Genomic DNA, 55,206 nt, shown 5'->3' with positions numbered 1-55,206 from the left:
CCATATAACCGCCAGAAGCCGCCATATGAGCCATATAAGCCCATATAGGACGTCCTGTTGTATCGGAATACTCCTTTAATTTGTCGTGTAGTTCGGAGGACTCATATGCAGTTCCTCCCGGGGAATCTACGTAAAGCATGATGCCGGCATTATCCGGATCATACATCAGTTCATCAATGTAATCCAGTGTGGTAAGATGCTGGTAGGATTGAGACGCTTCAAATGCACTTGTCTCTGTCTGTTCTTCAATTGTCCCCTCAACACGAACAACAGCAATAAATGATTCGGCAGGGAAATCATACCCCATGTCTTCTGTGTTAAAAATCATATCTGTTATAGAATTGTCGAATAACTGACCTGCCGCCGCATGAGTAAGAACGCTTGCAGCACCTGTCACGATGAACAAAGCGGCTGCCACTGCCAGTGCTATGATTTGTTTTTTCTTCATGATGAATTTCTCCTTTGCTTCGATAAATCTGAATCAATGCATGATATAAAATAATACATGTATTTTTCTATATTAAACCAACGAAATTTGTATACATAACAGTATAGGATTGATTATGGCAGCTTGTCAATCTTTTGTCTATAAATTAAAGCGGATTTGCTTCATAGTATACGATTGTAAGATAATCTCCTTCCCGCAGATAATCCATGGAAGCAGAATCAATTCCATTGATCTGTGCCAATTCATTCATATAATCATAGATGGAATCCTCTTCCCTTGTGCAGTAGGTCTGAGCGATGGTCCAGAGGGTATCTCCTTTTTCAATCCGGACACTTTTGAAATACTTCAGATCCGAACCCGTCTCCGCCTGCACATCATGCGCACTGGAAAAGAAGCTTCCGAACGAAAAACTGCATGCCAGTATTAGCAAAACGGCAATGACTCCAACCATGAACCGTCCGGCACTGTTCCTTGATCTTCTGCCTCTTGAGACTGCAACTTTCTTATGGCTGTTGGTGACTTTTTTTCTTTCTGCTCCGCTATTCTGCTTTTCCTGATATCTGCTCATCTGAAATTCCCCCTGATCTAATCTTATACTCCATTATTTGTCTATTGATACGAAAATACGTTCCGAACAGAAGTTCTGTAAATAATATATCGCATGAACAAATGTTTGTCAATAATTAATCGAACATATTTTCTCAAAACATTTGTTTGCTTTTTGGCGGAGAATATGTTATTATTTATTTATCATGTAAGAAGACAAAGCCTCCGGCGGATTGCTGAGGCGTACTTGAACTTACAAATGAGTGACGGATTTAAGGAGGTTTACATATGGGTAATGGTAGAATAACGAAGAAACAGGAGGAGATTTTGGAATATATCAAATCGCAGATACTTGTACGCGGTTTTCCGCCTTCAGTCCGTGAAATTTGTGATGCAGTGGGACTAAAGTCCACTTCTTCCGTTCATTCTCATCTCGAAACCCTTGAGAAGAACGGTTATATTCGGCGAGATCCTACAAAACCGAGAGCAATTGAGATACTGGATGAGAATTTCAATCTTACCAGACGTGAGATGGTACAGGTGCCGATTCTGGGACGTGTGGCTGCAGGGGAGCCGCTTCTTGCACAGGAGAATATTGAGGACTACTTCCCGCTTCCGGTCGAACGTATGCCGAATAATGAGGTGTTCATGCTGGAGGTTCGCGGGGAAAGTATGATCAATGCAGGAATCCTGAGCGGTGATTATGTTGTTGTCGAGAAAAAGAACACTGCTTCTAACGGAGATATGGTTGTAGCCTTAGTAGATGACGGTGCTACGGTCAAGACATTTTACAGAGAAGAAGGTGTGATTCGTCTCCAGCCGGAGAATGATAATATGGAGCCATTTATCTTAAAGGATGTTGAGATCCTTGGAAAAGTAATTGCCGTTATGCGGTTTATGAAATAATAAGAAATGTTTGAAAAAGAGCTGGATCCGGGCTTTATTCCGCCGGGAGCCAGCTCTTTTCTATATATATGATATATGTTTATTGTCTATAGATCATCTACACTGATCTGCTTTCCGTCACGCCAGATTCGTTCCAGATCATAGAACAGACGGTTTTCTTTATCAAAGACATGGACGATAATATCGCCGAAGTCAAGAAGAACCCATCCTCCGCTCCCATATCCTTCTCTCTGCCTGATCTGATACCCTGCTTTATACATCTGTTCTTCTACGTTATCAACGATTGCACGGACCTGGCTTTCATTGGAACCATTTGAAATAATGAAGTAATCAGCGAGCACGGATATCTGTGAGATGTCGATTACACGGATATCCTCTCCTTTTTTATCTGAAATCGCATTACAGGCAATTTTCGCCATATTTCTGGATATATCTTTCTGTTGCATCAGTTTTCCATCCTTTCCGGCGAATCATCAGAAGATTCACCTTTATTTAAATCTCTGTAATATAAAAAAGTCTTTTCAGTCATAGGGTCTACGGTTACACCTTTATTCTCCAGATATGAGAGAGAATCTTCCAATATTCTGTAAAGGCATGCGTCTATATCACAAAAAGCCAGTTTTCTTACTGCCGGCAGATTCGGTGCTTCTGTACGTCCGGGCTCAATGAAATCTGCAATGTATATGATTTTATCCAACAGGCTCATAGCGGGACGACCTGTTGTGTGCGAAGCAATTGCGCGCAGAATTTCCTCATCTTCAATCTGAAATTTTTTCCATGCGACATATGCACCGAGTTTTGCATGAAGAAGTCCGGGATTCGCAAGTTCGGCAGCGGAAATCTGCAAGTGATATTTTTTGCACATTTCAATCTTTTTTTCATTTGGAATGCATTTGGCACAGTCATGTAATAAACCTGCCGTGAGTGCCTGGTCTAAATCACATCCATAACGCATTGCAAGACATCCAGCTGTATGCATCACGCCGATCGTGTGTTCATAACGCTCTTTATCCAAATCTCCTTTAAGTTTTTTACGCATTTTCATTAATGTTTCTGTCATATTCATCACCCTGGTATAAATGTTGATCCTCTATATAATTCAGTACTGCTTTCGGAACAGGAATATTTTTCATATTACCATTTCTTATTGCTTCTCTGATTTCATGGGAGGAAACATGCAGTAATGGAGTTCGGAGAAGACGAATATCGGCTCCGTATTTTCGATTCAGATATTCAATCTTTCCATTCAATTTCCGGCTGTTATCCGCATCATCACGGTAAGCAGCAAGTATGGTTGCAAGCTTCAGAAACTGATCTGGATTCCTCCATTTTTCAATGTCGAACAGAGAATCCGCGCCTAAAATAAAATAGAATTCATGTTGTGGGTAAACACTACGGAAATGCTCCATTGTCTGATAGGAATAGGAAGGTTCCGTCCGGTCAGTTTCATAGGTGCTGATGCGGAAATACGGCACATTTGCAATTGCAAGTTCTGTCATTTTTACACGATCATCTGTGCTTTTTAAAATTGCCGGATTATTTTTGTGAGGCGGGTTCCCGTTCGGAAGAAACCATACTTCATCCAGCTCATAATCACGATATGCGTACTCTCCCAGCATTAGATGACCATTATGAATCGGATCAAAAGTCCCACCCATTATCCCTATCTTCATACTTTATTTCTCCATTGCATTCATCATTTTATAAACATACAATTAAGGAAGAACGATCTTCTTTTTTTCGTCCTTGCCTTCTTTATACAATACGATTTTTTTGCCAATTACCTGAACTACCTGAGAATGGGTACGTTCTGCAAGAATCTCGGCGAGCTGACGAACATCATCTGCACAGTTCTGCAGTACATGAATTTTGATCAGTTCACGAGCTTTCAGTGCTTCTGCCACAGATGCAGTCACTTCCGGCGTTACACTGGATTTCCCGATCTGAAGAATCGGATCCATTGTCATGGCAAGACTTTTTAAATATGCTCTTTGCTTAGATGTCATAGTAATCCCCTTTCTTAATAAAGTCAACGAAATTTAACGATAATATTCAAACTGAAGCCCGTACATTTTAACCGTGTCACCTTCCTGGATACCGGCTTCTTCCAGCTTTTCAAGGATGCCGGCTTCTTTCAGGAATTTCTGGAAGAATGCAAATCCCTTTTCAGAATCCAGATTTGTATAACCCAGCATCTTCTCTATTTTTGGACCTTCAACAACGTACATATCATCAATTATTTCGACAGTATATGGAAGATCGATATGAATCAGCTCTTCCTCCGGGAAGTATTCCTGTTCAAATACGATGGGTTTCTCGTCCATATTCTGGAGTTCGCTGCTCACATAATACAAAAGGTCGCTTAAGCCCTCGCCGGTTACACCGGAGATAGGGAATACTTTGATTCCCTGTGGCTCGAATTCGCTGCGAAGACGTTCTATAGGATCTTCATCTTCCGAATAGATCAGATCGATCTTGTTCGCTGCAATTACCTGTGGGCGGGAGGCAATTTCTTCATTATATGCTTTCAATTCCGCATTGATCTTATAAATATCATCCACCGGGTCACGTCCTTCGGTTCCCGCGGCATCCACGACATGAATCATCAGCTTGGTACGCTCTACATGGCGGAGAAACTCATGTCCAAGTCCAACACCCTCGGATGCACCTTCGATCAGACCTGGAATATCGGCGATTACGAATCCCTTTGCGCCTTCCAGATCCACAACACCAAGATTCGGAGTCAGCGTTGTAAAATGATAATTGGCGATCTTAGGCTGTGCATTTGTCACGCGGGAAAGAAAGGTTGATTTTCCGACATTCGGAAATCCGACCAGTCCTACATCTGCGATGACTTTCAGTTCCAGATTCACCCAAAGCTCCTGTGCCGGTTTTCCCGGCTGCGCATATTTGGGAACCTGCATTGTGGCGGTGGCAAAATGCATATTTCCAAGACCGCCCTTGCCGCCCTTCAGTACGATCTGGCGTGTGTTATCGCCAGACATATCCGCAATGATCTTATTGGTCTCAGCTTCGCGAATGATCGTCCCTTCAGGTACTTTTAAAACGATGTCTTTCGCATCTTTTCCATGGCAGCGTCTCTTGCCGCCCGGTTCTCCGTCCTGAGCTGTAAATTTTCTTTTGTGACGGAAGTCTGCAAGGGTGTTTAATCCTTTGTCTACTTCAAAGATTACGTCCCCGCCGCGTCCGCCATCGCCGCCGTCGGGACCGCCGTTCGGAACATATAATTCCCGTCGAAAGCTGGCATGTCCGTCTCCGCCTTTTCCCGACCGGATATATATTTTAGCTCTGTCTGCAAACATAAATACTCCTTTCCAATTCAAAACAAGGCCTCAAACCCAAAAGTTTGAAGCCTCATGTAAAATCTGCTTATTCAGCTACCGGATAGATAGAAACCTGCTTCTTATCTCTTCCTTTTCTTTCGAAACGAACCACACCATCAACTAATGCAAATAATGTATCGTCTCCACCGCGTCCAACGTTCACACCCGGGTGAATCTTTGTCCCGCGCTGTCTGTAAAGAATATTTCCGGCTTTTACAAATTGTCCGTCTGCTCTTTTGGCACCAAGTCTCTTGGACTCAGAGTCACGTCCGTTCTTTGTAGAACCAACTCCCTTTTTATGAGCAAAAAACTGAAGGTTTAATTTCATCATGGTTTACACCTCCTCAAATATTAAATCAATATACGTGGTATAATCAGAGTCATCTTCCAGGCTTTGAAGACCAAGAATCATGGAATTCAGAAGTAATTCTGTCTCTTCCGTCGGACGGCTCAGCAGTCTGTATTCGATGATGCCCTTCGTATCATCCGAAACCTGGGATGTCTGGGCATCCGTAAACCTTTCGATGGAATTCATGGTATTGATTACGAGCATGGAAACGGCTGCACAGACGATATCCTGTCCGCTGTCTCCGGCCCCTGCATGGTCGAATGTCTTAAAACCAACGCATTCATTTCTCTTGTTTTTATAAATTGTTGTTTTGATCATGACAGATAAGAATTAAGCATTGATCTTTTCGATCTTAACTGCTGTGTACTGCTGTCTGTGACCATTTTTCTTGTGGTAACCTGATTTTCTCTTATACTTGTAAACGATTACCTTTTTAGCCTTTCCATCGCCGATTACGGATGCTTCTACTGTTGCTCCTTCTACGACTGGTGTTCCGACTTTCATCTCATCACCGCTTACTGCAAGAACCTGGTCAAATGTATAAGTCTGTCCGGCTTCCACACCAAGCTTTTCTACTTTAATGATATCGCCTTCGGCTACTTTGTACTGTTTACCACCTGTTGCTATAATTGCGTACATATGGCACCTCCTATTATCATTACTCGCCAACTACGGTGCCTGAAAAATCAGGGCTTTAACCTCGTTGTGCGGCATACTGGTAAATTATATACCAGTATGCCGCACAAAGTCAAGTGTTTTTTAGAAAAAATATTAAATTTACTGTTCTGCTTTTTCAGAAAGAGCAATCCTGCATGCCTTTAATTTATCATAACAGAAACCGATGATATCCTTCCGGGTTATGATACCGATGAAATTATCCTGATCATCAACAACAGGAACAAAGTTCTGTTCCATGGCACGCTCGATCAGATCTTCCATATCCGAGTCTGCCCGAACAGGACGGTAGTCAAGTCTGCGATGAATCTTTGTAATAGCGATGGTCTCCGCTTCCTTGATATTCATAAGTTTCAAGGACTTCGTTCCCCAGAGAAGATCTCCTTCTGTAATGGTGCCTATGTATTTTCCGTCCCGATTGATCATCGGTATGGACGAATATTTGTGGTATTCCATGATCTCCATTACCTGTCTGAGTGTATGATAATCATAGACGAATGCAAGCTCTGCTTTTGGTTTCAAAAAAAATAATATATTCATTTGTAAATCCTTTCTTATCCAGAAATATTATCTGAGATAAGAATAGCATATTTTACAAGAAAATTGTAGATTTAGATTTGAGTGTTAACAAAAATATCATAAATTGCCTGAATAGCTGCTTCAAAGTCATGCTCTCTCACGCCAATAATGATATTCAGCTCACTGGAACCCTGGTCGATCATTTTCACATTTACGTGTGCGTGAGCCAGTGCAGAGAAAATACGCCCGGCTGTTCCTCTGGTCTGTTTCATTCCTCTTCCAACAACTGCGATCAGCGCAAGATCGGATTCCAGTTCAACATCATCCGGCTCTACTGCACGGTGGATTCCGGAAATGACACGCTGCTCATGTTCTTCGAATTCATCCTGCTGAACAAAAATCGTCATGGTATCAATTCCGGAAGGCATGTGTTCAAATGAGATTCCCTCGTTTTCAAATACCTCCAGGACTTTTCTTCCGAATCCCACTTCCGAGTTCATCATTGCTTTTTCAATCGTTATGGAAGCAAAACCACGTTTTCCGGCTATACCGGTAATCGTGTATTTCGGTTTGCGGCAGGTGCCCTCTACAATCAGCGTCCCCTTTTCTTCCGGTGCATTGGTATTACGGATATTGATCGGAATACCCTCCTTTCGTACCGGGAAGATCGCATCCTCGTGAAGTACGGTCGCACCCATATAGGAAAGCTCTCGTAATTCTTTATAGGTGATTGTCTCAATCCCTTTTGGGTTCTTGATGATACGGGGATCTGCGATCAGGAATCCGGAAACGTCAGTCCAGTTCTCATACATATCCGCATGGATCGCTTTTGCAACAAGGGAGCCGGTTACATCTGAGCCTCCGCGGCTGAAGGTTTTTACATTACCGTTCGGATCTGCACCATAAAATCCCGGAATAACAGCTTTTTCAGTATGCGAAAGACGTTCGGACAAAAGGTCATTCGTTTGATCCACAAGAAGACTGCCGTTTTCGTCAAAGGCGATTACTTCCGCCGCATCGATAAATTCAAATCCAAGATAGTGTGCCATAATAATACCGTTCAGGTATTCACCGCGGGAAGCGGCGTACTCTCTTCCTGCTTTCTGACCGAAGTTCTGTCGGATAATTTCAAACTCTTTATCCAGAGAAAGGTCCAACCCGAGGCCATCGATGATTCCCTGATAACGCTGTTGAATTTCTTCCAGCTGTTTGGTAAAGTTTTTCTCACGCACCGCAGCACCGTAACATTTATAAAGCATATCAGTGACCTTCACATCTTCCGGGAAACGTTTACCCGGTGCAGAAGGGATCACGTATCGTCTGGATTCATCCTCACGAATAATCTGACCGACTTTCTTGAATTGTGCGGCATCAGCCAATGAGCTTCCACCGAATTTTACAACCTTTTTCATTGAAGGTTTCCTCCTTTTCCTCTTATGTATGAATGACATCTGCAAATTTTGCATTTGCCGCTTTTCTTAATCCTTCCGGCGCAAGGGTGAGCTGTGCACCGATCCGGCCTGCACTTACATAAATTTCCTCAAAAGCACATGCCGTTTCATCTATAACAACTGGAAACTGTTTCTTCATACCGATTGCGGTGCATCCGCCTCTGACATAGCCGGTCAGGGGTGTCAGCTCTTTTAAATGTAACATTTCCAGAGATTTTTCGCCAACGGTTTTGGCCGCTTTTTTAAAGTCAATTTCCTTCTCGATTGGAAGTACGAAGACATAATGCTGTCCGCTTTTGCCGGTCGTGACGATGGTTTTATATACCTGTTCATGGGGAAGATTCAGTTTGTCCGCCGTCTCGATCCCGTCTGTAAATTCATCACACTCATACGCCTGGAACTTATATGGAATCTTCATTCGGTCCAGAATACGCATCGCATTCGTTTTTATTTCTTTCTTAGCCATATAAACTCTCCTTCAGTGTTTTCCTGATTTTTTTTCGTGTAATCTCAACGAGCTGCAGTTTAGTCATTTCCACTACATGACCGGGATTCGGATCCATGGAAAGAAGCATCTGCAGTTCGTGTAATAATTCATTTTTTTCCGCTTCCGTGTCCATGTTGATGAAATCAATGAGAATGATACCGGACAGATTGCGAAGCCGGATCTGTCTTGCGGCTTCTTTTGCAGCCTCCCGGTTGATGTCTGCAAATAGTTTTTTCTTTTTCAGGCATTTCCCGGAATTCACATCGATCACAGTAAGTGCCTCCGTTGGCTGGATCACCAGATAGGCTCCGGAGGGCATCCATACTTTTTCCGAAAGCGCGTCATCAGTCGCTTTCTCGAGACTGTAACACTTGCATAGTGGATAGGACGCATCCGTATACGCGCGAAGAAGCTTCAGGTCTTCCGGCTGTTCCTGCGTAAGAAATGCTTCTGTCTTATTGTAAAGCAGTCCATTTTGGGCAACGGCATCGACAAGGATTTCCGTAAGCCCCTGTCGATAAAGATTCTTAAGCGATAAAAGCCAATCATCCGGCACATGGGAAACACAACTGAAACAGGTACGGTTTTTACCATATGTAAGAACGCGGTGAAACTCTTCTTCCAGCATCTGTATTTCCGAAAGAATCCTGTCATCCGGTGCCTCGCCGGCATTGGTTCGAAAAATCATTCCATAATCCTTGTCGGCAAATGATTGACCAAGTGCAAGCAGCCGTTCTCTCTGATCCCGGGAAAGCTTTGCGGAAACGCCGATCTGACGGTTCCCGGAACTGAGGATTACATATTTCCCGACAAAATTCAGATCGCCGCTCACCGTAGGCTGCTTTGTCTTGACTGCCTCTTTGCGCACCTGAACCAGAAGCTCATCTCCCACATTCAGGTTCTTTTTGCCATGTTTGTCCGTAAAATACGGCTCTGCTTTTTCTTCGAGTGAATAGTAGCACTCTACACCATTTTTTATTTCGATAAATGCACCGTTGATATTCGGAAGAATCTTCCGGACTTTTCCGATATAGATCTCACCGATTCTGCATGCTTTTGTATCACGTAAGGGACTGTAATGCAATTCTGCAATTTTCCCGTCCTCCTGAAGTGCGGTCAGGATGTGTCCCCGACATTCGGTTATCAATAATTTTCGTTCCATTGGTCAGATAATCTCCGTTCCAAGAGCAGAAAGCGGCACAAAGTCCGGATATTCTTCACTTCCGGTATTGGCCAGCGTTTCCAGCCGATGATGGGCAAATTCAATCCCATCCGTTTCTTCACCGAGCATATTCATATATTCAAGGAAGGCTTCCAGAACAGGTTCCGGTTTCAGATTCTGCACACTTCCGGCCGCAACCCGCATGTAGATTCCTTCACCCTGAGGATGAAGATCATAAATGACGGGACGTATGTTGACTTCCTTTTCGCTTTTCTTTGTTGTTTTAAGGATAAAGATTTCATCCTGCGCATAAAAGTGTTCGAGATGCTTCTGCCATCCTTCCGGAAGAACGCCTTTTTTTACTATTGAAAGGTAGTCTGCCCCGGCAACGATCGTCATCCCTTTGCTTTTCTTGTCATCCGGAATTTCCACAAAGCCGGTCACTTCCATACCTTCTACCATCTGCTCATTCAGACGGCGGATGGCTTCTTTGCTGGCGATCGGTTCAGTGAGCTCGATGTCAAAGTATTCTCCGTCACTTGTAAGACCGACGCCGAGCGGATTTGCAAAGGACATGATCATATGCGGACTGTAGCCTCCGGTAAATGCGATCGGTATCTGTGCACGGCGGATCGCTTTCTGAAAATAGCGCATAATGTCCAGATGTCCGATGAATTTCATGACACCGTTTTTGCGGAATTTAATTCTTGCCTTCATAGCAGACACCTCCTCCATAGCTTGCAGCGCCGCAGCCGGAACACTGTCTGCGGCAGTTCGGGGTCACTTCCCCGTTCATGGCTCTCTCCCACTCTTTTCTGAGGAAGGACTTGGTCACGCCACAATCGATAAAATCCCATGGGAAGATCTCGTCCGCTTCCCGTTTACGCAGATTGTAGAAATCCGGATCGATTCCTGTATTTTCAAACGCCTGCATCCACAGATCATAGCGGAAATGTTCATTCCAGGAATCGTAAATACATCCAAGACGGTAGGCCTCTTCCAGAACCGTGCCCATCTTCCGGTCCCCGCGGGCAAATACGCCTTCCAGCACCGTGAGCTCAGCCGTGTGCCAGTTATAGCGCAGGCTTTTCCGGTTCAGCTGGTTGCGCATCGCTTCCTGAACGATTCCAGCTCGGCGAACATATTCGTCGGCAGGACACATCTGAGCCCACTGAAGCGGAGAAAACGGCTTTGGTACAAAGAACGAACTGCTGGCCGTGATCTGGCATTTCCCATTGCGCTGTTCCTTCGGAATCTCGTAATATCTGCGGGCAACTTTATCAGAAAGGACCGCGATTCCTTCCATATCTTCCTCTGTCTCGGTGGGCAGCCCCAGCATGAAATAAAGCTTCACCTTATTCCAGCCGCCTTCAAAGGCCTGTCCCGCTCCTTCCAGAATTTCTTCTTCCGTAAGACCTTTATTGATCACATTTCGCATCCGCTGCGTACCGGCTTCCGGGGCAAACGTAAGACTGCTCTTACGGATATCCTGGATCTTGCTCATGACGTCCAGAGAAAAAGCATCAATTCGAAGCGAAGGAAGGGAAATATTTACACCCTGCCCGTGAAATTCATCGATCAGAAAATTCACGATCTCTTCTAATTCATTGTAATCACTGGAACTCAACGAACTTAAAGTAATTTCTTCATGTCCCGTATTCCGGAGCATCGCTCTTGCGGTCTCCTTCAGCATATTGATATCCCGCGGTCTCGTCGGCCGATACACCATTCCCGCCTGACAGAAACGGCATCCACGGATACAGCCTCTCTGAATTTCAAGAACCGCCCGATCCTGTGTCACCTTGATAAATGGTACGATCGGCTTCAGAGGGTAGGTCGTTGTACTCATATCCGCTAAGGCCTGGCGGCGTATCTTTTCTTTCGCATGCACATTTACCGGTGTAAATGCTGCAATCGTTCCATCCGGATTGTAATCGGCACGATAGAAAGAAGGCACATAGATTCCCTCAATCTCCGCAGCCATCTCCAGAAATGCAGTCCGGTCTTTGCCGGAATCCTTCCATTTTTTATATGCATCAAAAAGTTCGTCATATACCACTTCTCCTTCTCCGATGTAGAACATGTCGAAGAAATCTGCAAGCGGCTCCGGATTATAGGCACAAGGGCCTCCTCCGATAACAAAAGGATCATCCAGAGTACGATCACTGCTGTGAAGCGGGATCCCGGAAAGATCCAGCACCTGTAAAATGTTCGTATAGCACATCTCAAACTGGAGTGTGAAGCCAAGGAAATCGAACTTTTTCACAGGATCCTGAGATTCCAATGCGAAAAGCGGAATATGTTCCTCACGCATGATCTTGTCCAGATCCACCCACGGCGAAAAGACACGCTCACACCAGACGTCATCACGGCGATTGAACATGTCATAAAGGATCTGGAGTCCGAGGTGGGACATTCCAATTTCGTAGACCTCAGGGAAGCAGAAGGCAAAGCGGATGTCCACTTTTTCGGGATCTTTGATTGTAGAATTGACTTCGTTGCCGATGTATCTGGCAGGTTTATCTACTTTTAATAAAATATCATCGCTTAATGCTAGCTTTTTCATAAATTATATACCTCAAATTACGCAATTTAACAATCGTAAAGTCAACGTCAGAATAAATTGTACTATAAAGTTTCTTTTATGTCAAAACATCAATATATACAAAATAGTTAGCTTAAAAAAACAATATTCTATCACTAAATTATAAGTAAGTGGCCAGGGAGCATTCCCCCTGTCTCTTCTTTCTTTAAACCCAATAAATCCACGGACACACTGTCACCTGTAAATTAGCCTGGCTCTGCCTGCATCCGCAGCGGATACCTCTTATCCGACCATTGAAAGCGGTGTTAAGGAGATTCAAAAATATGGAAACATTGTTTGAAGCGGAATGGCGCTCCGTTCCTCCGGAACGGATGCGCAGTTCTTGCGGAATATGCATCCCATCCCTACTTATTGTAGTTTCCACACCAAACAATTACTACAGAAATTATAGCACGCTTGTTTTCCAATGAATTCTCAGAATAAATAAAGTAAAACCACAGAAAAAGAGAAAAGCCTGCAAACTAAATGTCCTATGCATTTAGCTTGCAAGCTTTAATCCTAACAATCAACTATGACAAATCATTGAATTAAGGAAATCATTGAAAATAACTTCTTCATATTCAAAAAGAGCATCATCAATTGCCTGAATTTCTCTCTTCCCCTTTTCCACAGTGATTGAGATGATTTTCTTATTTCCGTTTTCTTTCGTATGATATTTTATCAGATCTTCAAATTTTTTTTTCCAGAACGATAATGCAATTCATTTGCAGGACTAAGAAAATACTGGTCATAAAAATCAGAGAAAGAGCGATTATTTTTATTTGTAATGTAAAATTTCATGCACAATAGTACATTTGAATTCCTACATATGATATGCACTAAAGTTGTAAGATTATTTTCCCTCTTATAATATATAGATAAATTAGACATAGTATTTATTATTTCCGCATAATTTCCTATTTCTGCATTTATCTCCGAAACTAACATATTAATTCCTGTCACACTTAAATGTAATATTTCACTTAATTCTCTGCTAGTAACATCATTCAGTATAACATATCGAGTAAAAAAACTCCAGATGAAACAGAATGAATCATTTTTTTTAAGAATCACATCTTTAACAAAAAGACAATTGCAGACAGAACCAGTAAATGAAGTGGATAAAATATATAAAACCAATTTCTTGGAAGCCGGCCGTCACCCTTTTCACCGTTATATTTCCCGACAAGAATGAATGCGAGAGCGGCCGTTAATTCATAAAGTGAGAGAACAGCTCCGGCAATACACTGTTTTTTACGATCCTTCCGGAACAAATACAAGGCTGCGATCAGAAGGATCCCCATATAGGAATAATCAAACCGGCCCGCCGTGGCTGCCGCGCATCCCGCCAGGATGGCTGCTGCCATCATGAAACTGCGTATCAGAGGCGAATGCTCCAGTGTTTCCGCCTTCTCAAGCGCGTAAAGCAGCAGGATTCCGGTAAAAAGGGTAAAGAACACATTCTGCCTTTGCAGATCTAATTTGCCGAAAAAGGCTAAATCGAACGGGATTTCGGAAATCAGGGTAAAGCAGCCCATACGCATCAGATATTTTCTGCGGTCTTCGGTGTGGCAAAACCCTTCGATCAGCAGGAAACAGATGAGCGGAAAAGAGATCCGCCCGATCAGCCGGCAAGCTACGGCCAGCATACGAAAGCCGGTAATCTGATAAAGGGAAGTATTTTCAATCAGTACCGCACCGGCATGGTCTATCAGCATGGACCACATAGCCCAGAGCTTTAGATCCGCTCCATGATAAGTTCTTTTTTTCATCATCAGCATTTTATTCATATGACTCCTTTTTTATTTCTGGTGTATACTATAAATTCTTACAGCCAAAAAGTCAATTCATACGCTGGTTTTTAAATCCGGTTTTGATTCCATTTCAGGGAAGCAGATCCAGAAATTGATTGACATAGCTTCTGTAATCCGGCTGTGCCTGAATTTCTTCCATAATCTCCGTCTGGGAGAATTTCCATATGTGCTGGTTGCTGTAGTCCGCGGATAGGAAAACTGCAAAAAGGATCAGACTCAGCAGAATCCGGGCTCCCAGTGTTCCGGACGGCGTATGTACGGATTCTTCGCCATAAAGGCTGTGGTAAAGTGCACGGTAGCGGGGATGGACAGCCGGAGTACTCCCGCTCATTCCCATTTCCCTGGCCGCACGCAATAGTTCTTCTCTTTGCTTTTGGGTATTTGGCATGATGGATCGCTCCTTTCAATCAGGGTAGGCATGCTTTTTCGTGCAAAAAAATAAGCCGGCATATATCTTAAGAAAATATATGCCGGGCTGTCGGTTTCTATGAGTTCGGTTTTAGTGGGGACATTGAGACACGTTTTTCTCTTTATCTGTCCGCAAGTTCCCTTACGATATCGTCCCAGGTTACACCGCGTTCTACCATAAGAACCATTGCATGATAAAGGAAATCGGAGATCTCGTACTTGATCTCTTCCGGATTCGGATTCTTGGCCGCAATCACGATCTCGGTTGCTTCCTCTCCTACTTTTTTCAGGATCTTATCGATTCCCTTATCGAAAAGATAATTCGTGTAAGAACCTTCTTTTGGATGTATTTTCCGATCCTGAATCGTCTGGTAAACACTTTCAAATACCTGAAGCGGGTTGGTCTCGTCGTAATCGTTGCCCACCACCGGCTGGAAGAAACAGGTCGGATTGCCGGTATGGCAGGCTACGCCTACCTGATCCACCTTTGCGAGTAAGGTATCCTTGTCACAGTCAATGGTGAGGGATTTAACATACTGGAAATGACCGGAGGTCTCTCCTTTCGTCCAGAGGCATTGACGGCTGCGGCTGAAATAGGTCATCCTTCCGGATTTGACAGTTTGTTCAAACGCCTCCTGATTCATATATGCCAACATCAATACTTCAGATGTCTTATAGTGCTGTACGATAACCGGAAGCAGTCCATCCGAATTTAGTTTGAATTCGGAGAAATCCATCTTGCTTTCGAAGGATGTCATTCGAATTCCTTCCTTAGCGCAAGTTTCCTTATAGGCGGTGAAATCCATTCCTTTCTGGCTTACATAGCGTCCGGAGAGTCCCTTGACACCCGGACATTTCAGAATTTTAAGAAGCTCCGGTTCTTCCAGTGTATCGGTAACCACAACACATGGTATATCCGTGATATTCATGACCGAATCCAGATCCAGTCTGTGCATGAAAATGATCTCGCTGCTGTAGTTTTGAATGGTATGCTGCTGTTTAAAAAGTGCATCAAAATCATTTAAAGACACTGCGATTTTATCTTTTCCAAAACGTTTGGAAACCTCTTCCATCAGTTTTCCGGCATCCGGTTTGGAGAAATTCAGTATGGCGCGTTTGGCACCTGCATAGAGAATTTTCTTTACATCTTCCTGTCGTCTGATATTTCCCCCTGCAACCATCGGGATCTGGATAACACGGTTGATTTTTTTCATCAGATCGATGGACTCGTCGTGATCGTCATCGGAGTTGGAAAGGTCGAACACAAGAAGTTCATCCGCACCGTGATCGTTGTACTCCTTCGCCAGGGCTACTACATCATCGGATACGATTTCCATATTGTCAAACCATTTTACAGCTTTCCCTTTATTGATGAAAATACAGGGAATTAATCTTTTATAACTCATGTTGTACTCCTTTTTTCGTCGTTTCTTATAAGGTCCCCTTCGTTGACCATACATCTTTCATCCGGGGTTCTTCCATGACAGCCATATCCAGTGCTTTTCCAAATGCTTTGAATAAAGCTTCGGCCATGTGATGATTGTTGATGCCATCCAGTATTTTCAAATGGAGGTTCATGGCTGCACTGTAGGAAACGGCATAGAAGAATTCACGTATCATCTCTGTATCCATCTCTCCGATCCGCTCGGTAGTAAAGGACGCATCATAATTCAGATAAGGTCTGCCGGACAGGTCAATGGCGCACAGAGCCAGGGTCTCATCCATCGGAAGCAGAAAATGCCCATAGCGTTTGATACCTTTTTTCTCACCAAGGGCTTTCTGAATCGCCTGTCCGAGCACAATTCCGGTATCTTCAATGGTATGATGACAATCCACATCAAGGTCCCCGTTTACTTTGACTTTCAAGTCGAAAAGTCCGTGACGGGCAAAACCGGAAAGCATATGATCGAAGAAACCGATTCCGGTGGAAATATCAGTCATACCCTGTCCGTCCAGATTCAGCTCGACGGTAATCTGTGTTTCTTTTGTAATTCTTTCAACTATTGCACTTCGATCCGGCATATTCTATTCCTCCTCATTTTCAAAACGAACATGTACGGAATTGGCATGTGCGGTAAGCTGTTCTGCTTTTGCAAAGGCTTCGATATCTTTGTGAACCCTGGAAAGGGCATCTTTGGAGTAAGAAATAATACTGGACTTCTTCACAAAATCGTCTACGGAGAGCGGTGAGAAGAATTTGGCCGTTCCGTTGGTCGGCAGGATATGGTTCGGCCCCGCAAAATAATCTCCAAGAGGTTCGCTTGCGTATTCTCCGATGAAAATCGCTCCCGCATTACGAATCTTAGTCATCACTTCAAATGGATTCTTAGTCTGGATCTCCAAATGTTCGGAAGCGATCTCATTTGCCACATCGATCACATCATCCATCGTATCTGCAATCAGAATATAACCATAGTTGTCGAGAGATTTTGCAATGATCTCAGACCGGGAAAGAACTTTCAGGAATCCGTCCACTTCGTTGGAAACAGCTTTTGCAAGTTCCTCGCTTGTAGTAACCAGGATCGCAGAAGCCAGTTCATCATGTTCCGCCTGAGACAACAGGTCTGCGGCTACATATCTTGGATTTGCAGTTTCATCGGCAATCACCAGAATCTCGCTTGGGCCGGCGATGGAATCGATGCTTACATGTCCATAGACCGCCTTCTTTGCAAGTGCCACATAAATATTTCCCGGGCCCACGATCTTATCTACTTTTGGAATGGATTCCGTTCCGTACGCAAGGGCTCCGATTGCCTGTGCCCCGCCTACTTTATAGATTTTATCGACTCCTGCTTCTTTTGCCGCAACCAGCGTATTGGGACTGATCTTTCCTTCTTTACCTGGTGGTGTAACCATAATGATCTCATCCACACCGGCAACCTTTGCAGGCATGACGTTCATAAGTACGGAAGACGGGTAGACTGCTTTTCCGCCCGGTACATAGACTCCGACTCTCTGAAGCGGTGTGACTTTCTGTCCAAGGATGGTTCCATCCGGTTTGCTGTCGAACCAGCTGTTCTGACGCTGTTTTGCATGGAAATTTTCAATGTTGTTACGGGCTTTGCGGATCACATCCAGCAGGGAAGCATCCACTTCCTGATAGGCCTCTTCGATCTCTGCTTCGGTCACCAGAATGTTGTCCGCTGAAATCTCAGCTCCGTCGAATTTTCTGGTAAAAGCAAACACAGCTTCGTCTTTTTTCTCTTTCACTTCGTTCAGAATGGACTGTACGCTTGCTTCATACTGTCCATAGCTGTTCGGACTTCTTTTCAGAAGATCCTCAAGAAGATTCTGTTTCGTATCTTTATTCAGCTTTTGTATTCTCATCGTCTATTCTTCTCCTTTCAAAATCGTACGCATATTCATCAGAAGTTCTTTGATTCGTTTGTTCTCCAGACGCATACTGACCGGATTGACGATCATACGCGCAGAAAGCGGACAAACCTCTTCCAACACCGTCAGACCGTTTTCACGCAGAGTAGATCCGGTTTCCACGATGTCAACGATTACTTCGGAAAGTCCGACGATTGGTGCCAGTTCAATAGAACCGTTGAGCTTGATGATCTCCACAGTCTGATGTCGGGTGTTGTAGAAATAGTCCTTTGCAATCGCCGGGTATTTCGTTGCAACCCGGATCAGTTCGTGGTTATCCAGGCAAGATCTGGCTTCGGCAGGACCGCACACACACATCCGGCATTTCCCGAATCCGAGATCCAGTACTTCATGCACTTTTCTGCCGGCTTCCAGAATGGTGTCCTTTCCGACAACACCGATATCTGCCGCACCATATTCTACATAGGTTGGCACATCCGGCCCTTTTGATAAAAAGAATTTCAGTTTCAGTTCTTCGTTTACAAAAATCAGTTTCCGGGAATCTTTATCCTTCATCTCGTCACAGGTAATTCCCATCTGCTCTAACAGTTCCAGCGTCTGTCTTGCAAGTCGTCCCTTACAGAGGGCAAATGTTAAATATCTCATGTCCTTCATCGTTAATCCCTACTTTTTATAATTTTCTGTTCACCGGTCTGAAGATTGAACATTCGTATCTGACTGGTATTTTGAAGATACAAAAGTCCTCCAGCAAGCGTTCGTTTACCGTAGTCGATATAGAACTCGACCGAACGGTCCTCTTCTTTCATCAGTAATTCTGTGTTTTTATCTTTGCTTCGGAATTCGCGCGCCAGCAGTACAGCATCTTTCTGCCGTCCTTCATCGTAAATGATGAGCGTATTCTTCTGACCATGAGGGATCCGGATCTTCTGGCGCTGCAGTGCGTTCATCAGATCATCGATCACGATTGCAAATCCGATGGAAGGCATGGTTCTTCCGAACTTTTCCACCAGCTGGTCGTAACGTCCGCCCTTTACAATGGCATCGCCCGTTCCGAAGGTATAGCCCCGGAAAATGATTCCGGTATAGTATCCGTATGTTCCGCACATACTCAGGTCAAAACTGATATAGTCGGATACATTGTAAGCTTTCAATACTTCATAAATGGCTTCCAGACGTTTGACTGCTTTGAGTGCTTTCGAATTCGGAGCGATCCGTTTCGCCTGTTCAAGGATCTCCACACCGCCCAGAAGTTCGGGAAGAGCTGAAAATGCTTCGCGTGAGCTTTTCTTTACTTCCGCCTCCTGGAGCAGTTCATCCATTCCGAAATAGTTCCGGTTAGCGATCAGCTCACGAAGGCGTTGTTCGGTCTCTTCGTCTACCTGTGCATCCTCCATCAGACTCTGATAGAAATCCACGTTGCCGACGTTGATCTGGAATTCCTCCAGCCCTGCCTTCTTCAGACAGTCAACAACCAGTGCCAGCATCTCTGCATCGGCATCCACATTATCAAGTCCGAGAAATTCGGCTCCGAGCTGGGTCGTCTCACGCAGTCTTCCCCGATAGCTGGAATGGTTGATAAAAGTATTTCCGACATAGCACAGACGAGCCGGGAATTCATGTTCCCCGAGAAGCGTCGCCGCAACACGGGCAATCTGTGGTGTCATATCCGGCCTCAGAACAAGTGTGTTCCCCTCCCGGTCAAAAAATTTATATAATTCCCTGGAAGGTATCGTTCCGATCTCTTTGCGGAATACGTCAAAAAATTCAAAAGTCGGTGTCTGAATATCGTGATATCCGTATAAATGGAGTACTTTATGGAGACGGTTTGTCAGTGCAAGCTTTCTGGCACACTCATCCTTATAAATATCTCTTACGCCTTCCGGGGTATGTAATAACTGCTTCATAAATTGATAACTCCTTTTTAGATTCTGATTTTATTCTCTCTTCAGAAATGCAACAGGCATTGTGTGAATATTCACTTTAGTATGCTACCATGCTAAATAAAGCCTTGTTGTATTATAAGTACTTTCCTGATAATTGTCAAGGTGTATCTTCCCGCAAATCCAGGTCTTTTTGTATCATGTCAAGATACGGTACATAGATCCCGCCTTTTAACTGCATGAAAAAAGATGGATCCAGTTCTTCCAGTCTCACGCTTTTTCGCCCGCCCTCCTGTCCGCGCATCCAGAATCGTCTCAGTTCCTGAAAGCGCATATAATAGAGTTCGTTCCGTGCACTGTAATAAATGATAATAAACGAAATGCCGTCCTGTTTCTCAAAATTTTCCATAAATGTGACCTGATGATCATGGATGTTGTGAAGCGGAAAGGTATCTGTATTACATTCTTTCGCATCGAAACAGACGGGAATTCCCTGGACGGCTCCGATATAATCCACGGTACTCCTCTGATCGAAATACGCCAGTGTAATATGGCGGTTTTCCTTGTCCATCCGGACAGGTGTGATCGGGGTCGGGATCTTCTGGATCAGGGCAAGGCCCTGATCCAGATAGCGTTCATTGGTACGGTTAATAAAATCTTCTAGCGTTGAACCGCGCAGTCCTCTTGAATTCCAGGTTGCCATGCCAGATGTTCTCCTTTTATAATCTGTTCCATCATTTCAGGAATCGGAGCAGTCACTGTTTTGCCGGATAATCCCGAAAGGGCTCCATCGCAGATCGGGAACTCCATCTTCCATGCATGAAGGAGTTGTGCTTCTAAGTGATAGCTCTTTTTGAAATAAGAATTGACTCCGAACGAACCGTATTTATAGTCTCCAATCACTGCATGCCCGATAGATGCAAGGTGTGCACGGATCTGATGGGTCCTTCCGGTGATCAAATGTACTTCAAGAAGTGTCTGTCTGCCGTTTGAGGCAAGGGGACGATAAGCCGTCTCAATTTCCTGCATCCGGGGTTCTTCTGTCTGACTGATTCTTACCTTATTGGTCTGTTCGTCTTTCACCAGCCATCCGTGGATATGTGTTTCTTTGGTAAGTTCACCGTTTACAATGGTAAGATAGTACTTTTTCATCGTTCTTAAGCGAAACATTTCCCCAAGCTGCTGCAAAGCGCGAAGTGTCTTTCCCGCAGCGACCAGGCCGCTTGTATTCCGATCTAGACGGTTACAGATACCGGGCTTAAAGCTTTTTAGTTCTTTTAAGGAGAGCGATCCGCTTTTGAGCATATACGCAATCACATATTCGTTGAGTGAAATATCCTGTGGTTTTGCTTTCTGAGAAAGCATCCCGGAAGGTTTGTCGACAAGAAGAACCTCTGAATCCTCGTACAGAACCTGAAATGGAGTTTTTTGCTCTTTCAGACGCAGAAATTCATTCTGAATCGTCTCTTTTTTGCCTGAAAATTTTTGTATGGTTTCTTCCGCAAGAAAGAGTGTGATCTCATCTCCGGCTTTCAGTTTTTCATTTCCCTGAGCTCTTGCTCCATTTAATTTAATATTTTTCTTCCGAAGCATTTTATAGAAAAAGCTTTTTGGAGCTTCGCTTAAGTGTTTGGCCAGTAATTTGTCAAGACGTTGTCCGGCCTCGTTTGGTGAAACGATGATTTTCTGCATGACGGTCTCCTTCTACAGAGAAATATCCATTATAATCTGCTTGATATCATCTTCCAGACGCTGCTGATCTGCGCGTTCAACTGCGGCAATGTTATTCATTCCTTCAGCTCTGCTAAGAAAAGCAACATAATCATGGAAAATCTTAACGGTTACTTTCTCAATTTTATTCTGTGCAAGTATGGACTTGATATGCCTTGCGCAGTAATTCGTATCGACCTTTTTGTTTCGGGCATATCCACAGATCGTTTTACCTGAAATGGCAATTGCATCAACCGGCATCGCTTTTCGTTCACTGGTGATGACCAGGTCATAGAGCATCGTCAGGTATTCCGTCACACCGGAAATCTCAAGCTCTGTCGCCTCATCCATGGAATGGTGCGGAAGGAGCATGATCAGATTGACCAGTGCTCTGCATGCCGGTAAGCATGCAAGGATGGCTACCAGTGTAAATATATTCAGTCTTGTATGGTTCAGAAGATATCCGGCAATAAGAAGCCCTCCGATCAGAGATGCCTCCAGAATCAGCTCGATCATAAGCTGAACTTTTCTTTTTTTCAGATATCCTGCTTCTCCCTTATGTATTTTCATTTGTTATCCCGCCTTACTTTTTATATCATTGATTCATTGTGAAGTTATCCGAGTTTTTCCATCGCTGCCAGAATCATGTGATCCGGAAGCAGCTTGGCCGCAGCCTGTGCCGCTTTCATCGGGATTCCGTAGACAGACATAGATTTGCGGTTTCTGGCATCGATAAGAGCCTTTCTCACTACGGAAGGTGCATCACTGAGAACCTTTTTTTTCATCAGACTGTTATTGGTCCCTGCTACATCAAAGAATTCGGTATCTACCGGTCCCGGACAGACAGCTGTGACAATAATTCCTTTCTTTCTGACTTCGGCACCAAGCCCTTTGGAAAAGCTGAGTACATAGGCTTTTGTGGCTGCATATACCGCGAATCCGCTCTGTGGGCAGAACGCAGCAGCACTGGCCACATTTATGATCCGGCTCCCTTTTGACATGTAAGGAAGGCAAGTCAGAGTCATCTCGGTAAGTCCTCGGCAATTCAGATCGATCATGCGGAGCTGCAGTTTTTTATCTTCGGCTGCAATCTCTTCGATCGTTCCCATTTTCCCGAATCCGGCTGCATTTACCAGCATTCGGACATCCGGATTCTGATTTTCCAGGCGGTTCAGCACCTGCTTGTAAATTAGATCCTCTTCCATATCTCCTGCAAAGACACGGATATACACTGGGAGCTTTTCTTTCAGTTCTTCCAGCCTTTCGGCTCTTCGCGCAACCACCCAGATCTCATCCAGATTCTTATAGAGACGTGTAATCTGTCTGACAAATTCACGGCCGAGCCCGGAAGATGCTCCGGTTACAATTGCTATCTTCATCGTATCACCTCTTCTTTCTTACGTTTGATTTCTTTGTGGGAACGGTTTTCTTTTTCATATCCGTATTTTTCTTTGAATCTTTCTTTTTCTTTGATTCTGTATTCTGTTTTTCAGAACGCAGTTTTCTGGGACGAATCAGACATTTTTCTCCGAATCCGACCAGATCCATACGTCCTGTCTTCTTCAGTGCTTCCATGACCAGATCGTAATTCTGAGGGTTACGATACTGGATCAATGCCCGCTGCATCGCTTTTTCATGCGGATTCTTTGGCACATAGACCGGCTTCATGGTACGCGGGTCTACACCAGTATAGTACATGCATGTAGAAATCGTGGACGGTGTCGGATAGAAATCCTGTACTTGTTCGGGCATATACCCAAGATCTCTCAGATATTCTGCAAGACATACTGCATCTTTAAGTGTAGATCCTGGGTGCGAAGACATCAGATAGGGAACCAGATACTGCTTCAATCCCATTTTCTGATTCAGCTTCTCATATTTTTTTGTGAATTTTTCATATACGGCATGTTCCGGCTTGCCCATCATCTTCAAAACATCATCCGATACGTGTTCCGGTGCGACTTTCAGCTGGCCGCTGACATGATATTGACAGAGTTCCCGGAAGAACGTGTCGTCCGGATCCGCCAGAAGATAATCAAACCGGATTCCAGAACGAATGAAAACTTTTTTCACCTTCGGCAGTTCTCTTAATTTCCTTAACAGAGCCGTATAGTCTGTATGATCGGCAATCAGGTTTTTACAAGGGGCCGGGAACAGACACTGTTTGTTCGGACAGGCGCCGTATTTTAATTGCTTCTTGCAGGCGGGTGCACGGAAATTTGCAGTTGGTCCACCTACATCGTGAATGTAGCCTTTGAAATCCGGGTCTTCTGTAAATCCCTTTGCTTCTTCAATTAAAGATTCATGGCTTCTTGTCTGAATGATACGACCCTGATGGAAAGTCAGTGCGCAGAAATTGCAGCCGCCGAAACAGCCTCTGTTGCTGATCAGGCTGAATTTCACTTCACTGATCGCCGGTACTCCTCCGAATTTTTCATAGGACGGATGATACGTTCTCATATAGGGAAGGCTGTACACATCATCCATTTCCTGCTGGGTAAGTGGTTTCGCCGGTGGATTCTGAACCACATAAAGATGGTCAGAATAAGGTTCCACCAGACGTTTGCCGGAATAGGGATCCGTATTCTGATACTGGGTGTAGAAACTCTTGGCATAGAGAAGCTTGTCTTCTTTCATTGCTTCGTAGGATTCCAGCATGACTGCATCATAAATGCTGTCCAGACTCTTCACTTTGCAGACAGTTCCGTCAAGATAGGTCAGATCTTTGACATCGAGTCCGGCATCCAGTGCCTCTGCAATCTCAATGATCGAGCGTTCCCCCATTCCATAGGAAATCAGATCTGCTCCGGAATCCAGAAGGATGGAGCGTTTCAGACGGTCTGACCAGTAATCGTAGTGGGCAAGTCTTCGAAGGCTTGCTTCGATTCCCCCTAAAATAATCGGAGTCTTTTTATAACGCTGGCGGATCAGATTCCCATAAACCACAGCGGCATAATCGGGACGTTTTCCCATCACGCCTCCGGGAGTGTAGGAATCCTGATGGCGCCTTTTCTTTGAAACGGTATAATGATTGACCATGGAATCCATATTTCCCGCAGAAACCAGAAAGGCCAGACGCGGTTCCCCGAATTCGCAAATGCTGTCCGGCGTTTTCCAGTCCGGCTGTGACAGGATTGCAACCCGGTATCCGTGTGATTCCAGAAGCCTTGTAATGATGGCATGACCAAATGAGGGATGATCCACGTAAGCGTCTCCGCACACATAGACAAAATCAACCTGATCCCATCCTCTGTCCTGCATTTCCTTTCTGTTAATTGGTAAAAATCCCTGACTCATTTATAATACCTCGAATGTTTGATTTTTTATATCATGATAGCTGTGAATATAATAATCGGCAAGCTGCCGTTTCTTTTCTTCCTGCCAGCTGGAAAATGCATCTTCTACAGCACACACCTTCATACCGGCATTTTTCCCGGCAAGGATGCCCATCGGTACATCTTCAAACACCAGGCATTTCTCCGGCGCAATGCCAAGATTATTTGCAGCAGCCAGATACACGTCCGGGGCCGGTTTGCCCTTCTTCACTTCACAGGATGTGCAGATTACATCAATATCATTCTGGATTCCCAGAGCATTCAGTGTGGCCAGAACCAGTTTCCGGTCATTGCTGGTCGCTATGGCGGTACGGATCCGGTTTTTGTGGATTCCATGCAGGAACTCCTTTGCACCGTCTTTCAGCCTGACTTCATGCGTATATTTATGCAGTGCCATCTCATACCATTCCTGTTTTATTTCCTCGATCGTGCGCGGAAGTTCGGGAAAGACATCCAGATAATACTGTGCTGTCTCTGTAAAACTTTTCCCTTCCATCTGTTCGTAAAAATCCTCCGGCGCACGAAGATCGTATTTCTCAATATATTCTTTGTCGATTTCGACCCAGACCCACATGGAATCGACCAATGTTCCGTCCAGGTCAAAGATCACGGCTTCCATTTCTTCTAACATAACTTCTTCAGTTCCTCCTCGGTCAATGGACGATACTCTCCTTCTCTGAGCTGTGGATCCAGTACAAGTGTTCCCATGGACTCTCGCCGCAGATAGATCACCTTCTTGCCCCGAGCTTCGAACATTCTTTTGATCTGATGAAAACGTCCTTCCTGAATAGTAAGACGGATCTCGGATTCTTTCCCGGAAGTCAGGATCTCAAGTCTGGCCGGAAGGGTCAGCTTCTCGTCTCCTATATCTATTCCCTGTGCAAATGCATCTGCATCTTCAGAATTAACTTCTCCGTCTATTTTTGCATAATAAATCTTATCGACATGTTTTCCGGGCGCCAGGAGGCGATGCGACAGTTCCCCGTCGTTGGTGACAAGAAGCAGTCCTACCGTATCCTTGTCCAGTCTTCCTACGGGAAAGAGATCCTTTCTCCGCTGTCCTTTGAACAGATCAAGCACGGTTTTCTCTTTTGGATCTTTTGTCGCAGAGACCACTCCGGCCGGTTTGTTCATCATGTAATATTCCATCCGGCGATACACAACTTCTTTTCCGTTCACCGCGATTTTCTGCGTATCGGCATCAACCTTCAGTTCCGGTTTTTTCACCGTCACGTCATCGACTTTTACCATTCCCTGACGAATTGCTTTCTTAATCTCACTTCGTGTACCCATATCCATGTCGGCAAGGTATTTGTCTAACCGGATCATGCAGACTGATTCCTCCATCCTGGCAGATATTTATTCTTCAGTGTTCCTCCTGCAAGCTTGCCCCATCCAAGCGGATATCCGTCCACACAGACAAGATGCCATCCCTTTGCCCGGGAAGAAACAAGATCATCTACGTCGATGGTCTCACCTTTCAGATAACGCTGTACACGTGTATCTTCCGCTTTTAGATCCAAGGTATGGGCATATGATTCCATCGAAAGATTCATGGCAAGCGCCTGGCTTGGCTCAAAACGCTTTTTCTTTAGTTCTCCAAGCAGAAGGCCGCTTCTCAGAAAACGGATTCCCTTTAGATCAGGCAGATCCTCCGGCATGTAATAAACCCGTTCATTGCGGATATCAAGGCGTTCCGGCTTCAGATCCCATGCGACATCCGCAAAAAATTCAGAAAGCTCTTCCGGAATTTTCCTGCCCCCCTTTGCGGAAGGATAATGATCGGCATCATGTTCTGTATCCGCCTGTCCTTTTTGCAGAAGTGCCAGGAAATGCCCCTCGCCTCTCATGCGGTGCGGGAAAATGCGTACGGTTTTCGTCAGTTTGGGAATTCCTCCGTCTATTGCCGATGGGATTCCTTCTGCAAAGCCCTCATATCCTTTCATCTCAAGAATTTCAAATTCCGGATATTCCTTCAAAAGATGCATGATCGTACCTTCATTCTCTTCCGGATCGAAGGTACATGTTGAATACAGCATCATGCCTCCCGGCTTCAGCATGCGTGCAGACTGGGTGATGATGCTTCGCTGGAGTTTCGCAAAAAAGGATGGGTCATGTTCTTCCCAGGCTTTTACCATCTTCCTGTCCTTGCGGAACATCCCTTCTCCCGAGCAGGGAGCATCGATAAGAATCTTGTCAAAATATCCGGTAAAATAGTTCTCCAGCTTACCCGGTTCTTCACTGAGGACTAGCATGTTCCCGATGCCGAATACTTCCAGATTCTTAAGAAGCCCCTTTGCACGGGAACTGCTGATATCATTGGCAACCAGTACCCCTTCTCCCATAAGCTTTGCTCCAAGTTCCGTTGCTTTTCCGCCGGGGGCTGCACATACATCCAGCACACGTTCTCCCGGTGATACAGGAAGCCGATTGGCCGGTGTCATCGCGCTGGGCTCCTGCAGATAATACAGCCCTGCAAAATAGTAGGGGTGTTTCGCCGGCGCGACCTGCTCCCCGTCATAATAAAATCCATTTTCAATCCACGGGATCGGTGTCAGCGGAAATGGTGCAATTTTTAGGAAGTCCTCCACAGAGATCTTTCGTGTATTAACCCGAAGCCCATAATAACGCGGCTCCTCGTAACAGCGGATATATTCCTCAAATTCAGAGCCCAGAAGGCACTGCATCTTTTCTTCAAATCTTTCTGGCAATTGTATCATGAATCTTTCCTCCATATCGTTTAAGTATAACATAGTTAGAATGAACAGGAAAGTTTTTTCTCTTCCAATGTTCGTAAAATCCAGTACGGATTCACACTGATCTCATTTTCGCCAGGATATAAATAGATACCGATATGGAGATGCGTCGGAAACATTCCTTTTGTCCCTTCTTCCCCATAACCAGTATTTCCCATAAATCCGATGAGATCTCCCGCACAAACAGTGTCTCCTTCCTCCAGATCCGCATAGGAATCCAGATGTGCATAATAATAATAGCCGCCTTGAGCAGACAGAATTCCGATACGGTATCCGCCCCTTTCCAGCCAGCCTTTATTCATAACAGTGCCGTCCGAAATACTGACAACCGGATACAGACCGGGTACATCTTTCGAGGCCATAAGATCAGTACCCTCATGTTCTCGTTTCCCACCATAGGTGCGTTCGTTCATCCAGGAATCCGTAAAATGGACCTGATATTCCTCATGTACAGTTGAGTTCGGCACCGGAAAATAAATTGCTTCATTCCAGATTGCACAGCAGGCGTCCCTGTACGCTCTCCAGGCAGGCCTGGAGGTCCACAGCTTTTCTTCCCCGTTTTCAAATCCCCCCAGCATCATCAGCGCTGCGGATGTTCCCCGGTCCTCCGGCTGCATCTCTTTCAGTATCTTGAGATTCTCCTCACCGATTTCATGAGAGCGGAATTCATCCGAAAATATCGTCGTATCATTCAGTTTTGTCAGACGTGCCTTCATCTTCAGATTTGTGTTAAGAATCATAACAAGAAAGGCAGCACCCAGTAGATACAGAAGGAAAAGGCCGGATTTGTTTTTACGCATCCAGACGCATCTCCGTTTTTTTATGAATCTATGCGTAATAGCGAAATCTTATGTTATTTTCACTGGATCCGGAAATGGAATAAACTGTGATATTGTCCCGTATATTGTGAAGAAAAGATTTTGTATTTTGAGGTTTTATGAAGCATAATCTCAACACATCATTCCTGATCACACTTTTTGTCCTGATGCTTACTTTCCCGGGAGTAGTATTTGCAGGTGCCAGAGAGGGGCTTCTTCTATGGTTTCGAACGGTTCTTCCCACCTTGTTTCCGTTCATGGTTATCACCGGTCTGCTTACAGGAAGCAGTGCTCTGGAAGCAATATCTTCTCTTTTGCATCCGGTAACCGGTGCATTATTTCAGATATCGCCGGCTTCTTCTCTTGCCGTTCTGACCGGCTTTTTCTGCGGATATCCAATGGGTGCAAGAACCTCCGTAAGTCTTGTGAAATCCGGATATATTTCCGAAAAAGAAGGTGAATATCTGTTGTCTTTTTGTAACAATACCAGTCCGATGTTCGTCATTAGCTATGTATGCATGCAAACGCTGAAGCGAAAAGATCTGGCTTTGATAAGTCTTATGATTCTGGTCTCATCCTCGGTAATCTGCAGTTTCATTTTTCGCAACTTTTACGGTAGAACCAGTACCCCGAGAGCATCCAAAATTATGGCGGATCTCTCATCGAAGCCGGAAACGATGTTGGAACTTCTTGATGACTGTATTACAGAGAGCTGTGAAGGAATTGTGAAAATAGGCGGATATATCATCGTCTGCTCCATTGCGCTTGCATTGCTCAAGGAGATTCCTTGCAGAAATTTGATCTGGTGCAATTTGATTCTTCCCTCTATAGAAATCACAGCCGGTATCAGCATGCTGGCAAATAGCCGGTTTTTCTTTCCAATCCGGTATGCTCTTATGATGGCACTTATTTCTTTTGGTGGAATCTGTGCTGTATTTCAGACCAGATGTATGACTGCGAAAACCGATTTCTCCATGGCACGCTACATAACAGAAAAGCTGATTACCGCTTTGGTAACCAGCCTTTTATCTTTTGCCTTTGTGACATTGTATCGTTGATGAATTGCCGTGCTCCCCTTATTATTCTTCCGGTAATTCTTCTGTACCGAATTCTGCTTCAAGTCCTCGCGCAGATTTATCCGGTATTTCAAGTTCTGCGCGGTTGTTACGTACAACATCGTAGCATTCTTGCAGAGAATTCACAAGTCCGTCATACTTCGTCGTATAACTGTCCAGCGTATGACCAATGATGCTTTCGGCATTTGCAAGAAGATCATCCGCATACTGCATCGCACCGATGCGGATATCGTTTGCATCGTTCGTTGCATTATCCAGGATCTGCTGAGCCTGCTCTGTGGCCGCCATTACGATCTCATTTGCCTGAGAATATGCCTGCTGCATGATCTCATGTTCACTTACAAGCTCGTTGGTGTGGATCTGCGCTTCCTCGATCATGCTTTCTGCTTTAGACTGGGCATCGGCAAGGATCGCATCTTTGTTTGCGATAATCTTCTGATAGCGCTTGATCTCATCCGGAGTTTTCATACGGAGTTCGCGAAGAAGTTCATCCATCTGATCCTTATTTACAATAATTTTAGTTGTAGATAAGGGCTGAAATTTACAACTGTCGATGTACTCTTCAATTTCTTCAATAATCTGTTCAATACGGCTGCTCATAATTTACACTCTCCTTCTTGCCGTTTGGATTTACGGCATTTTATCTTTCATTCTGTCAGCTACAGCTTCCGGCACAAATTGAGAAATATCTCCGCCAAAGGCTGCCACTTCTTTTACAGTTGTTGAGCTCAGATATGAATAATCCAGGCTGGTGGTGAGAAATAATGTCTCTATATCTGACTGCAGCTTCTGGTTCGTCTGAGCCATCTGCAGTTCGTATTCAAAGTCTGTGATCGCACGAAGTCCTCGAATGACAACTTTCGCATCCAACTCCTTTGCGAAATCGACAAGCAGTCCTTCAAAAGGAATAATTCTGACGTTCGGTAGATTACAAGTTACTTCTTCTAACATTTTAACACGTTCTTCTACAGAAAACAACGGCATTTTTGCTTTATTCCGCAGCACACCGATAATCAGTTCGTCCACAATATTACAGGCTCTTGTCATGATATCGAGGTGCCCGAAGGTAACCGGATCAAAACTACCGGGATAGATTGCTCTTAACATTGGTCTTCTCCTTTGCGCTGCACAAAAACATGTGCATTTGTTTTGTATTCTTTTCGTTTAATCAAAGAGAAACCAAGCCCCTCGAGATAGGAAAAATCCGTTTCAAGAGATGCTTCTACGATAATCAGTGCGTCGTAAGCAAGCAGTGAAGAATCAGCCAGATATTCGAGCATCTGCTTTTCCAACAGATGATTGTACGGCGGATCCATAAATACATAGTCAAATCTTTTCTTCCCTTCCAATTTTCGAAGTGCTCCTAGCGCATCACTTATAATCACTTCAGCCTGACCGGAAAGCTTCGTCCGTTCCAGGTTTTCCCTGATACACGCTGCCGCACGGGGGTTCTTCTCTACAAATACCGCTTTTTCTGCACCACGGCTCAGAGCTTCGATACCGATTGCACCGCTGCCTGCAAAAAGATCAAGAAAGGTGCAGTCGCAAAGCCCATGTGAAATCATATTGAAAAGAGTCTCCTTGATCCGGTCCGTAGTCGGACGGGTATCCATCCCTTCAATCGTCTTCAGTTGTATACGCCGTGCTTTCCCTGCTATCACTCTCATCGTATCTTCTCCCTGTTAAATTTCCCGTTTATTATAATCTCTCACACAAAAGCTGTCAAACTATTTATCCATATGTACTTTTAATTGTGCAAACGGAATTTCAATACCGTTCTCATCCAGGGTCAGTTTGATCGTTTCCAGCAGTCGCCATCGCGTCGGCCAGTATTTTTCCGTCTTCACGAATGCACGCACTCCTAATACGACAGAACTCTCTCCCAGATCATGTACGAATACAATGTGTTCCCTTTCTTTATCAACATCTTCGTCCTTATCCAGAATGTCGTAAAGGAGCGCTTTCGCTTTACGCAAGTCAGAATCATAGGAAATGTCTACCCGTAGATCCAGTTTGAGATATTCTTTGTCGGAAAAATTGGTCAGACTGGTATTTGCAAGTGTACCGTTCGGAATGACGATCGTTTTATTGTCCACCGTTGAAAGCTTTGTATAAAAAATCTGTATTTCCTTCACCGTTCCTTCGTTGCCGTGACTGTCCTCCATAATATAATCCCCGACTACGAACGGTTTCAAAAGGAGAATCAGCATTCCGCCTGCAAGATTGGAGAGACTTCCCTGCAGTGCAAGGCTGACTGCCATACCACCGGAGGCAATAATAGCTGCTGTGGATGTGGATTCGATGCCCAGTTCATTAGCCAGATACAGAACCAGAAGAATATGGAGCCCGAATTTCAACAGGGAATCCACGAACTGGCATGCACCGGTATCAATATTACCGCGTTTCATGGAGCCACGGACGATCTTCCTTACCCAGCCAATCAGGCGATGCCCGATATAAAAGAAGACAAGGACCAGAAGCACACGGATCGCGAATGAAAGGACTTCCGGTCCTTTTGTCTCAAGTATTTTGTTAAATGTACTGATTTTTTCAACCGCTTCTTCTGCGTTTACTGTAAGATCCGTCGATTCGGCAAGAAATAAAACAGGATTACGTAACTGCATGCTATTGCTCCTCCTTTAATGCAAGAAATGCTGCCAGATTTCCTCGTTTTCCATTCGATGCACGGTGTGAAAACAGAAGATCCGGATTACAGCAGGTACAGAGATTCGTCACGGCCAGATGCTCCGGTAAAATGCCGGCCTGAAGAAGCACAATCTCATTTGCTTTCCATAGATTCAGCTGATATTTTCCGTTCTCCTTTCGATCATATAGATCATTCCAGTCTGCTTCATCAAATGCGTTCTGAAATTTCTGAATGACATCTTCACTTACTTCATAGCAATCCTGACAGATGGAAGGCCCGACTGCCGCAAGAATATCTTCCGGCCTGCAATCGAATTTGCTTCGCATGATATCTACGGTTACCTGACCCATCCTCGCGGCAGTTCCCCTCCACCCAGAATGACTGGATGCGATGACACGTTTGACCGGATCAACAAAAAGAAGCGGAACACAGTCTGCATAGAACGTTACAAGGCAGATGCCGGGGATATTGGTCACAAGGCCATCCACATTATCATAATCCCGCTCTCTCGTCACTCCTTTTCCGGCATCTGCTTCCGTCACAATCCGGACATTGGTAGTATGTGTCTGGCGTGAACAAACCATACGGGCAGGATCAACGCCAATTGCCTTTCCGATTCTGCGATAGTTTTCACGCACATTCTCCTCCGCGTCACCACGGGTATAGCTGAGATTCATTGTCGCGTAGATTCCTTTGCTTACACCACCAAGACGTGTAGAAATCCCGTGATTCACGATGTTCGTATTTTCAAAAAGCGGATACTGAAGGAAAGGAACCTGTTCGATTTCTTTTTCTTCAAATACCTTTCTGTTATCTTTATAATGTAATCCTATTTTCATTCTTACACTCCTGTAAAATCAAATGCATTTTTTACCCAAGTTATTTCCTGATCCGTAATTCCGATCACGTCAAATCTGCAGAATCGTTCTGTCTGATTCGTCTTTGTAAGATAATACAGTGCCGTTTTGGAAATCCGGCGCTGCTTTTCTGGATGCACCGCTTCAAGCGGAATCGCAGATTGGGAACCACTTCGGTATTTCACTTCACAGAATATCAAATCACATCCGTTTTCTGCGATGATATCAATCTCGCCGTTTCTGCAGCGAAAATTATACTGAAGGATCCGATAACCCTGCTTTTTCAGAAAATCTCCTGCAAGGAGTTCATAATCAGCTCCTGTTCTTCGTCTGTTTGAATGATGATTTCTGTGTCCCTTTTGTATGTTCATATCGCATCAGATCTGGTTTCCCGTAAGTACAACCTGTGTGTTCAGATAGCTGATCACGCCGCTCTCTTTCTAGCGGATCAGTCAAAAAAATTTTTAATGAATGTCTGTCGGTGGATCGGTGTCGGACCGAGACGTTTCAACACTTCGATATGTGCGGCGGATCCGTATCCTTTGTGATCCTTAAAACCATATTCCGGAAACACTTCATCGTATTGGATCATGAGCCGGTCCCTTGTGACCTTCGCAATGACGCTTGCTGCGGCTATGGAAAGGCTTTTTGCGTCCCCCTTGATGATCGGCACCTGTCTGATAGAAACTTCAGGTATGGTAACGGCGTCATTGAGCAGGACATCCGGTACGCAGTTCAGATTGTCGATTGCCTTACGCATTGCTTCATAAGTTGCCTGAAGAATATTAATCTCATCGATTCTTGCCGGGCTTGCCATACCGACACCGACCGAAATCGCTTTCTCCATGATCTCATCGTAAAGACATTCTCTTCTCTTAGCAGAAAGCTGTTTGGAATCGTTCAGATATAGGATGCGGCAATCTTTCGGAAGAATCACCGCACCGGCAACGACCGGACCTGCCAGTGGTCCTCTTCCGGCTTCGTCGATACCGCATACTATGCCGTAGCTGCTGTATTCCTTCTCATAACAGCACATCGCCTCCAGGCGATCCTGTTCTTTTTTACATTTCTCATCCTGTTTCCTGTATTTCGCAATCAGGCGAATGACTCCGGCGCGGTCATCATCAGCATAACGCAAATAAAGCGCATTTCGGTCCCCCGTAGTCTGTTTGAATTCTTCTTCAATTTCTCTGATGCTTTTCTTATCCATGATTTACCACTCCGATTTTGTTGAACGGATAGATCCGAACCCATGCACGCCCTATGAGCTGGTCTCGTTTTAAGACACCGACGCTTGGTTCCCGGCTGTCGCTGCTGTGATTTCTGTTATCTCCCAATACAAAATACTCATCTTCACCCAACGTAATCGGCTCCGCCGCAATTCCGGCATTTACCATCGGCTCGGCTCCGAAATGTTCGTCCAGCTGTTCACCGTTGATATATACGGCTCCGTCCTTCACCTGGACAGTTTCGCCCGGGAGCCCGATGATGCGTTTGATATAATATGTATTTTCCGCGTACTGGTATGGGAATACGATTACTTCATACCGCTGCGGATCACGGAATCGGAAGGACAGCTTGTCTACGATCAGATTATCTCCATTGCTTAACGCCGGTTCCATGGAATGTCCGTCAACTTTGGTGCGCTGACCGACAAATGTAATAATCAGATATGTGATTACGATGACAAATAAAAAATAAAGGATCCAGCTGCCCAGTTCTTTCCAGAAACCGGAAGTTTTTTTAACAGTATCCGCTGCGTTAACGAGTTCCTGCTCTGTATTATGATTCATGTTCATACTCCTTTACAAATTCAAGCGTAAGCGGTCCGATCTTACCATTCCTGAAATCATCCAGAAGCATGGAAGCTGCTTTTTTCGTGTCAAGTTCATTCCCGCGAACCAGACAATGACGGCTTTCTGCAATTTGTTCCAGCATCTGATAATTATCTTCCACTTCATCTACCGCATATTTTTCAGCTAATCTTCCGGGATATTCTTTCTTCATGAATCCGCAAAGTTCAGCTGCCAGTTCTTCAATATTCATGATTTCATCTTTAATGGAGCCAATTAAAGCCAGTCGGAGACCTACTGTCTGGTCTTCAAATTTCGGCCAGAGGATTCCCGGTGTGTCGAGAAGCTCGACGTTTTTGTTCAGGCGTATCCACTGTTTTCCCTTTGTGACTCCCGGTTTGTTTCCGGTTTTGGCGCAGGCCTTTCCGGCAAGAGAATTAATAAATGTAGATTTTCCGACGTTCGGAATTCCGACAACCATAGCTCTAACCGGACGGTTTAAAATTCCTCGTTTCCGGTCCCGCTCGATCTTTTCACGGCACGCTTCCTGAATCACATTCTGAATGCTTTTCATTCCGCCGCCTTTTCTCGAATTTACTTTTACAACTGAATATCCTTTTCCTTTAAAATATGCTACCCATTCATCTGTGCATCTGTCATCTGCAAGATCACTTTTATTTAGAAGGATCAGTCTGGCACGGCCTCGTCCCAGTTCGTCAATATCCGGATTCCGGCTGCTCATGGGGATTCTTGCATCCACAAGTTCGATTACCAGATCGATCAATTTGATATTCTCCTGCATCATCCTTCTTGCCTTTGTCATATGTCCAGGATACCATTGAAAATTCATACTTCATCCTCACTTCTTTCTATTCTATCCATCCAAAACGCTTCCCGGGGGTTATGATAAACCATGCCTTTCCCTCGATTTCAGAACGTTTCACATTACCGATTTCAGGCATTCTGCTGTCTGTACTGCTCTCGCGGTTGTCTCCCAGTACGAAGAATTCATCTCCTGCAAGCGTGATTTCTTCAGACGCAAGCCCGGCATCGACAATTGCACTGGTTTCATATTCCTCTTCCAGCTCTTTCCCATTAACGAATATCTTTCCTTCTTCGATTTTCACCGTCTCACCGGGAAGTGCAATGATTCGCTTAATGTATGAATGAAGCATTTCATTCCCGTTCGGTTTGAATACGATCACATCTCCTCTTTTGGGTGTACTTGCGTCGTAGAGAATGCGATTTACCAGAACGATATCCCCGTTCTTAATGATCGGACTCATGGAATCCCCGATGTTGCTGACTCGCTGTCCGAAATACCACACAAATACAAACGCCATAAAACATACGATGATGATCTGCAGAAGCCATTTCAAAGCTCCCGGAACCCATTCAAAACTGGCCCGCCTTTTCGTCTCTTTCCCGAATTGCAAATCTCTGTGCATAGTTCTCCCCTTTTGTAAATATCAGAAATCCTATTCTATAGTGTGAAAAAGGGACAAGTACCCATTTGTATTTGTCCCTCTAAAGCATTTACTATTTTACTAACTCTTTTACTTTTGCTCTCTTACCTACACGATCTCTTAAGTAGTTCAGTTTTGCACGTCTTACTTTACCTTTACGAACAACTTCTACTTTTTCTACGTTTGGTGAGTGCAGCGGCCATGTCTTCTCAACACCGATTCCGTTAGAATTCTTTCTTACTGTAAATGTTTCTCTTGCTCCGCCGCCCTGTCTTTTTAAAACAGTTCCTTCAAAAACCTGAATTCTTTCACGGTTTCCTTCTTTGATTTTACCGTATACTTTTACAGTATCACCAACTCTGAATTCCGGAGCATCTGCTTTTAACTGTGCTGCTTCAATGTTTTTAATAATTTCGTTCATATGTGTGACCTCCTTCATATTTTGACGTTCATAAATACGTAATTCGTACCAGAGGACCATCTCTTTCTTCTCACAACATGCTACATTTTACCACAACACAGCAAAGGATGCAAGGGTTTTTTGTGAAATCATAGTGCATTCAACACATTTTTCGGGTCATCACAAATAACCAGGTCTGCGTATCTGTCTTTCAGATGTGGTTCCTTATGAACGACGATAAGTCGGCTTCCGTCAAAGTATTTTACATAATTATGAAATACTTCAGAATCCAGTGTAGTTCCAAGAATCAGAAGAACATCTGCCTTTTCAAGCTCTGTAGCTGTTCTGGCAATCAATTGTCCGTCCAGCATATCTCCGAAAAGCGATACCATGGGCCGGATCACGGATCCACAGCTCTCACATCGAGGAACTTTGACGGTATTTTTTATATAATCGACCGAATAACTTCTTCCGCAGTGCGGGCATTTGTTATCGTAAATATTTCCGTGCAGATTGACGACATTTCTGCATCCTGCACGCACTGACAGGTTGTAAATATTGCTCGTTACAATACAGTCGATCATTCCGGCTCTTTCAAGTTCTGCCAGTTTTCTCGGAGAATCTCCCGGCTCAATATCCAGGAGCACTTCATTCCTGTAAAATTCAAAAAATTTATCAGGTCTTGTGCTGTAATACCCATCAGAAAAAATGTATTCCGGTGACACACCATATCGGGTTTCGATATCATAAGCTCTCTCCGGCTTTTTGAGCATCATGTACCCTTCCTCTTCCAGAATACCGGAACCGCAGAGTGCTACCGTGTATTTACTTTCTTTTAATGCACGTTTCAGACTCTCTATTTTCTGTTCCATCATATAGAGTCCCCCTTTCCAGACACAAAGAATTATACCTGAAAATATTATACCATATGATACTGTTTACAGCCAAGTAGATTATTTATTCGTTTATTTTCTTTTTATCACGTATTTCTCTGGCAATTTTCCACTCATCTTCTGTTAAGAGTGCATGTTTCAGAAGATCCGGTCTCCATTTGGCAGTTCGGATTACGGATTGTTCTCTGCGCCATTTTTCTACGTTTGCATGATGACCGGAAAGGAGGATCGGAGGTACCTGCTTGTCGTGCCATACTTCCGGTCTGGAATACTGCGGATATTCCAGGAGATGATCCTGAAAGCTTTCAAATTCTGCTGACACATCATTGTGAAGGACTCCCGGAATCAGTCTGGATATGGCATCCACCATCATCATAGCGGGGAGCTCGCCTCCGGTCAGAACATAATCGCCTGCCGATACATAATCTGTTACGATCTCTTCCAGAACTCGTTCATCAATTCCTTCATAATGGCCACAGAGAAGGATCAGTTCTTCCTCTTTGGAAAATTCTTCTGCCATGGACTGGTTGAACGGTCTGCCCTGGGGTGATAGATAGACAACGCGCGGTTTCTTGTCATCGGAAGCCCCGATTTCACCGCAGATTGCCTTATAAGTCTGAAAAACCGGTTCTGCCTGCATCAACATTCCCGCACCGCCACCGTAAGGATAATCATCGACACTGTTGTGTTTGTTAAACGCATAATCCCGGATATTCCAGGCTTCAATCTGGAGAATTCCTTTCTCGGCTGCACGTCCGATGATGCTCGTATTCAGACCATTTAATACCATATCCGGAAATAAAGTCATAATGTGAAATCTCATACGTTTTTCTCCTGTCCTATGAAATCAATCCGTCCATCAGATGAATCGTCATTTTATTTTCTTCGGTATTCACATCCAGAATGCAGTCTTTAATCGCAGGGATCAGCACTTCTCCGTGTTCTTTGGTGTCGATCACATACACATCATTGGCGCCCGTCTCCAAGATATCTGTAAGCGTTCCGAAAAATTTTCCCCCATCTGTATATACATCCATTTCCAGAATATCAGCCATAAAGTATTCGTCATCTTCCAGTTCTACAGCGTCTTCTCTTGACACCAGAAGGGGCATCTTTCGATATTTTTCTATATCATTTATATTATCGATTCCTTTAAATTTAAGGATTACGAATTGTTTGAAATATTTTACACCTTCGATTGCGAGTTTCCGGTATTCTTTACCGGTATCCAGAACGACTTCTTTCAAGTCTTCAAAGCGTGACGGATCGTCGGTTGTCGGAAACACCTTTACTTCTCCGCGTATACCATGGGTCGAGGTGATGACGCCTACTTGTAAATATTCATTTTGCTGCATCGTTTTCTCCCTTGCTTTCATGTTGATTACGAAAAGAAAACGCAGATAAAACCTTACCTGCGTTCATTTTCTTACGGTTATTATTGCATAATTTCAACTACAACTTTTTTGTCTTCTTTTGCCGCAGCTGCTTTAACAACGGAACGGATTGCTTTTGCAATACGGCCTTGCTTACCGATTACCTTGCCCATATCATTGTCGGATACATGCACTTCGATAACGGTTGTCTTGCCTTCCTGTTTCTCGGTAACTACAACGCCTTCCGGATTGTCCACAAGTGCTTTCGTAATTACTTCTACTAAATTTTTCATCACTCGCACCTCCGCGAAGCAGCCTATTTCTCAATACCTGCTGCTTTAAAAATCTTTCCAACTACTTCTGTAGGCTGAGCACCGTTGTTTAACCATTTCTTAGCTGCTTCTTCATCTACCTTGAATACGCTCGGATCCTGATTCGGATCATAAGTTCCGATTTCTTCGATGAACTTTCCGTCTCTTGGAGATCTTGCATCAGCTACAACGATTCTATAGAAAGGAGCCTTCTTCTGTCCCATTCTTTTTAATCTGATTTTTACTGCCATTTTATGTCACCTCCTGAATTATTTTCTAATATTGTGTATATAAACGCACAAGGCGTATATATCTTCTGATAACGGCTAGAACGGCATTCTGAATTTGCCTCGTTTTCCGCCTTTTCCTCCCATCATTCCCGGGAACTGTTTCATCATTTTGCGCATCTGGTCAAACTGCTTGACTGTGCGATTTACTTCGGCAATGTCCACACCTGCTCCGGCTGCAATTCTTCGCTTTCTGGAAGGATTCAAAAGATCCGGGTTGCTTCTCTCTGCAGGAGTCATAGAGTAAATGATTGCCTCCACACGGGCCATTTTACGCTCCGCTTCGTCGGAATCGATATCCGGCATCTTTCCTTTGCCGCCCATCGCTCCCAGTCCCGGAAGCATGCTCATTACATTTCCGAAACCGCCCATCTTACGCATCTGTTTCATACTTTCCAGATAATCATCAAAATCGAACTGTGCCTTCTTGAGCTTCTCGGTCATCTTCTTGGCCTGGTCTTCATCGATTTCCTGACCTGCCTTTTCAATCAGGCTTAGCACATCGCCCATACCGAGTATACGTGATGCCATTCGATCCGGGTAAAACTGTTCCAGATCTGAAAGTTTCTCACCCATGCCGACATAGAGAATCGGACATCCGGTCACGGCTTTAATAGAAAGCGCCGCACCGCCACGGGTATCACCGTCGAGCTTCGTAACGATCACACCGTCGATCCCGATCTGTTTATTGAACTGATCCGCTACATTGACGGCATCCTGACCGGTCATCGCATCCACAACCAGAATACTCTGATGCACTTCCACGGTTTTCTTGATTTCCTGAAGCTCCGCCATCATATCTTCGTCTACATGAAGACGTCCGGCTGTATCCAGAATGATCAGATTGTTGCCGTTCTTCGCTGCATGTTCCAACGCAGCCTTGGCAATGTTCGCAGGTTTCTGATTCTCGCCCATGGAAAAAACTTCCACGCCTTGCTTTTCCCCGTTGATCTGCAGCTGCTTGATCGCAGCAGGACGATAAACATCGCATGCGACCAGAAGTGGTTTCTTGCCCTTGAGTTTGAACTTACCGGCGAGCTTTGCCGCCGTTGTCGTCTTACCAGCACCCTGAAGACCTGCCATCATAATGACTGTCTTCGCGCTGCCCGGCTGGAGCTTGATCTCGGTTGTCTCGGATCCCATCAGATTTACCAGTTCTTCATTTACGATCTTGATCACCATCTGCCCCGGGTTCAGGCCATTCATCACGTCCTGTCCTACTGCACGTTCCTGAACATCTTTCACGAATTTCTTTACCACTTTGAAATTCACATCCGCCTCAAGGAGCGCCATCTTCACTTCTCTGAGTGCGGTCTTGACATCGTCTTCCGTAAGACGACCTTTGCTTCTCAGGTTCTTGAATACATTTTGAAGTTTTTCAGTTAAGCTGTCAAATGCCATATCATAACTCCTCTATAATCTCGCCTGAGAGCTTTCTGACTTTCTGTATCAGTTCAGCCTCATTCTGATCCTCGTAATCTTCCAGTAATAAATTGATCTCATGAACTTTCTGTTTGATAAACATGAACTTCTCCACAAGATGCAGCTTTTCTTCATAACCTTCCAGTGTCTTGTTACAACGCTTGATCATATCATGCACACCCTGGCGGCTGATCCCTGCATCCTTCGCAATCTCACTCAGCGAATAATCTTCCAGAACAACCTGTTCATAGATCTCCTTTTGGTGATCCGTCAGAAGTTCACCGTAAAAATCATATAATAATGTTTGCTTCAGAATTTCATCCATCACTTATCACCTCGGATATCATATAATATTTCCGTTTTGGTGTCAAGTGTTTTTTCTTGACAATCTAAAATTTTTTTACGTAAGTAATTTGGTTATATTGATCTGCCCGTGTCCTTGTCTGTTTTCCGGAAGTCCCAGATCATCACAGCTGTCCCAAAGACGCAATTTCACTTCAGTGTTCTTCATGTCCGGATATTTTTCCAGAAGAAGCGCAACACTTCCGGAAACAACCGGAGTTGCCATGGAAGTACCGCTTTTTTTGAGATAAGGCATTCGACTGTACACCGGATAGCGGTAATTGCAGGAATAGATCCCGTTTCCGGGTGCTGTGATATCCGGTTTTTTGACACATTCTTCGGTTGGTCCACAGCCGGAATAAAGGAGAGCCTGCTGAGGAACTTCATTAGAAAATGACTGTCCCAGGCAAGAACCAACCGTAATTACTTTGCGGCTGATTCCGGGAAGGGTGATACTGCAGGTGTCCGGCCCCAGATTTCCGGCTGCGGTGACAACAACCAATCCTGCGTCCCATAACCGATCTACCCAGGACACTAGTTCTGCTTCATCTGCATTTCCCGGATGCGGTGCTGTTCCGATGGAAATGTTGACGATCCTTATTCGATACCGGTTTCGTTCTTTTAAGATATATTGGATACCTCCAATCACATGAGCGATTCTTCCGTCTCCTTTACTGTTCAACACTTTCACTGCCATGATTCCGGATTCCGGCGCGATTCCCGATATGGTCTTACGGCTGCTCCGCCCATCTCCGGACAGGATTCCGGATACATGTGTGCCGTGTCCATTATCATCGTACGGCTTTTCTCTATTATGAACCATATCTTTCCAGGCAATCATATGATCCTTCAGGTCAGGATGAGGTGCAATACCGGTATCCAGGATTGCGATATTGATCCCTTTCCCGGTCAGGTTTCCTGAAATTGTATCTTGACACCAGTAATGTACATTTCTTTTCAGGTTATACATACATCGATTTCCTCGAGTCATTCTTTCTTTAATATAGAATATTCAAACACGTCAAAAAATGTTTGTTTTCTTCGAAACACTGGCAAGCCTTGATACATATGATAAAGTGTAAAGAAACCTGTTGGAGGGTATAAACATGAGTGACTTAAGTGCAACAAACTGCGGCTGTGGCTGCGAAAATTCAGCTTCTACGTTCGGATGTAACAGAGGTGGAATCTCTTCCTGCCTTCTGATCATCATTCTTCTCTTCTGCTGCGGCGGATGCGGATTCGGAAGCGGACGTTCAGATGACTGCGGAAACAACAGTTGTCTTTGGATCATCTTGATTCTTCTTTTCTGCTGTAACGGAAACAACAACTGGGACTGTGGCTGCGGATGCTAGACTAAGATAAAACTATAAGGGATGCCTTAATATGGCATCCCTTATATTACGTGTACTCATTTTGTTAAGTTTCTTACATTCTTTTGCTTTTTTGGATTTTCTTCTCTTTTTTGTTGTTCTTTTTCTCGTCTCTTTCTTTCCTTTTGCCTCAAACACTCTTCATCTATTTCATAAATGGAATTGCCATCAATCATGATTTTGGAATACATATTATTCTGTCCTTTCTTTCTTTAGTATCAGTATATGCTGAATTACTATGATGCTCTTTTCACAAGAAATACTTCTATTTTATTGTAACTATACATAATCTCTCTCCATATATTCGTAAAATCGCCGACGAATCGGCTTATCTTTTTTTAAGAGGTTCTGAAAAGCTACTTTTTATCATATATATTGATAACGTTGTATCCGGGGAGTGAATATGGAAAAAAAGCCGCCTCTTAAAATGACACCATTTGACTTGATGGTCACAACAGAGTTGCTGCAGACCATGAAGCTTATGATTCCCTATCTTCCGCCGGATTTACAGCGTATGGCTGGTATTTATGCCAAACTCAGTGAACTACAGAATGCCATTTACTATTTCCAACCTCCTTATTATGATAGCCGCAGAAGGCGGCTGCGGCAAAAAAAGCTGGATATCCATACTCTTATGGATGATCTAAGACCTTATCTGACCAAGGAGGCCTGTGAAATGTTTGATAATATGGAACAGGCAGTGGAAATGATGCAGATGATGCAGTCTGTAAATATGGAAGAAATGATGCAGTCTTCCGGAATGTCAGACATGGCAGATATGATGGGAATGATGAATGCGTTCCAGGCAGAAAGGAAGGATTCAAATGGACGAATGGATGAACGATCCTGCAATGAAGAAACTCGATCCGGTGAAACTGGAACTGATCAAAGCTGCAGTGATGCAGACTCAGGGAAAAAGCGGGAAAGCGCTGGTTCCGGTGATGATGACACTCATAACAGGAGCGAATAAAAAGGGCATCCGGTTCACGCAGGAGGAAATCGCATTGATACTTGATCTCCTAAAAGAAGGAAAGTCACAAGAGGAGAGAATGCAGATCGACCGGATGGTTCAGATGATTCAGATGATGCAGAAAAACGGGGGGCCTCCGGAAAGGCACTAAAAAAAGGTCCAGTGGACCTTTTTTTATGCATGACAATTAAAACCCTTCCTGACGCCGAAAGATCCGCATCTCTCTGCGTTTTTTCGCGCTCTCCCATTCCATTTGCTCAGACGGACTCTCAATGAGCAAACCCGGGACCTCGGTTGGCTGATCATTTTTATCCAGAGCAACGATCGTGAGGTATGCACGGTTGATCGGATGTCTTGTTCCGTCAATGTCTTCTCTATAAGTATCTACACGTACTTCCATGGATGTCCGTCCTGCAAATGTTATTTTACCAATAAGAACCAGTACGTCGTTCTGATACGCACTCATGATAAAATTCAGATTATCCACAGAAGCTGTGGTTACCCCGGTATGAGAATGACGCTTTGCAACAAGGCAGGCAACCTCGTCAATCCACTGCATCAGGACACCACCGAACAGCCTCCCTACAGAATTCAGATGCTGTGGGCGCACAATATGGATCGTTTCTACGATAGAATCTGAGATTTTCTTATTCGTCATCTTTCCGATCCCCGTCTTCCATTTCTTCTCCCAGGTATTCCAGCATATCAGGAAGCATTTCTCTCATCAACGTATAACCATGTTCATAGAAAGCAGCCAGTTTATCCTGATCCTTTTCAAGACGTGATACCGGCTTCATCTGAGGCCGAAGGACAAAAATATCTCCTTTTTCTTCCAGTTTATCAATATATTCCATCGTCTGGTTATAGCGTTTGGCTCTGAGGATGCAGGTCCGTACCACTTCCGGATATTTGCTGTACATCTTTTTGTAGACACGTGCGAGGCCCTTAGATACCGGCTTTTTACGATATCCTTTCGGCCGTGTCAAGATCAGAACATTCTTCTTTATCCCCTGTTTCTGCATATGGAGGATCGGTACAGAGTCCGCAAGACCTCCGTCTAAATATGGAACTCCGTCCAGTGTGACAATCGGACAAACAAGTGGCATACTGCTGCTGGCCCGGCATAATTTCATCAGTCTTTCATGATCACTTTCTTCGGTCCTGTATTCTGCTTTTCCTGTAACACAATTTGTTATTACGATCTCACATTTTATATCGGATTCGAAAAAAGTATCGAAATCAAACGGTATCAGTTCATTCGGAAATTTATTGAAGATCATATCCATATCCAGGACACTCCTCTCCTTTACGAATCCCTTCAGTCCATAGTAAAAATTGTAATCTTTTCCCTGGTGGATCATACAGTCCCTCGTTCGTCCGATCTGTTTTGACACATAATCGACCGCATTGCAGGAACCCGCAGAGACACCAACCACATTCGAAAAATATAGATCCTGTTCCATCAGGTAATCCAGTGCTCCGGATGTAAATACTCCTCTCGTCGCGCCGCCTTCTAATACTAATCCTGCCTGAATCAAGAAATCGCCCCTTTCAAATTATACTAAATTCATTTGATCAATGACTATGATACCATACTTTTTTTCTTTCGAAAAGCCACAATCGTCATTGCTGAAAGAAGAAGCATCGCGCCGAATACTCCCGCGTGATTCTCATCACCTGTTTTAGGGCTGGCAGCGGAAGCCTGGGTATCCGTCTTTTCCTTTTCGGACGGATTTGCAGAAGGATTCTTTGCCTTGCATACGGTACAGATACCGTCTTTATATGTATGAGACGTCTTCGAAATCGGTTCTCCGCTTTCGATTAACTCGCCACAATTCTTACAGTACACATCTCCGGTATATCCTTCTTCTGTGCAGCTTGCATCTTTTTGATCCCGTATTTCAGTATCGGTATGCTGACATTTCTCTGCCGGAATCATAGCCTGGTTAGAAAGAGTCTTGGCAATGGCTTCTTCATCCTGCTCAAAGAAGGATACCAGTGCCTCGTCACATGCACGGAACTGACCGGTTTCTTCGGCAGTTGCCAATGAGTCATAATAATTGGATGCGGAGGCATAATTATTCGTTGCAACCGTATAAAGCTTTTCAAGATCCAGCGGTTCACCCTGAACTTTGGCACTTACGACTCTGCTGCCTGCCGGTTGTGACAGATCATACTCCACGGTTACACCGCCAAACTGAAGATAACTCCCGCTGGATGACGGCCATGCACTGTCATCTCCTCTTTCGTATGCCTCAATACACTGAACCTGGATGTCAAGTGAAGTCTCAAACACGTCAAGAAGCTGCGCACCTATGAGCTTCTTTGTTACAATATAGTTTCCATAAGGGCTGACACCGATGATATCCCCATAAGTTACATCACCGGCTTTTATGGAAGCTCGGATACCGCCTGCATTTTCAAAAGCTACATCGGCTCCGGTCTCCAGCAGATAAGCATCTGCCACGACTCTTCCCAGATTCGTTTCTCCGATTCTCAGATTGTACCAGTCTCCGTCCAGATATTCCGGTGTCTGTCCCACTACCGTGTTGAGGATTTCTTCCTGTTCATCGTTGATCTCATTCAATAGGGCTGTCATTTCCGGATCCCTCGCATAGGTTTCAGCATCTTCCTCATTGAGGACGGTGTGTGTCAGCTCAAATCCGCTGAATTCGTTATTTTCATCGGTAAAGCATTCCAGTTCGATAAGACTGACGTTTTGCAGGTAGTAACCACTCTCGATCACATATGCAGTTCCTCCGTCCGGTGTTGTCACGGTCTCGTCCAGATTGATATGTTCATGTCCGCAAAGCATTTCAATGTCAGCCATTTCCGCCAGCTCTTTCAACCTGTCTTTTCCGTAGCTCCAATCATGATTGCCCGCTGTCATCAGATCGTATCCCAGTGCTTTTGTAATTTTCGCTATGGATTCGCCTTTTGACAGCGTTGCGATCGGCTGTCCGTGAAAAAGATCTCCCGAATCGATCACGGTGCTCATTGCGGCATCTGAAGTCCAGCTGTCAATAATCGTCTTAAGGCGTTCTACACCGATTCCTTCACTTGAGTCGGTCACTCGTGCATGAATGTCATTCGTGTGTACAATCTTGATGATGATGTTATCATCCGGATCCGGAGTGATCGTTCCGGGATGATCGGTACCCGGATCTTCTTTCCCCGGATCCACAGGATCTTCCTCTATGAGTTCATTTACACTTACCCGGTTCCACAGAACATCATAGTCATTATTAAATAATATCAGGCCATATACATAGAAATAATCGCTGTAAACGACACCGTCCGCATAATAGACTTTGGTATCCGATAACTTTTTGGATGCTGTCAAAGACCAGGTGTCCGATGTCTTTTCCCAACCAAAATCGTCACACATAGTAGTGCCAGTAGTCTCTTTTTCATCGTTTCCTCCTTATTCTCAGGCCGAATATAACTGTTTATGACCATTCTGAAGCATTTTTATTGACTGTTTCCTGCCGGTCCCCGATAATACAGGCCAAGCATTGTGATATCGTCAAACTGAGGTGCATCTCCGACAAACGAATCAATATCTGCTTTCACAGCAGGAAGCTGCTCTTCTGGTATTGCATGAGGATTTATGTTCAGTGCGGCCAGCATCCGTTCTGTTCCGTAAAGCTCCTGATTCGCATTGGTCGCTTCGACCACACCATCCGTATATACATACAGGCCGTCGCCCTGTTTAAGCTGAAGCTCATACTCACGGTATCTGGCACCTTCCATTCCGGCCAGAACAAAACCATGTTTATCTTTCACGAGTTCATAACATCCTCCGGCATGGCGGATTGCCGGATATTCATGGCCTGCATTTGCACAGACAATCTTTCCTGTGGAAATCTGCAGAATTCCAATCCATACTGTAACGAACATTTCTGCATCATTATTTTCACAGAGCTGGTTGTTCACCTTTTCCAGAATTTCTTTTGGTGAAGCGCCGGTCTGTGCACTATTCTTCAGCAAAGTCTTGGCAATGACCATGAAAAGTGCTGCCGGAACTCCTTTGCCGGACACATCAGCAATGACAAGAGCAAGATGGTCCTCATCCACAAGGAAGAAATCATAAAAATCTCCCCCGACTTCTTTTGCCGGCTGCATCGTGGCATAGACATCAAATTCAGGGCGATCCGGGAACGCAGGGAAAATGCATGGAAGCATGCTCGCCTGAATCTGGGTAGCCACACTCAGTTCTGCACCGATCCGTTCCTTTTCAGCTGTAACTTTGGCAAGATTATCTATATAGATTTCCAGTTCTTCAAGCATATAATTGAATGAGTGACCGAGATCTTCGATTTCATCCCCGGTCTTCATTTCAATATGTTGCCTGTTAAACTCTCCGGATTCTATGACCTTTTTGGTAAATAGAGCGAGTTTACTTACCGGCTTTGTAATACTGTTGCGTACAAATACGACGTAAAGCATGATTACAACAACGATATTCAGAAAAGCGATCAGCAGCATCTTATAAAGGAAAGAATTCAGTTCCCCACGTACCTTCTGCATATCAAGGATATATTGGATCTCCGCAATCGCATTTCCATTCTCATCCAGAACCGGAGAAACGGAAGTATAGTTGTATCCATAAGAGTTATCTGTTATGACCGGTGTGTCTGTTCCCTTATTCTCTGAATAGAGATCCCAGATCAGTTCATATTTCTCCAGGTCCTTTTCATCCTGAGCTGCATCCGTATACAGAATATCGGAACCATATGGAATCTGATTTGCCGGATCATCTCCCATTTCTTTCACCATTGCATCTATGTAAAATGTCACGCTGTCCTCATCCGGAACCACCAGAGACAAATAAGTAATCTCACCGTCTTCCTTTAACTGATTGAAAAGCGCTTCCGTTTCTCGATATGCTTCTGTCTCATCGCCGTTTTCACCGATTATATCCCGGACATCATCCACTGAAAGCATCGTAGCAATACTTTCACTTCCTACCGTCACCTGTTTCGCATACATTTCTTCTAATGATTTTTTTGACGTTTCATAGCTGAAAAAAGAGATCGTTACAGTTAAGACGGCTCCCATTGCCCCAAGGGATAGTATAAATTTAGGCAACAGCTTCATTTTCATAGTGCATCCTCCTTTGTGAGTGGTTTATAGTATACCGCCGCGTCGCATTTGCATCGTCCTGCGCAATACGGGCAGATTAAATCCGGAAGATCATACCAGACTTTATGCGCATCGCTGAGATAGCAGAAATCCAGTTTTTCAAGTGATGCGCGAAGCGGGACTCTTTTCCCGATCTTCCAGCATACAATAAATGCAGTATCTGCCATGAGCTCTGCAAGATTTTTGAGGCTGAACTCCAATAAAGAAACAGAGAGTCCTTTCCCGCGGAAAGAATCCGCGACACCAATTGACTGAATGTTTCCGATTACCCCTTCCTTATTTGAACAAACTGCTGCGATTTGATCCTCCGGCAGTCTGGCACGTGTCGATAATTCCTTTATGACAGTGGTAAAAAAATAAATATATCCCGCCGCTTTCCCGTCTGACGTAAGAAGAAGATAAAAAAAATGATTTTTACGTTGAATTGCAGAAGCAAGTTCTTTCCTTGGATATAGGTTTACACCCACGCACCGGTCACAGAGCGTGACAGCCATATCCAAATCTTCTTCCTGTAGCTCTTTTAAATAGAATCGTTCTTTTTCCGGTCCCTTTCCGACTAAAATATTTTCCATCTACTACCTCCTGGTACAAGATACGATCAGAAGTCCCATGGAAATCTTTGCATTTTTCTGACAAACAGATTGTTTTAAAGTCTCATAATGAAGATCCATCCATGTTTTCCATTCTTTATATTGGGGATTCTCCGGGTTTTGCTCGCATAAAATATCCAGATCCTGCGGGAGATAGGAAAAAAAGGTTTCAAAAATATCCTGTTTTTTAGCAAGTTCTTCCGGTTTACAGGAGATTGCTTCCTGTTCTATAATTATATCTTGGTACCCGCTTGATGCAAGCAGCTTTGGAAGATCATATCCACAGGTTCTGTTTCCGGCCAGCGGATCACTGGATAGAATTTCCAGAAACGTTCCCAACAGATCCTCTTCATCCGGAACAAGCCTGGATGTGCGGTCACTTGGTTCGACAATGACCACCCTCCCATCCTCGGCAAGAAATTGCTGAAGGATAACAAGTAGCTTTTGGGGATTGGCAAGATGCATCAGTACGAAAGAAAGATAGATCACATCAAATGCCTCAATCTTTCTGGTTTTCATTACATCAGTGAGGATCTGTGCAAAATCACGTTCTTCCACATCGCACCGGCAAAAAGTAAAATGATCATTCCCATGAAGGCAAACTGCCCTTGCAGCCAGATCTTCGAGATATTCAAGTCCGATTACCTGTACACCGGGAAAATCCGAAAACAGGTTTACTGTTTTGTGACCATCATTGCAGCCGATATCCAGAATCCGGACATCGGATTTACCGGAAAGAATCCGTCGCAAAACCGGAAGCTCATACTCTCTGAGCAGTCTGTTCTGTACGGTTAGTCTGTGCAGTTCCTGGTCATCCTGAAATACAAAATTACAATTCACAATTCCATTCTCCAAATCATATTATTAAGTATAAATAGTTAAAAATAAGTTTTCGCTGATAATAATAGTATTTTGCTTTTTTTGTGATCAGTTTTAATACACCATTATCAATCTCATCCCCGCTGGAATCAAAAGGGTTATATGTATGGACATTATCCCGTATACGAATGATATATTCGTCTTCGTTCTCCAGCAGCTTAATGGCAACATAACGTTTTTCACCTTTTTCCCTGAGTCCGAACTTAATGATGTTGAGTAGAAGTTCTTCGGCAATAAAATGAATAAAAAACGATTGTTTCGGGCTGATTTCCCATTCCTCACAAACGGAATCCAGATCTGAAGAAATGTGTTCCACACTCTCGGCATGGATTGGATAAATATTTTCAAAGACATGTCCCACTACATGATATTTTTCGGTTATATAAGGATAAGAACTTTGATATTTATGTACGATTGCAACAAAAAGCGTGCCGATTCCTTCCACCAACACATAAGTAAGAGCAAGTCCTTTGATCTGCCATCTGGCAATCAACAGACTTCCAATAATCAGCATCAGAAGAAAATTGCGCAATGTGGACATGGCACCTGCCAGCTTCGCCCGTCCGATTGCCTGCCAGAAGGCTGTTGCTACCATATTGATCCCTGTGAAAATAATGCTGAATGCAAATATCCGGATTGCCGATTCTGCATATGGCACCGCCGCCAGATCCAGGCCGAAAAAGCCGGCCAAATTTTTCGCAAACAGGATACAGATTATTCCGAAAATTCCTCCCGCGATCACAGCTGCTTTCATACCCTGACGCAGGATCGCAATCATGCTTTCGCTGTCCCGCTCGCCTGCAAAAATAGAGGTCACGACTGCCAGCGCATTACCGGCCCCGTCAAATACTGCGAACGGTGCCATGCTGATGGTATAGATCACTCCGAATACCGCTACCTGCAAAACGCCTTGTTCCTTGCCATATAATAATAGAAGCATATTAAAAACAAGCATGATAAGTCCCTGGAAAATATATGCCGACCCCACACCAAATCCGTTAACAACAAAATTGCGGAGTTCCTTCATTCTCGGAGTAACAAGTCCCAACCGGAGCAAGGACTGCTTTTTCAAGAAATGGGACATCAGTACGATAAGACCAAGTCCTTCTGCAATACATAAAGAAGAAGATGCTCCTATAATTCCCCGGTTCAGCACCTTCATAAACAGAATATCCAAGGTCAGATTCGTCAAGATCACGACTGCGGAAGCTGATGCTGCAAGTTTCGGGTCACCGTCTGTCCGCACGGAAACAGAAAGAATATGATACATGATAAAAACCGGTGCAGAACAAAATACCACAATCAAATATTGTTCGGCGAGAGAATACAACTCTCCTCCTGCCCCCAAAAACCCCAACAGCTCCTTTCGAAGGAGAACTGCAGGAATCAGACAGCAGATACTGATGCCAAGCCCAATTGCAAGTACAGAATGAAAAGCCCGGTTTGCTTTTTCAACATTGGAGGAACCAAGCAGGCGCCCTATGTATACGTTGGCACCCACTCCAAGTGTCAGCCCAAACAATGCGTATGCCAGAAAGACCGGAGTAGAAAGATTTGTCACGGCGAGCCCCTGGCTTCCGACCAGATTTCCGACCAGAAGTGCATCAACGAAGGTCGATATCGTCATTCCAAGTGAAGAGCAGATCCCCCATAAAAGGAAATTCCAGTATGCACTTTTCGCAAATTTCAGATCTACCATTTCTTTGGAGTATGTCATAATATTCATTTCCTCCGAACGTTTACTTTTTCTATAATCTTATCATATTGGTTTAGAAATGGAAACGTTTTTTTGCAACAAAAGAAAGTCATTTTCCTCTTTCACGGTATATGAACAATCTGCATGAATTAACTTGCGTTATTCATCAAGGCATGTTACGATTATGCGTGGACTACCTAAAATCAGATATTTTTATATGAAGGAGATTAAACTTTATGATAAGCACAAGTAATGTAACGCTCCGTGTCGGGAAAAAGGCATTGTTTGAAGATGTAAATATTAAATTTACGGAAGGAAACTGCTATGGCCTGATTGGAGCGAACGGAGCCGGAAAGTCAACCTTTTTGAAAATTCTTTCCGGACAGCTTGAACCGACTTCCGGGGAAGTAATCATTTCACCGGGGGATCGTCTGTCATTCCTGCAGCAGGACCACTTTAAATATGACCAGTATCCGGTTCTGGACACAGTCATTATGGGAAATGCGCGCCTTTATGAGATCATGAAGGAAAAGGAAGTCATCTATGCAAAAGAAGATTTTACCGATGAAGACGGAATCAAAGCAAGCGAGCTGGAGGCCGAATTTGCCACGCTGAACGGGTGGGAGGCAGAATCCGATGCAGCTACACTTCTGAATGGACTTGGTATTGAGACAGAGCTTCATTATACTTTGATGAAGGATTTGACCGGTGCACAGAAGGTCAAAGTACTTCTTGCGCAAGCCCTGTTCGGATCACCGGATATTCTGCTTCTGGACGAGCCGACCAACCATTTGGACCTGGATGCGATCGCATGGCTGGAAGAATTCCTGATCAACTTTGATAATACTGTGATTGTTGTATCCCACGACCGTTATTTCCTGAATAAAGTCTGTACACAGATTGCAGACATTGATTATGGAAAGATTCAGCTTTATGCCGGAAACTATGATTTCTGGTATGAATCCAGTCAGCTTTTGATTCGTCAGATGAAAGAAGCGAACAAGAAAAAGGAAGAAAAAATCAAAGAATTACAGGAATTCATTTCCCGATTCAGCGCCAACGCTTCCAAATCCCGTCAGGCGACTTCCAGAAAGCGCGCGTTGGAGAAGATTCAGCTTGAAGAGATCCGCCCTTCCAGCCGCAAATATCCTTATATCGATTTCAAGCCAAATCGTGAGATCGGAAATGAAGTGCTTACAGTCGACGGAATTTCCAAGACAATTGACGGTGTGAAAATTCTGGACAATATTTCTTTCACACTCAATCATGACGATAAAGTCGCATTTGTCGGTGGAAATGAATTTGCTAAAACGGTACTCTTCCAGATCCTGATCGGAGAAATGGAACCGGATGAGGGAACCTATAAATGGGGTGTTACCACTTCGCAGGCGTATTTCCCGAAAGACAGCGGGAAAGAATTCGACAACGATGACACTATCGTGGAATGGCTGACACAGTATTCCGAAGTCAAGGATGTGACCTATGTACGCGGCTTCCTCGGAAGAATGCTTTTTGCCGGTGAAGACGGTGTCAAGAAAGTTAAAGTGCTCTCCGGAGGCGAGAAAGTGCGCTGTCTGCTCTCGAAAATGATGATTTCCGGTGCGAATGTCCTGATTCTGGACGAGCCGACTGACCACCTGGATATGGAAGCAATTACCGCACTCAACAACGGAATGAAAAAATTCCCGGGAGTACTGCTCTTCGCTTCCCGTGACCACCAGATCGTTGAGACTACCGCAAACCGTATTATGGAAATTATGCCGGGAGGTAAGATGATCGATAAGATCACGACTTATGATGAATACCTTGCAAGCGATGAGATGGCGAGAAAACGTCAGACTTATACGGCTTCGGGGGATGATGAAGATTAGAGGGGATTTGGACTAAGGGACGCCCCGCCCACCTGTCCCGTCTATACCTGGACACGCTTTCGCTCGGGAAAAAACGCAGCGGTACTATGATGCCAGGACGCCGCATTTTGTGCGGCTTCTGCCATCAAGTGCCGGCGTTTTTTACGGTCCTGGCATAGATGGGACAGATGGGCGGGGCTGACTAGTTCAAAGACGGGAGTATGATAGCTGAAATACCATTCAATATAACGGAGTAATACGGATTTTTATTTTGTGTGATTGTATTCTCTCCTTTTTCGGCTGGTAAGTTTGATTCCTTCATTGATGACAGCAATCAGGCAAACGGCAAATAATTCGTGTATCGGTATTTTCTGGCTGGCAGATGTCGATTCAAATACTCGGTGCAGCACAACAGTATGATCAATGGTCTCACGCCGTTTATCTGGGTGTTTGAATGGAATTTCTTTGTCCATACTATTCTACCTCAGTTTCCCCAAAATACAGAGATCATAAATACTCCCATCCTTCACAACGGCCTGTTTCATCGTGCCTTCCATTGCAAATCCATTTTTCTCAAGGACTTTTTTGGATGCATTGTTTGGATTATATACCAGCCCGGTGATCCGCAAAATATCAAGCTCATCAAAAGCAATTTGACATATTTGCCGGACTGCCTCTGTCATAATTCCTTTTGACCAGTATTCCGTCAGTAGAAAATATCCAATTTCCGCATCTTTGCAGAAAACGTCATCTTTCCTTTCAACCGAAATGTTTCCAACGATTTTATCATCCACAGAAATGGAACGAAAAATACCATTTGAACCTTCGTTTTCTTCCACCATACCCAGCCACCATTTTGCATTATCTTCCGTATATGGGAAAGGCAACCGGTTTGAAAGATACGTTCTGCTTACTGCATTACAAATAGATACCAGATCATCTGAATCCTCGATAGACCATTTTTTCAATTCCAGCTTCATCATACGCTCTTCCTCCAAATTGAGTAAATATTTTCCTACCATTATGCTCTTTTCGATCTGCTTTTTCAATATTCATTTTACATATCAATCACTTTTGCCGCAATTTTATTCCGAAACCGAGCATCATGTTCCACAATAAGCATAGTCGGACGAAATGTATCAAACGTCGATTATCTTCTCATCTTTTCACCTTTCTCTTTCAAATTCTCTCAAATTAATTGTAATTATACACTCCGTCTCTACAGATTACAATACTAATATAGCATCTCGAAAATAACTGGACGTTATACTAGAAGTAATAAAGCCTCCGTCATAATCCCTATACCGATCACAA

General features: G+C 44.2%; 67 protein-coding genes (1 of these 67 only partly in view). 6 read left to right on the top strand and 61 right to left on the bottom strand.

The window, feature by feature from the left end:
- Together sppA and ACTNBF_RS04130 are read right to left on the bottom strand one after the other, a co-directional pair.
- Window positions 1-448: the 5' portion of a signal peptide peptidase SppA gene (sppA, locus tag ACTNBF_RS04135; protein WP_441028524.1), read on the bottom strand. 527 nt of this gene lie to the left of the window's left edge; the window shows 448 of its 975 coding nt (coding positions 1-448); its start codon is at window positions 446-448; its stop codon lies off the left edge, out of view.
- A 145-nt stretch (window positions 449-593) separates the two neighbouring features.
- Entirely contained in the window at window positions 594-1,016 is a 423-nt protein-coding gene (locus ACTNBF_RS04130) for a LysM peptidoglycan-binding domain-containing protein (protein ID WP_427805711.1), read from the bottom strand.
- 266 nt (window positions 1,017-1,282) lie between these two features.
- On the opposite strand from ACTNBF_RS04130, the gene lexA reads away from it, so the two are divergent.
- Window positions 1,283-1,900 (top strand): transcriptional repressor LexA, encoded by a 618-nt coding sequence (gene lexA, locus ACTNBF_RS04125; protein ID WP_427805710.1) that lies wholly within the window; start codon window positions 1,283-1,285, stop codon window positions 1,898-1,900.
- Between the two features lie 86 nt (window positions 1,901-1,986).
- Here the strand turns inward: lexA and rsfS are convergent, their stop codons facing one another.
- The 30 genes from rsfS to ACTNBF_RS03975 form a co-directional block, all read right to left on the bottom strand.
- Window positions 1,987-2,346: a ribosome silencing factor gene (rsfS, locus tag ACTNBF_RS04120; protein ID WP_427805709.1), complete on the bottom strand. Its 360-nt coding sequence runs from the start codon at window positions 2,344-2,346 to the stop codon at window positions 1,987-1,989.
- Window positions 2,346-2,960 carry a bis(5'-nucleosyl)-tetraphosphatase (symmetrical) YqeK gene (gene yqeK / locus ACTNBF_RS04115; RefSeq protein WP_427805708.1) on the bottom strand — a complete coding sequence of 205 codons (615 nt, stop codon included), beginning with the start codon at window positions 2,958-2,960 and terminating at the stop codon, window positions 2,346-2,348. The genes rsfS and yqeK overlap by 1 nt, the downstream gene beginning before the upstream one ends.
- On the bottom strand, window positions 2,932-3,573 hold the full coding sequence (gene nadD, locus ACTNBF_RS04110) for a nicotinate-nucleotide adenylyltransferase (protein WP_427805707.1): 642 nt from the start codon (window positions 3,571-3,573) through the stop codon (window positions 2,932-2,934). The genes yqeK and nadD overlap by 29 nt, the downstream gene beginning before the upstream one ends.
- A gap of 42 nt (window positions 3,574-3,615) precedes the next feature.
- On the bottom strand, window positions 3,616-3,906 hold the full coding sequence (gene yhbY, locus ACTNBF_RS04105; RefSeq protein ID WP_441088808.1) for a ribosome assembly RNA-binding protein YhbY: 291 nt from the start codon (window positions 3,904-3,906) through the stop codon (window positions 3,616-3,618).
- Window positions 3,907-3,939: 33 nt separating this feature from the next.
- Window positions 3,940-5,223 (bottom strand): GTPase ObgE, encoded by a 1,284-nt coding sequence (obgE, locus tag ACTNBF_RS04100; protein WP_427805705.1) that lies wholly within the window; start codon window positions 5,221-5,223, stop codon window positions 3,940-3,942.
- Between the two features lie 67 nt (window positions 5,224-5,290).
- On the bottom strand, window positions 5,291-5,575 hold the full coding sequence (rpmA, locus tag ACTNBF_RS04095; RefSeq protein WP_008975781.1) for a 50S ribosomal protein L27: 285 nt from the start codon (window positions 5,573-5,575) through the stop codon (window positions 5,291-5,293).
- A 3-nt stretch (window positions 5,576-5,578) separates the two neighbouring features.
- Complete coding sequence (locus tag ACTNBF_RS04090; RefSeq protein WP_427805704.1) at window positions 5,579-5,911, bottom strand: ribosomal-processing cysteine protease Prp; 333 nt, start codon at window positions 5,909-5,911, stop codon at window positions 5,579-5,581.
- 12 nt (window positions 5,912-5,923) lie between these two features.
- Complete coding sequence (gene rplU / locus ACTNBF_RS04085) at window positions 5,924-6,232, bottom strand: 50S ribosomal protein L21 (RefSeq protein WP_427805703.1); 309 nt, start codon at window positions 6,230-6,232, stop codon at window positions 5,924-5,926.
- A gap of 138 nt (window positions 6,233-6,370) precedes the next feature.
- Window positions 6,371-6,808: a CBS domain-containing protein gene (locus ACTNBF_RS04080; protein ID WP_427805702.1), complete on the bottom strand. Its 438-nt coding sequence runs from the start codon at window positions 6,806-6,808 to the stop codon at window positions 6,371-6,373.
- A 71-nt stretch (window positions 6,809-6,879) separates the two neighbouring features.
- A complete protein-coding gene (locus ACTNBF_RS04075) occupies window positions 6,880-8,199 on the bottom strand; it encodes an aspartate kinase (RefSeq protein WP_441088807.1) in 1,320 nt (439 codons plus the stop codon).
- Window positions 8,200-8,221: 22 nt separating this feature from the next.
- Window positions 8,222-8,704 carry a Cys-tRNA(Pro) deacylase gene (ybaK, locus tag ACTNBF_RS04070; RefSeq protein ID WP_427805700.1) on the bottom strand — a complete coding sequence of 161 codons (483 nt, stop codon included), beginning with the start codon at window positions 8,702-8,704 and terminating at the stop codon, window positions 8,222-8,224.
- A complete protein-coding gene (locus tag ACTNBF_RS04065; RefSeq protein ID WP_427820323.1) occupies window positions 8,697-9,887 on the bottom strand; it encodes a ribonuclease E/G in 1,191 nt (396 codons plus the stop codon). Before ACTNBF_RS04065 ends, ybaK begins: the two co-directional genes overlap by 8 nt.
- A 3-nt stretch (window positions 9,888-9,890) precedes the next feature.
- Window positions 9,891-10,604 (bottom strand): TIGR03936 family radical SAM-associated protein, encoded by a 714-nt coding sequence (locus ACTNBF_RS04060; protein WP_441028512.1) that lies wholly within the window; start codon window positions 10,602-10,604, stop codon window positions 9,891-9,893.
- Complete coding sequence (locus ACTNBF_RS04055) at window positions 10,588-12,453, bottom strand: TIGR03960 family B12-binding radical SAM protein (RefSeq protein WP_441088806.1); 1,866 nt, start codon at window positions 12,451-12,453, stop codon at window positions 10,588-10,590. The genes ACTNBF_RS04060 and ACTNBF_RS04055 overlap by 17 nt, the downstream gene beginning before the upstream one ends.
- 1,088 nt (window positions 12,454-13,541) lie before the next feature.
- Window positions 13,542-14,246, bottom strand: coding sequence for a TraX family protein (locus ACTNBF_RS04050; protein WP_441088805.1), 705 nt, complete (start codon window positions 14,244-14,246; stop codon window positions 13,542-13,544).
- A gap of 109 nt (window positions 14,247-14,355) precedes the next feature.
- Window positions 14,356-14,673, bottom strand: coding sequence for a hypothetical protein (locus ACTNBF_RS04045; RefSeq protein WP_441024760.1), 318 nt, complete (start codon window positions 14,671-14,673; stop codon window positions 14,356-14,358).
- 142 nt (window positions 14,674-14,815) lie between these two features.
- A complete protein-coding gene (gene hisIE / locus ACTNBF_RS04040) occupies window positions 14,816-16,099 on the bottom strand; it encodes a bifunctional phosphoribosyl-AMP cyclohydrolase/phosphoribosyl-ATP diphosphatase HisIE (RefSeq protein WP_441088804.1) in 1,284 nt (427 codons plus the stop codon).
- A 25-nt stretch (window positions 16,100-16,124) separates the two neighbouring features.
- On the bottom strand, window positions 16,125-16,715 hold the full coding sequence (gene hisB, locus ACTNBF_RS04035) for an imidazoleglycerol-phosphate dehydratase HisB (RefSeq protein ID WP_427820534.1): 591 nt from the start codon (window positions 16,713-16,715) through the stop codon (window positions 16,125-16,127).
- 3 nt (window positions 16,716-16,718) lie between these two features.
- Window positions 16,719-18,020 (bottom strand): histidinol dehydrogenase, encoded by a 1,302-nt coding sequence (gene hisD, locus ACTNBF_RS04030; protein WP_427806598.1) that lies wholly within the window; start codon window positions 18,018-18,020, stop codon window positions 16,719-16,721.
- Window positions 18,021-18,023: 3 nt separating this feature from the next.
- A complete protein-coding gene (gene hisG / locus ACTNBF_RS04025) occupies window positions 18,024-18,671 on the bottom strand; it encodes an ATP phosphoribosyltransferase (protein WP_427806597.1) in 648 nt (215 codons plus the stop codon).
- An 11-nt stretch (window positions 18,672-18,682) separates the two neighbouring features.
- Window positions 18,683-19,930, bottom strand: a complete 1,248-nt coding sequence (gene hisZ / locus ACTNBF_RS04020) for an ATP phosphoribosyltransferase regulatory subunit (protein ID WP_441024758.1) — start codon at window positions 19,928-19,930, stop codon at window positions 18,683-18,685.
- Between the two features lie 136 nt (window positions 19,931-20,066).
- A complete protein-coding gene (locus tag ACTNBF_RS04015) occupies window positions 20,067-20,609 on the bottom strand; it encodes a Holliday junction resolvase RecU (protein ID WP_441088803.1) in 543 nt (180 codons plus the stop codon).
- On the bottom strand, window positions 20,567-21,598 hold the full coding sequence (locus ACTNBF_RS04010) for an RluA family pseudouridine synthase (protein WP_441024755.1): 1,032 nt from the start codon (window positions 21,596-21,598) through the stop codon (window positions 20,567-20,569). The genes ACTNBF_RS04015 and ACTNBF_RS04010 overlap by 43 nt, the downstream gene beginning before the upstream one ends.
- Before the next feature lie 12 nt (window positions 21,599-21,610).
- On the bottom strand, window positions 21,611-22,186 hold the full coding sequence (locus tag ACTNBF_RS04005; RefSeq protein WP_427806592.1) for a hypothetical protein: 576 nt from the start codon (window positions 22,184-22,186) through the stop codon (window positions 21,611-21,613).
- A 44-nt stretch (window positions 22,187-22,230) separates the two neighbouring features.
- A complete protein-coding gene (locus tag ACTNBF_RS04000) occupies window positions 22,231-22,995 on the bottom strand; it encodes an SDR family NAD(P)-dependent oxidoreductase (protein ID WP_427806591.1) in 765 nt (254 codons plus the stop codon).
- A 4-nt stretch (window positions 22,996-22,999) separates the two neighbouring features.
- Window positions 23,000-24,913 carry a YgiQ family radical SAM protein gene (locus ACTNBF_RS03995; protein ID WP_441049104.1) on the bottom strand — a complete coding sequence of 638 codons (1,914 nt, stop codon included), beginning with the start codon at window positions 24,911-24,913 and terminating at the stop codon, window positions 23,000-23,002.
- Entirely contained in the window at window positions 24,914-25,582 is a 669-nt protein-coding gene (locus ACTNBF_RS03990; RefSeq protein ID WP_441017082.1) for an HAD family hydrolase, read from the bottom strand.
- Complete coding sequence (locus tag ACTNBF_RS03985; protein ID WP_441088802.1) at window positions 25,576-26,280, bottom strand: pseudouridine synthase; 705 nt, start codon at window positions 26,278-26,280, stop codon at window positions 25,576-25,578. Before ACTNBF_RS03985 ends, ACTNBF_RS03990 begins: the two co-directional genes overlap by 7 nt.
- A complete protein-coding gene (locus ACTNBF_RS03980; protein ID WP_441088824.1) occupies window positions 26,277-27,668 on the bottom strand; it encodes an RsmF rRNA methyltransferase first C-terminal domain-containing protein in 1,392 nt (463 codons plus the stop codon). Before ACTNBF_RS03980 ends, ACTNBF_RS03985 begins: the two co-directional genes overlap by 4 nt.
- Before the next feature lie 38 nt (window positions 27,669-27,706).
- Entirely contained in the window at window positions 27,707-28,507 is an 801-nt protein-coding gene (locus ACTNBF_RS03975) for a M23 family metallopeptidase (protein ID WP_441088801.1), read from the bottom strand.
- Window positions 28,508-28,644: 137 nt separating this feature from the next.
- Between ACTNBF_RS03975 and ACTNBF_RS03970 the strand changes: the two genes are divergently transcribed.
- Complete coding sequence (locus ACTNBF_RS03970; RefSeq protein WP_441088800.1) at window positions 28,645-29,583, top strand: nucleoside recognition domain-containing protein; 939 nt, start codon at window positions 28,645-28,647, stop codon at window positions 29,581-29,583.
- A gap of 21 nt (window positions 29,584-29,604) precedes the next feature.
- Here the strand turns inward: ACTNBF_RS03970 and ACTNBF_RS03965 are convergent, their stop codons facing one another.
- The 19 genes from ACTNBF_RS03965 to ACTNBF_RS03875 all read right to left on the bottom strand — a co-directional run bounded on the left by ACTNBF_RS03965 (window position 29,605) and on the right by ACTNBF_RS03875 (window position 42,362).
- The gene (locus ACTNBF_RS03965) at window positions 29,605-30,201 is read right to left on the bottom strand and encodes an ATPase (protein WP_427806584.1); all 597 of its coding nucleotides are present in this window, start codon (window positions 30,199-30,201) and stop codon (window positions 29,605-29,607) included.
- A gap of 30 nt (window positions 30,202-30,231) precedes the next feature.
- Window positions 30,232-30,708 carry a pantetheine-phosphate adenylyltransferase gene (coaD, locus tag ACTNBF_RS03960; RefSeq protein ID WP_427806583.1) on the bottom strand — a complete coding sequence of 159 codons (477 nt, stop codon included), beginning with the start codon at window positions 30,706-30,708 and terminating at the stop codon, window positions 30,232-30,234.
- Window positions 30,702-31,268, bottom strand: coding sequence for a 16S rRNA (guanine(966)-N(2))-methyltransferase RsmD (gene rsmD / locus ACTNBF_RS03955; protein WP_427806582.1), 567 nt, complete (start codon window positions 31,266-31,268; stop codon window positions 30,702-30,704). The genes coaD and rsmD overlap by 7 nt, the downstream gene beginning before the upstream one ends.
- 60 nt (window positions 31,269-31,328) lie before the next feature.
- The gene (locus tag ACTNBF_RS03950; protein ID WP_427820524.1) at window positions 31,329-32,225 is read right to left on the bottom strand and encodes a mechanosensitive ion channel family protein; all 897 of its coding nucleotides are present in this window, start codon (window positions 32,223-32,225) and stop codon (window positions 31,329-31,331) included.
- A 1-nt stretch (window position 32,226) separates the two neighbouring features.
- The gene (pgeF, locus tag ACTNBF_RS03945) at window positions 32,227-33,087 is read right to left on the bottom strand and encodes a peptidoglycan editing factor PgeF (protein WP_441017070.1); all 861 of its coding nucleotides are present in this window, start codon (window positions 33,085-33,087) and stop codon (window positions 32,227-32,229) included.
- A gap of 2 nt (window positions 33,088-33,089) precedes the next feature.
- A complete protein-coding gene (locus ACTNBF_RS03940) occupies window positions 33,090-33,476 on the bottom strand; it encodes a YraN family protein (RefSeq protein WP_441088799.1) in 387 nt (128 codons plus the stop codon).
- 77 nt (window positions 33,477-33,553) lie between these two features.
- Complete coding sequence (locus ACTNBF_RS03935; protein WP_427820522.1) at window positions 33,554-34,315, bottom strand: ribonuclease HII; 762 nt, start codon at window positions 34,313-34,315, stop codon at window positions 33,554-33,556.
- Window positions 34,308-34,898: a signal peptidase I gene (gene lepB / locus ACTNBF_RS03930; protein ID WP_441088798.1), complete on the bottom strand. Its 591-nt coding sequence runs from the start codon at window positions 34,896-34,898 to the stop codon at window positions 34,308-34,310. Before lepB (ACTNBF_RS03930) ends, ACTNBF_RS03935 begins: the two co-directional genes overlap by 8 nt.
- Window positions 34,888-35,748 carry a ribosome biogenesis GTPase YlqF gene (gene ylqF / locus ACTNBF_RS03925; RefSeq protein WP_427806576.1) on the bottom strand — a complete coding sequence of 287 codons (861 nt, stop codon included), beginning with the start codon at window positions 35,746-35,748 and terminating at the stop codon, window positions 34,888-34,890. The genes lepB (ACTNBF_RS03930) and ylqF overlap by 11 nt, the downstream gene beginning before the upstream one ends.
- Window positions 35,749-35,767: 19 nt before the next feature.
- Window positions 35,768-36,346, bottom strand: coding sequence for a signal peptidase I (lepB, locus tag ACTNBF_RS03920; protein ID WP_427820520.1), 579 nt, complete (start codon window positions 36,344-36,346; stop codon window positions 35,768-35,770).
- 91 nt (window positions 36,347-36,437) lie between these two features.
- Complete coding sequence (gene rplS / locus ACTNBF_RS03915) at window positions 36,438-36,785, bottom strand: 50S ribosomal protein L19 (protein WP_427806574.1); 348 nt, start codon at window positions 36,783-36,785, stop codon at window positions 36,438-36,440.
- 128 nt (window positions 36,786-36,913) lie between these two features.
- A complete protein-coding gene (locus tag ACTNBF_RS03910; RefSeq protein WP_427820537.1) occupies window positions 36,914-37,636 on the bottom strand; it encodes an SIR2 family NAD-dependent protein deacylase in 723 nt (240 codons plus the stop codon).
- Window positions 37,637-37,721: 85 nt separating this feature from the next.
- A complete protein-coding gene (gene trmD, locus ACTNBF_RS03905) occupies window positions 37,722-38,480 on the bottom strand; it encodes a tRNA (guanosine(37)-N1)-methyltransferase TrmD (RefSeq protein WP_427806573.1) in 759 nt (252 codons plus the stop codon).
- Between the two features lie 16 nt (window positions 38,481-38,496).
- Window positions 38,497-39,012: a ribosome maturation factor RimM gene (gene rimM, locus ACTNBF_RS03900; protein WP_441088797.1), complete on the bottom strand. Its 516-nt coding sequence runs from the start codon at window positions 39,010-39,012 to the stop codon at window positions 38,497-38,499.
- An 80-nt stretch (window positions 39,013-39,092) separates the two neighbouring features.
- Window positions 39,093-39,323 carry a KH domain-containing protein gene (locus ACTNBF_RS03895; protein ID WP_427806571.1) on the bottom strand — a complete coding sequence of 77 codons (231 nt, stop codon included), beginning with the start codon at window positions 39,321-39,323 and terminating at the stop codon, window positions 39,093-39,095.
- Between the two features lie 23 nt (window positions 39,324-39,346).
- Complete coding sequence (rpsP, locus tag ACTNBF_RS03890; protein ID WP_427806570.1) at window positions 39,347-39,592, bottom strand: 30S ribosomal protein S16; 246 nt, start codon at window positions 39,590-39,592, stop codon at window positions 39,347-39,349.
- Between the two features lie 75 nt (window positions 39,593-39,667).
- Window positions 39,668-41,029: a signal recognition particle protein gene (ffh, locus tag ACTNBF_RS03885; protein ID WP_427806569.1), complete on the bottom strand. Its 1,362-nt coding sequence runs from the start codon at window positions 41,027-41,029 to the stop codon at window positions 39,668-39,670.
- Between the two features lies 1 nt (window position 41,030).
- A complete protein-coding gene (gene ylxM / locus ACTNBF_RS03880) occupies window positions 41,031-41,375 on the bottom strand; it encodes a YlxM family DNA-binding protein (protein ID WP_427806568.1) in 345 nt (114 codons plus the stop codon).
- Between the two features lie 75 nt (window positions 41,376-41,450).
- On the bottom strand, window positions 41,451-42,362 hold the full coding sequence (locus ACTNBF_RS03875) for a S8 family peptidase (RefSeq protein WP_441017061.1): 912 nt from the start codon (window positions 42,360-42,362) through the stop codon (window positions 41,451-41,453).
- Between the two features lie 136 nt (window positions 42,363-42,498).
- Here ACTNBF_RS03875 and ACTNBF_RS03870 point away from each other — a divergent pair, with 136 nt between their 5' ends.
- On the top strand, window positions 42,499-42,744 hold the full coding sequence (locus ACTNBF_RS03870) for a chorion class high-cysteine HCB protein 13 (RefSeq protein ID WP_427806566.1): 246 nt from the start codon (window positions 42,499-42,501) through the stop codon (window positions 42,742-42,744).
- A gap of 56 nt (window positions 42,745-42,800) precedes the next feature.
- On the opposite strand, the gene ACTNBF_RS03865 is transcribed toward ACTNBF_RS03870, so the two are convergent.
- The gene (locus tag ACTNBF_RS03865) at window positions 42,801-42,938 is read right to left on the bottom strand and encodes a hypothetical protein (RefSeq protein WP_441017058.1); all 138 of its coding nucleotides are present in this window, start codon (window positions 42,936-42,938) and stop codon (window positions 42,801-42,803) included.
- A gap of 227 nt (window positions 42,939-43,165) precedes the next feature.
- Here ACTNBF_RS03865 and ACTNBF_RS03860 point away from each other — a divergent pair, with 227 nt between their 5' ends.
- Together ACTNBF_RS03860 and ACTNBF_RS03855 are read left to right on the top strand one after the other, a co-directional pair.
- Window positions 43,166-43,732: a hypothetical protein gene (locus tag ACTNBF_RS03860; RefSeq protein ID WP_427806618.1), complete on the top strand. Its 567-nt coding sequence runs from the start codon at window positions 43,166-43,168 to the stop codon at window positions 43,730-43,732.
- Window positions 43,614-43,883, top strand: coding sequence for a hypothetical protein (locus tag ACTNBF_RS03855; protein ID WP_427806564.1), 270 nt, complete (start codon window positions 43,614-43,616; stop codon window positions 43,881-43,883). The genes ACTNBF_RS03860 and ACTNBF_RS03855 overlap by 119 nt, the downstream gene beginning before the upstream one ends.
- Window positions 43,884-43,919: 36 nt before the next feature.
- Here ACTNBF_RS03855 and ACTNBF_RS03850 read toward each other — a convergent pair whose 3' ends face one another.
- The 7 genes from ACTNBF_RS03850 to ACTNBF_RS03820 form a co-directional block, all read right to left on the bottom strand.
- Window positions 43,920-44,390, bottom strand: coding sequence for an acyl-CoA thioesterase (locus tag ACTNBF_RS03850; RefSeq protein ID WP_427820515.1), 471 nt, complete (start codon window positions 44,388-44,390; stop codon window positions 43,920-43,922).
- Window positions 44,380-45,270 carry a patatin-like phospholipase family protein gene (locus tag ACTNBF_RS03845; RefSeq protein ID WP_441088796.1) on the bottom strand — a complete coding sequence of 297 codons (891 nt, stop codon included), beginning with the start codon at window positions 45,268-45,270 and terminating at the stop codon, window positions 44,380-44,382. Before ACTNBF_RS03845 ends, ACTNBF_RS03850 begins: the two co-directional genes overlap by 11 nt.
- A gap of 44 nt (window positions 45,271-45,314) precedes the next feature.
- A complete protein-coding gene (locus ACTNBF_RS03840) occupies window positions 45,315-47,120 on the bottom strand; it encodes a bifunctional metallophosphatase/5'-nucleotidase (RefSeq protein ID WP_441088795.1) in 1,806 nt (601 codons plus the stop codon).
- Window positions 47,121-47,203: 83 nt separating this feature from the next.
- Entirely contained in the window at window positions 47,204-48,838 is a 1,635-nt protein-coding gene (locus tag ACTNBF_RS03835) for a SpoIIE family protein phosphatase (protein ID WP_441088794.1), read from the bottom strand.
- Complete coding sequence (locus ACTNBF_RS03830) at window positions 48,835-49,449, bottom strand: hypothetical protein (RefSeq protein ID WP_441088793.1); 615 nt, start codon at window positions 49,447-49,449, stop codon at window positions 48,835-48,837. Before ACTNBF_RS03830 ends, ACTNBF_RS03835 begins: the two co-directional genes overlap by 4 nt.
- 3 nt (window positions 49,450-49,452) lie before the next feature.
- On the bottom strand, window positions 49,453-50,307 hold the full coding sequence (locus tag ACTNBF_RS03825) for a class I SAM-dependent methyltransferase (RefSeq protein WP_427806556.1): 855 nt from the start codon (window positions 50,305-50,307) through the stop codon (window positions 49,453-49,455).
- Window positions 50,308-50,323: 16 nt separating this feature from the next.
- The gene (locus tag ACTNBF_RS03820; protein WP_441088792.1) at window positions 50,324-52,072 is read right to left on the bottom strand and encodes an MATE family efflux transporter; all 1,749 of its coding nucleotides are present in this window, start codon (window positions 52,070-52,072) and stop codon (window positions 50,324-50,326) included.
- A 206-nt stretch (window positions 52,073-52,278) separates the two neighbouring features.
- On the opposite strand from ACTNBF_RS03820, the gene ACTNBF_RS03815 reads away from it, so the two are divergent.
- A complete protein-coding gene (locus ACTNBF_RS03815) occupies window positions 52,279-53,913 on the top strand; it encodes an ABC-F family ATP-binding cassette domain-containing protein (protein WP_427806554.1) in 1,635 nt (544 codons plus the stop codon).
- A 245-nt stretch (window positions 53,914-54,158) separates the two neighbouring features.
- Here the strand turns inward: ACTNBF_RS03815 and ACTNBF_RS03810 are convergent, their stop codons facing one another.
- Window positions 54,159-54,365: a hypothetical protein gene (locus tag ACTNBF_RS03810; RefSeq protein WP_441088791.1), complete on the bottom strand. Its 207-nt coding sequence runs from the start codon at window positions 54,363-54,365 to the stop codon at window positions 54,159-54,161.
- Between the two features lie 6 nt (window positions 54,366-54,371).
- On the bottom strand, window positions 54,372-54,875 hold the full coding sequence (locus tag ACTNBF_RS03805) for a GNAT family N-acetyltransferase (RefSeq protein ID WP_427819831.1): 504 nt from the start codon (window positions 54,873-54,875) through the stop codon (window positions 54,372-54,374).
- Between the last annotated feature and the right edge of the window lie 331 nt (window positions 54,876-55,206).

Origin of the sequence: Bariatricus sp. HCP28S3_A4 (genome assembly GCF_052066395.1) — a bacterium.
Lineage (GTDB): Bacteria > Bacillota > Clostridia > Lachnospirales > Lachnospiraceae > Allocoprococcus.
The sequence above is the reverse complement of the archived record's forward strand: the minus strand, read 5'-3'. Positions and strand labels throughout refer to the sequence as shown.

What these genes read in the sequence shown, in the direction of transcription:
- ACTNBF_RS04130 (WP_427805711.1), bottom strand. Translation starts at nt 1,016, where the DNA reads ATGAGCAGATATCAGGAAAAGCAGAATAGCGGAGCAGAAAGAAAAAAA.
- lexA (WP_427805710.1), top strand. Translation starts at nt 1,283, where the DNA reads ATGGGTAATGGTAGAATAACGAAGAAACAGGAGGAGATTTTGGAATAT.
- rsfS (WP_427805709.1), bottom strand. Translation starts at nt 2,346, where the DNA reads ATGCAACAGAAAGATATATCCAGAAATATGGCGAAAATTGCCTGTAAT.
- yqeK (WP_427805708.1), bottom strand. Translation starts at nt 2,960, where the DNA reads ATGACAGAAACATTAATGAAAATGCGTAAAAAACTTAAAGGAGATTTG.
- nadD (WP_427805707.1), bottom strand. Translation starts at nt 3,573, where the DNA reads ATGAAGATAGGGATAATGGGTGGGACTTTTGATCCGATTCATAATGGT.
- yhbY (WP_441088808.1), bottom strand. Translation starts at nt 3,906, where the DNA reads ATGACATCTAAGCAAAGAGCATATTTAAAAAGTCTTGCCATGACAATG.
- obgE (WP_427805705.1), bottom strand. Translation starts at nt 5,223, where the DNA reads ATGTTTGCAGACAGAGCTAAAATATATATCCGGTCGGGAAAAGGCGGA.
- rpmA (WP_008975781.1), bottom strand. Translation starts at nt 5,575, where the DNA reads ATGATGAAATTAAACCTTCAGTTTTTTGCTCATAAAAAGGGAGTTGGT.
- ACTNBF_RS04090 (WP_427805704.1), bottom strand. Translation starts at nt 5,911, where the DNA reads ATGATCAAAACAACAATTTATAAAAACAAGAGAAATGAATGCGTTGGT.
- rplU (WP_427805703.1), bottom strand. Translation starts at nt 6,232, where the DNA reads ATGTACGCAATTATAGCAACAGGTGGTAAACAGTACAAAGTAGCCGAA.
- ACTNBF_RS04080 (WP_427805702.1), bottom strand. Translation starts at nt 6,808, where the DNA reads ATGAATATATTATTTTTTTTGAAACCAAAAGCAGAGCTTGCATTCGTC.
- ACTNBF_RS04075 (WP_441088807.1), bottom strand. Translation starts at nt 8,199, where the DNA reads ATGAAAAAGGTTGTAAAATTCGGTGGAAGCTCATTGGCTGATGCCGCA.
- ybaK (WP_427805700.1), bottom strand. Translation starts at nt 8,704, where the DNA reads ATGGCTAAGAAAGAAATAAAAACGAATGCGATGCGTATTCTGGACCGA.
- ACTNBF_RS04065 (WP_427820323.1), bottom strand. Translation starts at nt 9,887, where the DNA reads ATGGAACGAAAATTATTGATAACCGAATGTCGGGGACACATCCTGACC.
- ACTNBF_RS04060 (WP_441028512.1), bottom strand. Translation starts at nt 10,604, where the DNA reads ATGAAGGCAAGAATTAAATTCCGCAAAAACGGTGTCATGAAATTCATC.
- ACTNBF_RS04055 (WP_441088806.1), bottom strand. Translation starts at nt 12,453, where the DNA reads ATGAAAAAGCTAGCATTAAGCGATGATATTTTATTAAAAGTAGATAAA.
- ACTNBF_RS04050 (WP_441088805.1), bottom strand. Translation starts at nt 14,246, where the DNA reads ATGATGAAAAAAAGAACTTATCATGGAGCGGATCTAAAGCTCTGGGCT.
- ACTNBF_RS04045 (WP_441024760.1), bottom strand. Translation starts at nt 14,673, where the DNA reads ATGCCAAATACCCAAAAGCAAAGAGAAGAACTATTGCGTGCGGCCAGG.
- hisIE (WP_441088804.1), bottom strand. Translation starts at nt 16,099, where the DNA reads ATGAGTTATAAAAGATTAATTCCCTGTATTTTCATCAATAAAGGGAAA.
- hisB (WP_427820534.1), bottom strand. Translation starts at nt 16,715, where the DNA reads ATGCCGGATCGAAGTGCAATAGTTGAAAGAATTACAAAAGAAACACAG.
- hisD (WP_427806598.1), bottom strand. Translation starts at nt 18,020, where the DNA reads ATGAGAATACAAAAGCTGAATAAAGATACGAAACAGAATCTTCTTGAG.
- hisG (WP_427806597.1), bottom strand. Translation starts at nt 18,671, where the DNA reads ATGAGATATTTAACATTTGCCCTCTGTAAGGGACGACTTGCAAGACAG.
- hisZ (WP_441024758.1), bottom strand. Translation starts at nt 19,930, where the DNA reads ATGAAGCAGTTATTACATACCCCGGAAGGCGTAAGAGATATTTATAAG.
- ACTNBF_RS04015 (WP_441088803.1), bottom strand. Translation starts at nt 20,609, where the DNA reads ATGGCAACCTGGAATTCAAGAGGACTGCGCGGTTCAACGCTAGAAGAT.
- ACTNBF_RS04010 (WP_441024755.1), bottom strand. Translation starts at nt 21,598, where the DNA reads ATGCAGAAAATCATCGTTTCACCAAACGAGGCCGGACAACGTCTTGAC.
- ACTNBF_RS04005 (WP_427806592.1), bottom strand. Translation starts at nt 22,186, where the DNA reads ATGAAAATACATAAGGGAGAAGCAGGATATCTGAAAAAAAGAAAAGTT.
- ACTNBF_RS04000 (WP_427806591.1), bottom strand. Translation starts at nt 22,995, where the DNA reads ATGAAGATAGCAATTGTAACCGGAGCATCTTCCGGGCTCGGCCGTGAA.
- ACTNBF_RS03995 (WP_441049104.1), bottom strand. Translation starts at nt 24,913, where the DNA reads ATGAGTCAGGGATTTTTACCAATTAACAGAAAGGAAATGCAGGACAGA.
- ACTNBF_RS03990 (WP_441017082.1), bottom strand. Translation starts at nt 25,582, where the DNA reads ATGTTAGAAGAAATGGAAGCCGTGATCTTTGACCTGGACGGAACATTG.
- ACTNBF_RS03985 (WP_441088802.1), bottom strand. Translation starts at nt 26,280, where the DNA reads ATGATCCGGTTAGACAAATACCTTGCCGACATGGATATGGGTACACGA.
- ACTNBF_RS03975 (WP_441088801.1), bottom strand. Translation starts at nt 28,507, where the DNA reads ATGCGTAAAAACAAATCCGGCCTTTTCCTTCTGTATCTACTGGGTGCT.
- ACTNBF_RS03970 (WP_441088800.1), top strand. Translation starts at nt 28,645, where the DNA reads ATGAAGCATAATCTCAACACATCATTCCTGATCACACTTTTTGTCCTG.
- ACTNBF_RS03965 (WP_427806584.1), bottom strand. Translation starts at nt 30,201, where the DNA reads ATGAGCAGCCGTATTGAACAGATTATTGAAGAAATTGAAGAGTACATC.
- coaD (WP_427806583.1), bottom strand. Translation starts at nt 30,708, where the DNA reads ATGTTAAGAGCAATCTATCCCGGTAGTTTTGATCCGGTTACCTTCGGG.
- rsmD (WP_427806582.1), bottom strand. Translation starts at nt 31,268, where the DNA reads ATGAGAGTGATAGCAGGGAAAGCACGGCGTATACAACTGAAGACGATT.
- ACTNBF_RS03950 (WP_427820524.1), bottom strand. Translation starts at nt 32,225, where the DNA reads ATGCAGTTACGTAATCCTGTTTTATTTCTTGCCGAATCGACGGATCTT.
- pgeF (WP_441017070.1), bottom strand. Translation starts at nt 33,087, where the DNA reads ATGAAAATAGGATTACATTATAAAGATAACAGAAAGGTATTTGAAGAA.
- ACTNBF_RS03940 (WP_441088799.1), bottom strand. Translation starts at nt 33,476, where the DNA reads ATGAACATACAAAAGGGACACAGAAATCATCATTCAAACAGACGAAGA.
- ACTNBF_RS03935 (WP_427820522.1), bottom strand. Translation starts at nt 34,315, where the DNA reads ATGGATAAGAAAAGCATCAGAGAAATTGAAGAAGAATTCAAACAGACT.
- lepB (WP_441088798.1), bottom strand. Translation starts at nt 34,898, where the DNA reads ATGAATCATAATACAGAGCAGGAACTCGTTAACGCAGCGGATACTGTT.
- ylqF (WP_427806576.1), bottom strand. Translation starts at nt 35,748, where the DNA reads ATGAATTTTCAATGGTATCCTGGACATATGACAAAGGCAAGAAGGATG.
- lepB (WP_427820520.1), bottom strand. Translation starts at nt 36,346, where the DNA reads ATGCACAGAGATTTGCAATTCGGGAAAGAGACGAAAAGGCGGGCCAGT.
- rplS (WP_427806574.1), bottom strand. Translation starts at nt 36,785, where the DNA reads ATGAACGAAATTATTAAAAACATTGAAGCAGCACAGTTAAAAGCAGAT.
- ACTNBF_RS03910 (WP_427820537.1), bottom strand. Translation starts at nt 37,636, where the DNA reads ATGGAACAGAAAATAGAGAGTCTGAAACGTGCATTAAAAGAAAGTAAA.
- trmD (WP_427806573.1), bottom strand. Translation starts at nt 38,480, where the DNA reads ATGAGATTTCACATTATGACTTTATTTCCGGATATGGTATTAAATGGT.
- rimM (WP_441088797.1), bottom strand. Translation starts at nt 39,012, where the DNA reads ATGCAGCAAAATGAATATTTACAAGTAGGCGTCATCACCTCGACCCAT.
- ACTNBF_RS03895 (WP_427806571.1), bottom strand. Translation starts at nt 39,323, where the DNA reads ATGAAAAATTTAGTAGAAGTAATTACGAAAGCACTTGTGGACAATCCG.
- rpsP (WP_427806570.1), bottom strand. Translation starts at nt 39,592, where the DNA reads ATGGCAGTAAAAATCAGATTAAAAAGAATGGGACAGAAGAAGGCTCCT.
- ffh (WP_427806569.1), bottom strand. Translation starts at nt 41,029, where the DNA reads ATGGCATTTGACAGCTTAACTGAAAAACTTCAAAATGTATTCAAGAAC.
- ylxM (WP_427806568.1), bottom strand. Translation starts at nt 41,375, where the DNA reads ATGGATGAAATTCTGAAGCAAACATTATTATATGATTTTTACGGTGAA.
- ACTNBF_RS03875 (WP_441017061.1), bottom strand. Translation starts at nt 42,362, where the DNA reads ATGTATAACCTGAAAAGAAATGTACATTACTGGTGTCAAGATACAATT.
- ACTNBF_RS03870 (WP_427806566.1), top strand. Translation starts at nt 42,499, where the DNA reads ATGAGTGACTTAAGTGCAACAAACTGCGGCTGTGGCTGCGAAAATTCA.
- ACTNBF_RS03865 (WP_441017058.1), bottom strand. Translation starts at nt 42,938, where the DNA reads ATGATTGATGGCAATTCCATTTATGAAATAGATGAAGAGTGTTTGAGG.
- ACTNBF_RS03860 (WP_427806618.1), top strand. Translation starts at nt 43,166, where the DNA reads ATGGAAAAAAAGCCGCCTCTTAAAATGACACCATTTGACTTGATGGTC.
- ACTNBF_RS03855 (WP_427806564.1), top strand. Translation starts at nt 43,614, where the DNA reads ATGAAGAAACTCGATCCGGTGAAACTGGAACTGATCAAAGCTGCAGTG.
- ACTNBF_RS03850 (WP_427820515.1), bottom strand. Translation starts at nt 44,390, where the DNA reads ATGACGAATAAGAAAATCTCAGATTCTATCGTAGAAACGATCCATATT.
- ACTNBF_RS03840 (WP_441088795.1), bottom strand. Translation starts at nt 47,120, where the DNA reads ATGTGTGACGATTTTGGTTGGGAAAAGACATCGGACACCTGGTCTTTG.
- ACTNBF_RS03835 (WP_441088794.1), bottom strand. Translation starts at nt 48,838, where the DNA reads ATGAAAATGAAGCTGTTGCCTAAATTTATACTATCCCTTGGGGCAATG.
- ACTNBF_RS03830 (WP_441088793.1), bottom strand. Translation starts at nt 49,449, where the DNA reads ATGGAAAATATTTTAGTCGGAAAGGGACCGGAAAAAGAACGATTCTAT.
- ACTNBF_RS03820 (WP_441088792.1), bottom strand. Translation starts at nt 52,072, where the DNA reads ATGAATATTATGACATACTCCAAAGAAATGGTAGATCTGAAATTTGCG.
- ACTNBF_RS03815 (WP_427806554.1), top strand. Translation starts at nt 52,279, where the DNA reads ATGATAAGCACAAGTAATGTAACGCTCCGTGTCGGGAAAAAGGCATTG.
- ACTNBF_RS03810 (WP_441088791.1), bottom strand. Translation starts at nt 54,365, where the DNA reads ATGGACAAAGAAATTCCATTCAAACACCCAGATAAACGGCGTGAGACC.
- ACTNBF_RS03805 (WP_427819831.1), bottom strand. Translation starts at nt 54,875, where the DNA reads ATGATGAAGCTGGAATTGAAAAAATGGTCTATCGAGGATTCAGATGAT.